At 63.3% G+C, this 54668-nt stretch carries 58 protein-coding genes and 2 pseudogenes (2 of these 60 only partly in view); 25 read left to right on the forward strand and 35 right to left on the reverse strand.

The annotated features are described in order from the left end of the window. The 7 genes from ACWPVA_RS05570 to ACWPVA_RS05600 all read right to left on the reverse strand — a co-directional run. Positions 1–537, reverse strand: partial view of a methyl-accepting chemotaxis protein gene (locus ACWPVA_RS05570; RefSeq protein WP_454286733.1) — the 5' portion only. It extends 1569 nt beyond the left edge of the window; 537 of the gene's 2106 nt are visible here — the first part of the coding sequence; its start codon is at positions 535–537; the stop codon falls past the left edge of the window. A 238-nt stretch (positions 538–775) separates the two neighbouring features. Beyond that, on the reverse strand, positions 776–1981 hold the full coding sequence (locus ACWPVA_RS05575) for a multidrug effflux MFS transporter (protein WP_454289536.1): 1206 nt from the start codon (positions 1979–1981) through the stop codon (positions 776–778). Between the two features lie 136 nt (positions 1982–2117). After that, a complete protein-coding gene (gene grxD / locus ACWPVA_RS05580) occupies positions 2118–2450 on the reverse strand; it encodes a Grx4 family monothiol glutaredoxin (RefSeq protein WP_454286734.1) in 333 nt (110 codons plus the stop codon). Positions 2451–2564: 114 nt separating this feature from the next. Continuing rightward, positions 2565–2792, reverse strand: a complete 228-nt coding sequence (locus ACWPVA_RS05585; protein ID WP_454286735.1) for a hypothetical protein — start codon at positions 2790–2792, stop codon at positions 2565–2567. An 18-nt stretch (positions 2793–2810) separates the two neighbouring features. After that, complete coding sequence (locus tag ACWPVA_RS05590) at positions 2811–3044, reverse strand: BolA/IbaG family iron-sulfur metabolism protein (protein WP_454286736.1); 234 nt, start codon at positions 3042–3044, stop codon at positions 2811–2813. 33 nt (positions 3045–3077) lie between these two features. Next, on the reverse strand, positions 3078–5300 hold the full coding sequence (purL, locus tag ACWPVA_RS05595) for a phosphoribosylformylglycinamidine synthase subunit PurL (protein ID WP_454286737.1): 2223 nt from the start codon (positions 5298–5300) through the stop codon (positions 3078–3080). A 146-nt stretch (positions 5301–5446) separates the two neighbouring features. After that, a complete protein-coding gene (locus tag ACWPVA_RS05600) occupies positions 5447–6865 on the reverse strand; it encodes an aminotransferase-like domain-containing protein (RefSeq protein WP_454289537.1) in 1419 nt (472 codons plus the stop codon). An 83-nt stretch (positions 6866–6948) separates the two neighbouring features. Between ACWPVA_RS05600 and ACWPVA_RS05605 the strand changes: the two genes are divergently transcribed. After that, complete coding sequence (locus tag ACWPVA_RS05605) at positions 6949–7227, forward strand: DUF1127 domain-containing protein (protein WP_454286738.1); 279 nt, start codon at positions 6949–6951, stop codon at positions 7225–7227. A 91-nt stretch (positions 7228–7318) separates the two neighbouring features. Here the strand turns inward: ACWPVA_RS05605 and ACWPVA_RS05610 are convergent, their stop codons facing one another. From ACWPVA_RS05610 to purC, 6 genes are all read right to left on the reverse strand, one after another. Continuing rightward, on the reverse strand, positions 7319–7768 hold the full coding sequence (locus ACWPVA_RS05610; protein WP_454286739.1) for an acyloxyacyl hydrolase: 450 nt from the start codon (positions 7766–7768) through the stop codon (positions 7319–7321). A gap of 236 nt (positions 7769–8004) precedes the next feature. Continuing rightward, positions 8005–8391: a hypothetical protein gene (locus ACWPVA_RS05615; protein WP_454286740.1), complete on the reverse strand. Its 387-nt coding sequence runs from the start codon at positions 8389–8391 to the stop codon at positions 8005–8007. Positions 8392–8438: 47 nt separating this feature from the next. Further along, complete coding sequence (gene purQ, locus ACWPVA_RS05620; protein WP_454286741.1) at positions 8439–9110, reverse strand: phosphoribosylformylglycinamidine synthase subunit PurQ; 672 nt, start codon at positions 9108–9110, stop codon at positions 8439–8441. Further along, a complete protein-coding gene (locus ACWPVA_RS05625) occupies positions 9107–9364 on the reverse strand; it encodes a hypothetical protein (protein ID WP_454286742.1) in 258 nt (85 codons plus the stop codon). The genes purQ and ACWPVA_RS05625 overlap by 4 nt, the downstream gene beginning before the upstream one ends. Positions 9365–9382: 18 nt before the next feature. Then, entirely contained in the window at positions 9383–9625 is a 243-nt protein-coding gene (purS, locus tag ACWPVA_RS05630) for a phosphoribosylformylglycinamidine synthase subunit PurS (protein WP_454286743.1), read from the reverse strand. 23 nt (positions 9626–9648) lie between these two features. Continuing rightward, entirely contained in the window at positions 9649–10413 is a 765-nt protein-coding gene (gene purC / locus ACWPVA_RS05635) for a phosphoribosylaminoimidazolesuccinocarboxamide synthase (RefSeq protein WP_454286744.1), read from the reverse strand. A gap of 233 nt (positions 10414–10646) precedes the next feature. On the opposite strand from purC, the gene ACWPVA_RS05640 reads away from it, so the two are divergent. Then, complete coding sequence (locus ACWPVA_RS05640; RefSeq protein ID WP_454286745.1) at positions 10647–10961, forward strand: DUF1476 domain-containing protein; 315 nt, start codon at positions 10647–10649, stop codon at positions 10959–10961. Positions 10962–11097: 136 nt separating this feature from the next. Here the strand turns inward: ACWPVA_RS05640 and ACWPVA_RS05645 are convergent, their stop codons facing one another. From ACWPVA_RS05645 to rpe, 5 genes are all read right to left on the reverse strand, one after another. Then, a complete protein-coding gene (locus ACWPVA_RS05645) occupies positions 11098–11646 on the reverse strand; it encodes an RBBP9/YdeN family alpha/beta hydrolase (protein WP_454286746.1) in 549 nt (182 codons plus the stop codon). Positions 11647–11865: 219 nt separating this feature from the next. After that, positions 11866–13167, reverse strand: coding sequence for an adenylosuccinate lyase (purB, locus tag ACWPVA_RS05650; protein ID WP_454286747.1), 1302 nt, complete (start codon positions 13165–13167; stop codon positions 11866–11868). A gap of 59 nt (positions 13168–13226) precedes the next feature. After that, positions 13227–13754: a hypothetical protein gene (locus ACWPVA_RS05655; RefSeq protein WP_454286748.1), complete on the reverse strand. Its 528-nt coding sequence runs from the start codon at positions 13752–13754 to the stop codon at positions 13227–13229. Next, positions 13751–14482, reverse strand: coding sequence for a DUF2259 domain-containing protein (locus tag ACWPVA_RS05660; protein ID WP_454286749.1), 732 nt, complete (start codon positions 14480–14482; stop codon positions 13751–13753). The genes ACWPVA_RS05655 and ACWPVA_RS05660 overlap by 4 nt, the downstream gene beginning before the upstream one ends. After that, on the reverse strand, positions 14479–15156 hold the full coding sequence (rpe, locus tag ACWPVA_RS05665) for a ribulose-phosphate 3-epimerase (RefSeq protein ID WP_454286750.1): 678 nt from the start codon (positions 15154–15156) through the stop codon (positions 14479–14481). Before rpe ends, ACWPVA_RS05660 begins: the two co-directional genes overlap by 4 nt. Positions 15157–15316: 160 nt before the next feature. Between rpe and ACWPVA_RS05670 the strand changes: the two genes are divergently transcribed. Then, positions 15317–16081, forward strand: a complete 765-nt coding sequence (locus ACWPVA_RS05670) for an SDR family NAD(P)-dependent oxidoreductase (RefSeq protein ID WP_454286751.1) — start codon at positions 15317–15319, stop codon at positions 16079–16081. A gap of 19 nt (positions 16082–16100) precedes the next feature. On the opposite strand, the gene ACWPVA_RS05675 is transcribed toward ACWPVA_RS05670, so the two are convergent. Next, positions 16101–17180, reverse strand: a complete 1080-nt coding sequence (locus ACWPVA_RS05675; protein ID WP_454286752.1) for a branched-chain amino acid ABC transporter substrate-binding protein — start codon at positions 17178–17180, stop codon at positions 16101–16103. Between the two features lie 187 nt (positions 17181–17367). Between ACWPVA_RS05675 and ACWPVA_RS05680 the strand changes: the two genes are divergently transcribed. From ACWPVA_RS05680 to ACWPVA_RS05710, 7 genes and pseudogenes are all read left to right on the forward strand, one after another. Beyond that, positions 17368–17862 carry a flavin reductase gene (locus ACWPVA_RS05680; RefSeq protein ID WP_454286753.1) on the forward strand — a complete coding sequence of 165 codons (495 nt, stop codon included), beginning with the start codon at positions 17368–17370 and terminating at the stop codon, positions 17860–17862. Between the two features lie 27 nt (positions 17863–17889). Beyond that, entirely contained in the window at positions 17890–18819 is a 930-nt protein-coding gene (locus ACWPVA_RS05685) for an AAA family ATPase (RefSeq protein WP_454286754.1), read from the forward strand. Positions 18820–18822: 3 nt separating this feature from the next. After that, positions 18823–20085: a vWA domain-containing protein gene (locus ACWPVA_RS05690; RefSeq protein ID WP_454286755.1), complete on the forward strand. Its 1263-nt coding sequence runs from the start codon at positions 18823–18825 to the stop codon at positions 20083–20085. After that, on the forward strand, positions 20082–20411 hold the full coding sequence (locus tag ACWPVA_RS05695) for an XdhC family protein (RefSeq protein ID WP_454286756.1): 330 nt from the start codon (positions 20082–20084) through the stop codon (positions 20409–20411). The genes ACWPVA_RS05690 and ACWPVA_RS05695 overlap by 4 nt, the downstream gene beginning before the upstream one ends. Further along, the gene (locus ACWPVA_RS05700) at positions 20411–21118 is read left to right on the forward strand and encodes an XdhC family protein (protein WP_454286757.1); all 708 of its coding nucleotides are present in this window, start codon (positions 20411–20413) and stop codon (positions 21116–21118) included. The genes ACWPVA_RS05695 and ACWPVA_RS05700 overlap by 1 nt, the downstream gene beginning before the upstream one ends. Continuing rightward, positions 21115–22752 carry an NTP transferase domain-containing protein gene (locus tag ACWPVA_RS05705; protein WP_454286758.1) on the forward strand — a complete coding sequence of 546 codons (1638 nt, stop codon included), beginning with the start codon at positions 21115–21117 and terminating at the stop codon, positions 22750–22752. Before ACWPVA_RS05700 ends, ACWPVA_RS05705 begins: the two co-directional genes overlap by 4 nt. Positions 22753–22756: 4 nt before the next feature. Next, positions 22757–23071: pseudogene (locus tag ACWPVA_RS05710) on the forward strand (TfoX/Sxy family protein); the annotation flags it as partial. 48 nt (positions 23072–23119) lie between these two features. Here the strand turns inward: ACWPVA_RS05710 and ACWPVA_RS05715 are convergent. From ACWPVA_RS05715 to bcp, 5 genes are all read right to left on the reverse strand, one after another. Then, complete coding sequence (locus tag ACWPVA_RS05715) at positions 23120–23527, reverse strand: NUDIX domain-containing protein (protein WP_454286759.1); 408 nt, start codon at positions 23525–23527, stop codon at positions 23120–23122. After that, a complete protein-coding gene (locus ACWPVA_RS05720; RefSeq protein WP_454286760.1) occupies positions 23528–25042 on the reverse strand; it encodes a DEAD/DEAH box helicase in 1515 nt (504 codons plus the stop codon). It abuts the gene before it with no gap. Between the two features lie 260 nt (positions 25043–25302). Then, positions 25303–26592 carry a peptidoglycan DD-metalloendopeptidase family protein gene (locus ACWPVA_RS05725; protein ID WP_454286761.1) on the reverse strand — a complete coding sequence of 430 codons (1290 nt, stop codon included), beginning with the start codon at positions 26590–26592 and terminating at the stop codon, positions 25303–25305. A 111-nt stretch (positions 26593–26703) separates the two neighbouring features. Next, the gene (locus ACWPVA_RS05730; RefSeq protein WP_454286762.1) at positions 26704–27534 is read right to left on the reverse strand and encodes a ferritin-like domain-containing protein; all 831 of its coding nucleotides are present in this window, start codon (positions 27532–27534) and stop codon (positions 26704–26706) included. Next, positions 27534–28001: a thioredoxin-dependent thiol peroxidase gene (bcp, locus tag ACWPVA_RS05735; protein ID WP_454286763.1), complete on the reverse strand. Its 468-nt coding sequence runs from the start codon at positions 27999–28001 to the stop codon at positions 27534–27536. The genes ACWPVA_RS05730 and bcp overlap by 1 nt, the downstream gene beginning before the upstream one ends. A gap of 124 nt (positions 28002–28125) precedes the next feature. Here bcp and ACWPVA_RS05740 point away from each other — a divergent pair, with 124 nt between their 5' ends. Next, on the forward strand, positions 28126–31533 hold the full coding sequence (locus ACWPVA_RS05740) for a hypothetical protein (protein WP_454286764.1): 3408 nt from the start codon (positions 28126–28128) through the stop codon (positions 31531–31533). A 30-nt stretch (positions 31534–31563) separates the two neighbouring features. On the opposite strand, the pseudogene ACWPVA_RS05745 reads toward ACWPVA_RS05740, so the two are convergent. Beyond that, positions 31564–32176, reverse strand: a pseudogene (locus ACWPVA_RS05745) (PilZ domain-containing protein). A 321-nt stretch (positions 32177–32497) separates the two neighbouring features. Between ACWPVA_RS05745 and ACWPVA_RS05750 the strand changes: the two are divergent. Further along, a complete protein-coding gene (locus tag ACWPVA_RS05750) occupies positions 32498–33262 on the forward strand; it encodes a rhomboid family intramembrane serine protease (RefSeq protein ID WP_454286765.1) in 765 nt (254 codons plus the stop codon). A 115-nt stretch (positions 33263–33377) separates the two neighbouring features. Further along, on the forward strand, positions 33378–33812 hold the full coding sequence (locus tag ACWPVA_RS05755; protein ID WP_454286766.1) for a CBS domain-containing protein: 435 nt from the start codon (positions 33378–33380) through the stop codon (positions 33810–33812). 60 nt (positions 33813–33872) lie between these two features. Here the strand turns inward: ACWPVA_RS05755 and ACWPVA_RS05760 are convergent, their stop codons facing one another. From ACWPVA_RS05760 to folE, 3 genes are all read right to left on the reverse strand, one after another. Then, on the reverse strand, positions 33873–34832 hold the full coding sequence (locus tag ACWPVA_RS05760) for a patatin-like phospholipase family protein (RefSeq protein ID WP_454286767.1): 960 nt from the start codon (positions 34830–34832) through the stop codon (positions 33873–33875). 102 nt (positions 34833–34934) lie between these two features. Then, complete coding sequence (hisI, locus tag ACWPVA_RS05765; protein WP_454286768.1) at positions 34935–35396, reverse strand: phosphoribosyl-AMP cyclohydrolase; 462 nt, start codon at positions 35394–35396, stop codon at positions 34935–34937. 25 nt (positions 35397–35421) lie between these two features. After that, complete coding sequence (gene folE / locus ACWPVA_RS05770; protein WP_454289538.1) at positions 35422–36027, reverse strand: GTP cyclohydrolase I FolE; 606 nt, start codon at positions 36025–36027, stop codon at positions 35422–35424. Between the two features lie 278 nt (positions 36028–36305). Here folE and ACWPVA_RS05775 point away from each other — a divergent pair, with 278 nt between their 5' ends. The 4 genes from ACWPVA_RS05775 to thrS all read left to right on the forward strand — a co-directional run bounded on the left by ACWPVA_RS05775 (position 36306) and on the right by thrS (position 39712). Further along, positions 36306–36755, forward strand: a complete 450-nt coding sequence (locus ACWPVA_RS05775) for an iron-sulfur cluster assembly scaffold protein (protein WP_454286769.1) — start codon at positions 36306–36308, stop codon at positions 36753–36755. A gap of 1 nt (position 36756) precedes the next feature. Next, positions 36757–37149, forward strand: a complete 393-nt coding sequence (gene yidD / locus ACWPVA_RS05780) for a membrane protein insertion efficiency factor YidD (RefSeq protein WP_454286770.1) — start codon at positions 36757–36759, stop codon at positions 37147–37149. Further along, positions 37146–37565: a DUF2267 domain-containing protein gene (locus ACWPVA_RS05785; RefSeq protein ID WP_454286771.1), complete on the forward strand. Its 420-nt coding sequence runs from the start codon at positions 37146–37148 to the stop codon at positions 37563–37565. Before yidD ends, ACWPVA_RS05785 begins: the two co-directional genes overlap by 4 nt. A gap of 122 nt (positions 37566–37687) precedes the next feature. After that, positions 37688–39712 (forward strand): threonine--tRNA ligase, encoded by a 2025-nt coding sequence (gene thrS / locus ACWPVA_RS05790; RefSeq protein WP_454286772.1) that lies wholly within the window; start codon positions 37688–37690, stop codon positions 39710–39712. A 187-nt stretch (positions 39713–39899) separates the two neighbouring features. On the opposite strand, the gene ACWPVA_RS05795 is transcribed toward thrS, so the two are convergent. Beyond that, positions 39900–40847: a hypothetical protein gene (locus ACWPVA_RS05795; RefSeq protein WP_454286773.1), complete on the reverse strand. Its 948-nt coding sequence runs from the start codon at positions 40845–40847 to the stop codon at positions 39900–39902. A 109-nt stretch (positions 40848–40956) separates the two neighbouring features. Between ACWPVA_RS05795 and ACWPVA_RS05800 the strand changes: the two genes are divergently transcribed. Continuing rightward, the gene (locus ACWPVA_RS05800) at positions 40957–41541 is read left to right on the forward strand and encodes a nitroreductase family protein (protein ID WP_454286774.1); all 585 of its coding nucleotides are present in this window, start codon (positions 40957–40959) and stop codon (positions 41539–41541) included. Continuing rightward, positions 41541–42164: a flavin reductase family protein gene (locus tag ACWPVA_RS05805; RefSeq protein WP_454286775.1), complete on the forward strand. Its 624-nt coding sequence runs from the start codon at positions 41541–41543 to the stop codon at positions 42162–42164. The genes ACWPVA_RS05800 and ACWPVA_RS05805 overlap by 1 nt, the downstream gene beginning before the upstream one ends. Here the strand turns inward: ACWPVA_RS05805 and ACWPVA_RS05810 are convergent. Continuing rightward, positions 42155–42907, reverse strand: coding sequence for a hypothetical protein (locus tag ACWPVA_RS05810; protein ID WP_454286776.1), 753 nt, complete (start codon positions 42905–42907; stop codon positions 42155–42157). The two genes, ACWPVA_RS05805 and ACWPVA_RS05810, sit on opposite strands and share 10 nt — an antisense overlap. A gap of 54 nt (positions 42908–42961) precedes the next feature. Between ACWPVA_RS05810 and ACWPVA_RS05815 the strand changes: the two genes are divergently transcribed. Then, on the forward strand, positions 42962–44128 hold the full coding sequence (locus ACWPVA_RS05815; RefSeq protein ID WP_454286777.1) for a DUF2336 domain-containing protein: 1167 nt from the start codon (positions 42962–42964) through the stop codon (positions 44126–44128). 24 nt (positions 44129–44152) lie between these two features. On the opposite strand, the gene ACWPVA_RS05820 is transcribed toward ACWPVA_RS05815, so the two are convergent. From ACWPVA_RS05820 to parE, 4 genes are all read right to left on the reverse strand, one after another. Next, entirely contained in the window at positions 44153–44587 is a 435-nt protein-coding gene (locus ACWPVA_RS05820) for a hypothetical protein (protein WP_454286778.1), read from the reverse strand. 112 nt (positions 44588–44699) lie between these two features. Continuing rightward, positions 44700–45962, reverse strand: coding sequence for an AI-2E family transporter (locus ACWPVA_RS05825; RefSeq protein ID WP_454286779.1), 1263 nt, complete (start codon positions 45960–45962; stop codon positions 44700–44702). 31 nt (positions 45963–45993) lie between these two features. After that, on the reverse strand, positions 45994–46365 hold the full coding sequence (locus ACWPVA_RS05830; protein ID WP_454286780.1) for a hypothetical protein: 372 nt from the start codon (positions 46363–46365) through the stop codon (positions 45994–45996). A 27-nt stretch (positions 46366–46392) separates the two neighbouring features. After that, entirely contained in the window at positions 46393–48456 is a 2064-nt protein-coding gene (gene parE, locus ACWPVA_RS05835; RefSeq protein WP_454286781.1) for a DNA topoisomerase IV subunit B, read from the reverse strand. A 221-nt stretch (positions 48457–48677) separates the two neighbouring features. On the opposite strand from parE, the gene ACWPVA_RS05840 reads away from it, so the two are divergent. The 5 genes from ACWPVA_RS05840 to ACWPVA_RS05860 all read left to right on the forward strand — a co-directional run bounded on the left by ACWPVA_RS05840 (position 48678) and on the right by ACWPVA_RS05860 (position 54179). Further along, on the forward strand, positions 48678–49565 hold the full coding sequence (locus tag ACWPVA_RS05840; protein ID WP_454286782.1) for an alpha/beta hydrolase: 888 nt from the start codon (positions 48678–48680) through the stop codon (positions 49563–49565). A 158-nt stretch (positions 49566–49723) separates the two neighbouring features. Further along, positions 49724–50497, forward strand: a complete 774-nt coding sequence (gene tpiA, locus ACWPVA_RS05845) for a triose-phosphate isomerase (RefSeq protein ID WP_454286783.1) — start codon at positions 49724–49726, stop codon at positions 50495–50497. A gap of 103 nt (positions 50498–50600) precedes the next feature. Further along, positions 50601–50993, forward strand: a complete 393-nt coding sequence (gene secG / locus ACWPVA_RS05850; protein WP_454286784.1) for a preprotein translocase subunit SecG — start codon at positions 50601–50603, stop codon at positions 50991–50993. A gap of 143 nt (positions 50994–51136) precedes the next feature. After that, positions 51137–52765: a CTP synthase gene (locus ACWPVA_RS05855; RefSeq protein ID WP_454286785.1), complete on the forward strand. Its 1629-nt coding sequence runs from the start codon at positions 51137–51139 to the stop codon at positions 52763–52765. 880 nt (positions 52766–53645) lie between these two features. Further along, on the forward strand, positions 53646–54179 hold the full coding sequence (locus tag ACWPVA_RS05860) for a DUF992 domain-containing protein (protein WP_454286786.1): 534 nt from the start codon (positions 53646–53648) through the stop codon (positions 54177–54179). 3 nt (positions 54180–54182) lie between these two features. Here ACWPVA_RS05860 and ACWPVA_RS05865 read toward each other — a convergent pair whose 3' ends face one another. After that, a protein-coding gene (locus tag ACWPVA_RS05865; protein WP_454286787.1) for an SLC13 family permease crosses the window boundary here: on the reverse strand, positions 54183–54668 show its final stretch. It continues 1014 nt past the right edge of the window; 486 of the gene's 1500 nt are visible here — the last part of the coding sequence; its start codon lies beyond the right edge, outside the window; its stop codon occupies positions 54183–54185.

Here is a 54668-nt window from a genome sequence, read left to right on the forward strand (position 1 = left end):
CCCGAATTCGACCGAGCCGACATGATTTCCGTCGAGCGCGATCGGCGCCAGACCGCGAATGCCGATGCCGGCCTCGCCACCTTCCAGACCGCTCAGCAGTTTCTTTTCGCTATTCACCTGGACGACGGTCTGGCGGAAGCTCGACAAATCGTCGCCGAACTGTTCCGGCTTGTGGACGCGCAGGAAGGCGATTGCCGGTGGCAGGTGGAACTGGAACTGACGGACGTCATAGGTTTCCTTGAGCGACTTGAAGGCGCCGCCGAACTCACGGGCAAGGCCGTCGCGGTCGCCTGCCGCCATGGCCTGCTTCACGCTCTGTTGCTCCGCGGTGAGCAGGGCAAGCATGGTGGCCGCGCGCTGGGACGCCGTTAGTTCGGATTGAAACTGCAGCTCGACGCTTGCCAGCTTGTCCTGCATCGCCTGGGCGACAAACTGGGTGCTGAGCGTGGCGACCGTTCCGGCGACGGCGACGGCTGAGATGAGCGCGCCGCCGAAGAGGAGAGAATTGAACTTGGTGCTAATCTTGAGTTTCAGCATAAATGGCTCCGACAAGGGGATGACCTCCGCAAATGGCGAAGGATGCAGCACGCACGATCGATGTTGCACGAATCATCTTGCATATCTGTAAATGTCGATAAGCATATGCATCCCTACGCAGGAGCGTAGGCACGCAAGGGCAACCGGATAGGGCGCGGATGCCATCGGGGGGCCGGAGATATTCGACGATCGCCGGGCCCCGTCCGGCTTCGTTCGGACGGGGGGCGGGGTCTGGTCGTCAGACGGGCTTGTTCTGCTGGCGGAACAGCACGCCGCGCTCGCCGATCAGGACGAAGACCAGACCGATCACCGAGACGATGAAGTAGCCGGCGACCATCGGCAGTGCCGTTCCGTCATAGGCCTGGCCGATGGCCGCGCCGATCAGCGAGCCGCCGACGGTGCCCATGAAGCCGAGGACAGAGGATGCCGTTCCCGCGACATGGCCGAGCGGTTCCATGGCGAGCGAGTTGAAGTTGGAGCCGATCCAGCCGAACTGGAACATGGCGAGCGAGAAGAATACCATGAACAGTGGGAAGGGCATCGGCTGTGGCCCCAGCACCTGCGCCACCAGCCAGACGAAGTTGATGGCGATGAAGCCAATGAGCGAGGCATGCGACAGGCGCCGCATGCCGATGCGTCCAACCAGGCGTGCGTTGACGAAGGACGACAGCGCCATGAACAGGGCCACACCGGCAAAAGCGGCGGCAAACCACACGCCCAGATCGTAGATGCCGACATAGACCTGCTGGGCCGAGTTGATGAAGCCGAACAGGGCGCCGAAGATGAAGGTGCTGGCGATCGTGTAGCAGAGTGCTATGCGGTTCGTGAGCACGATGCGGAAGCCCTGGTAGATCGACTTGACGGTGAACGGCCGGACGTCCTGGGCCGTCAGTGTTTCCGGCAGGCGGACATACATCCACAAACCGACGACCAAGGCCGACACCGCCATGAACACGAAAATCCAGTGCCAGTGGCCCATGAACATGATCACCTGGCCGGTGCCCGGTGCGATCACCGGGATGACCATGAAAACCATCATGATCAGCGACATGACCTCGGCCATCTGTCGTCCGCCATAGACGTCACGGACGATCGAGATGGTGATGACGCGGGTCGCGGCCGAGCCGATGCCCTGGATGAAGCGCAGGGCGAGCAGGGCGCCGAAGGACGGGACAAGGACCACGGCGAGTGACGATACGATATAGATGGCGAGGCCGAACAGCATGGGGCGACGCCGGCCGAAGCGATCGGCGATCGGCCCATAGAACAACTGGGCAATGCCGAAGCCGATCAGATAGGCCGAGATCACATATTGGCGGTGGTTCTCGTTCTCGACGTTGAGTGCGCTGCCGATCTGTTGCAGACCGGGAAGCATGATGTCGATGGCGAGCGCGTTGAGCGACATCAGGAAAGCCATCATGGCGATGAATTCGACCCGGCCCATTCCGCGCAAATTGGCGGGCGCCGGCTGTAACGTTGTAGTCATAGCGCAAAATCCAAAACAGAGATAAGGCGTTGCTTGGGGCAACGCCTTGAAAAAGATGATTGAATGACGAAACCCGCGAAAAGCGGGTGACGGGTCAGGCGGCGCCGCGAACGGCGATACCCTGGTCCTGGAAGTGTTTCTGCAGTTCGCCGGCCTGGAACATCTCGCGGATGATATCGCAACCGCCGACGAACTCGCCCTTGACGTAGAGCTGGGGAATGGTCGGCCAGTTGGAATAGTCCTTGATGCCCTGGCGGATCTCGTCGTCGGCGAGCACGTTGATGCCCTTGTAGTCGACGCCCACGTAATCGAGGATCTGGATGACCTGGCCGGAGAAACCACATTGCGGGAACTGCGGCGTGCCCTTCATGAACAGAACCACGTCATTGGTCTTCACTTCGTTGGCGATAAAATCCTGGGCGCTCATGGCATATCCTTTCACATGCGGTTTCAAGGGCCGCTGTCTCAATCCTGCATTCTAGATAGCAAGCCGTCGCCGTCTTTGCCAGAGCGCAAAGATGCATGACTGCCTTGCCGCCCGTCAGCGGCTGCGCTGAGGGCTGCGACCGGCCGCCGTGCGACGGCGGCTCACCTGCTTCTTGGCCGGCTTGCGGGTGTTGTTCGTTTTCTTGACGAAACGTCCGGTGGTGGCCGAGCGGGTCTGCCGCTTGCGGCGACGCGTCGTTCCTCGTCCGGTGGTCTTCTTCAAGATTTCCTTGAGCACACCCTGGACGACTTTGTCGATCACTTCCCTGACGAGATCAGCCATCTGCCGCTTCCCCGACGCCTATTCCGGTATGGAGGTCTGGAGGGCCAAGGCGTGCAGCACGCCGCCCATATTGCCCTTCAAGGCGTCGTAGACCATCTGGTGCTGCTGGACCCGCGACTTGCCGCGAAACGCTTCCGCCACGACCTCTGCGGCGTAGTGATCGCCGTCGCCTGCCAGGTCACGGATCACAACCTTCGCGCCGGGGATGCCGGCCTTGATGAGGTCTTCGATGTCGCCGGGTTTCATGGCCATGGTCAGTTCTCCTGCAATTGTCGCCGCACCGCCTCAGGCGATGCTGCCTTCCATGTAGCGAGGGAACCATAATTCATGCGCCGAGCGCAATTCCTCAATTGCGACCGGACGGGCGTCGCCCAGCACGACATTGTTACCGCCGGTGCGGCCGATCCACGGGCAGAAGACGCCCGCTGCTTCGGCGCGCATCTGAACCGCATCGACATTGTCCTGGGTGACCGTCAGCACATAGCGACCCTGGTCCTCGCCGTAGAAGACCGCGATCGGATCGGCGTCGTCAAGCGCGTTGACGGTGGCGCCGATGCCCGAGGCCATCGCCATTTCGGCGACGGCAAGCGCCAGGCCGCCCGACGAGCAGTCATGAACCGCCGTTGCCAGACCGTCCTCGATCAGACCTCGGACGTAGTCGCCGACCTTCTTCTCATGCGCCAGGTCGACATGCGGCGCCGGGCCGTCGGTGCGGCCGTGGATGTCGCGCAGATAGACCGACTGGCCGAGATGCGTGCCCCAGCCGGACGGCGCGCCGGCGAGCAGGATGGCCTCGCCCTGGGCGGCAAAGCGGATGCGCGCCATCTTGGCCCAGTCCTTCAGGAGACCGACGCCGGCAATCGTCGGGGTCGGCAGGATGGCCTGGCCGTTGGTCTCGTTGTAGAGCGAGACATTGCCCGAGACGATCGGGAAGTCGAGCGCCTTGCAGGCCTCGCCGATGCCCTTGATGGCAAAGACGAGCTGGCCCATGATTTCCGGCTTCTCCGGATTGCCGAAGTTGAGGTTGTCGGTGGCCGCCAGCGGCAGGGCGCCGGTCGCGGTGATGTTGCGCCAGCACTCGGCAACCGCCTGCTTGCCGCCTTCGAACGGATCGGCCTCGACATAGCGCGGGGTCACGTCGGAGGAGAAGGCCAGCGCCTTCGTCGGATGGGTGTCGACGCGCACCACGCCGGCATCGCCGCCCGGCAGTTGCAGCGAATTGCCCTGGATCAACGTGTCGTATTGTTCATAGACCCAGCGGCGCGAGGAATTGTTCGGCGAGCCGACCAGCTTGATGAGCGCATCAGCCACGTCGGCCTGCGGTACGTCGTTTTCGGCCAGCGGCGCCGGGGTCTTCGGCTCGACCCAGGGACGGTCGTATTCCGGTGCCTGGTCGCCGAGATCCTTGATCGGCAGGTTGGCGACTTCCTCGCCCTGGTGAAGGATGCGGAAGCGCAGGTCGTCGGTGGTGTGGCCGACGATGGCGAAATCCAGGCCCCACTTGACGAAGATCGCCTTGGCGACCTCTTCCTTGGAGGGCTCGAGCACCATGAGCATGCGCTCCTGGCTTTCCGACAGCATCATTTCATAGGCCGTCATGCGCTCTTCGCGCACCGGCACCTTGTCGAGGTCGAGTTCGATGCCGAGGTCGCCCTTGGCGCCCATTTCGACGGCCGAGCAGGTGAGGCCGGCGGCGCCCATGTCCTGGATGGCGATGACGGCGCCGGTCTGCATCAGTTCGAGGCAGGCTTCCAGCAGGCACTTCTCGGTGAAGGGGTCGCCGACCTGCACGGTCGGGCGCTTTTCCTCGATCTGCTCGTCGAATTCGGCCGATGCCATGGTCGCGCCGCCGACGCCGTCGCGGCCGGTCTTGGCGCCGAGATAGACGACCGGGAGGCCCACACCCTTGGCTTCGGACAGGAAGATGGCGTTCGACTTGGCAAGACCCGCGGCAAAGGCGTTGACGAGGATGTTGCCATTGTAGCGGGGGTCGAACTCGACCTCGCCGCCGACGGTCGGGACGCCGAAGGAATTGCCGTAGCCCCCGACGCCGGCAACGACGCCGGAAACCAGATGGCGGGTCTTCGGATGGTCGGGGGAACCGAAGCGCAGCGCGTTCATCGCCGCGATCGGACGGGCGCCCATGGTGAAGACGTCGCGCAGGATGCCGCCGACGCCGGTCGCGGCGCCCTGATAGGGTTCGATATAGGACGGGTGGTTGTGGCTCTCCATCTTGAAGACGACGCACTCGCCGTCGTCGATGTCGACCACGCCAGCGTTCTCGCCGGGACCCTGAATGACGCGCGCTCCCGTGGTCGGCAGCGTCTTCAGCCATTTCTTCGAGGACTTGTAGGAGCAGTGCTCGTTCCACATGGCCGAGAAGATGCCGAGTTCGGTGAAGGTCGGCTCGCGGCCGATCAGGTCGAGGATCCGCTCGTATTCGTCAGGCTTCAGGCCGTGGGAGGCTATGAGTTCGGGGGTGATCTGGATCGTGTTGGGGATCGTCATCGCTGGTCCTGATGTGCCTGCCGCAAGTCGGGGTTTGGGCGCTTCTTTAGCGCATGTATCGCAATGGTGCGACAGGAAAAATGCCGGTAGCAACAGGCTGGGGGCAAACCTTGGTACGAGGCGGCGCTAGTCGTGTGCCTCATCGGTCAGGCAATGCTGTCGTAGCCGGCGCCGCCATTCTCCAGAAGGCGTCGCAGAATGGCAAAGCCGGCGCGTATCTCATCACGGTGCTGCGGCGATGAGAAGCTGATGCGGGCACGATGCAGGACCTTCTCCGAGCGGCCGGCCTTGAACTCGTCTTCGTCGTCGATCAGCACGCCCTCGGTCAGCGCGGCATTCTTGAAGGTGCCCGAGAGCCACGGATCGGGCAGGGCCAGCCAGAGGAAGGGCACGGCCGGATGCGAGACGAAGTCGAAGCCGGAGAGGTATTCGCACGCCAGCGCCTCTCGCGCGGCGATCTCTTCGGCGCAGAGCGTGCGGATGCGCGCCGCGTCACCGGAGAGGACCAACCGGGCACAGAGTTCGGCGAGTAGGAAGGGTATGCCGCCCGTCATCATCTTGTGGGCGATGCGCACGCGCTGGGCAAAGTGCGGCGGGCAGGCGACCCATCCGCCCCGCACGCCCGCCGCGACCGATTTCGACAAGCCTCCCACCAGGAAGGTGCGCTCCGGGCCGAGTTCGGCAAGCGGCGGCAAGGGCTCCGGCGACATGGCGCCATAGAGGTCGTCCTCGATCAGCCAGACATTGTGCCGGCGGGCGATGTCGACGATCGCCTGGCGGCGCTCGAGCGGCATGGTTGCCAGTGTCGGATTCTGCGCCGACGACATGAGGAAGGCGACCTTCGGATGCTGCTGGGCGCAGACGCGTTCGAAGTCCTCCGGCAGGACGCCCTCGGCATCGCTCTCGACGAGGATGGTCCGTCGTCCGGCAAGCCCGGCGGCGCGGCTGACCTGGGAATAGGTCAGGTGCTCGAACACGACCTTGTCGCCTGGCGACGTCACGGCGGTGATGACCGCCATGATGCCGGCATGGGCGCCAAGCGTCGGAACGATGTTGCGCGGCTCAGGCACCCAGCCGCCCTTGCTTAGCCAGCGAGAGCCGGCGGCGAACCAGTGGTCCGGAAAGCTGCGCGTATAACTGCCGATATCGGCCGGATGATCGCGCAGGATGGCCGCGATATGGCTCTGCAGAAAGGTGTCCTGGCCCACCGCCGGGGCGGCAGTGCTGTCAAAGCGGATCTTGCCCGGCGGCGGCGTGATGGCCCGGGTGCCGGCGAGGGCGGCGCTCACCGGATCGAGATTGGCCTCGGGCGGCGCATCGTGCGTGTCGCGCACAAAGGTACCGCGTCCGACTTCTCCATTGACCAGCCCCCGCTCATGGACCAGCCCGTAAGCGCGGCTCACCGTGCCAATGGTGATGCCGAGGTCATAGGCGAGATTGCGCTGCGGCGGCAGCTTCGCGCCGGCGGGCAGGGTGCCACCGGCAATCGCCGTCTCAATCTGGTCGGCAAGCCGCACATAGATCGGGCCTTTGCCTTGCTGAAGGTCGGGAAGCCAATTTGTCATCATGACAATGCAGTACATTGCCTCGCGAATTTGGTCAATGTAGAGCGATTGCATCGATATGTGTCGTAGATATGAGGTTCAATATGACCGACGCGGTGCGCTACATGAGATCAATCGATACAATTTATCCGGACGGCTATGTCCGCGAGACGCTGTTTCGCTCTTCCGGTGACATGTTGTTCCCGCCGACACGCCGGAAGACGTTCTTTGCGATACTATGGCAGGGGCTGTGCCATTGGCAGATGAAGCGGGCGGGGCGCCTGGCGCTGCATGAACTCAGCGACGACCAACTTCGGGACATCGGCCTGACCCGTGTGGACGCCGAGCGGGAGGTCCAGAAATCGCGGCTCTTGATGTTGTGACGGGAGTGGCCGAAGCCCAGAAGGGGTGAGCGAAGGTGATCGCGGCTTGCGGTGGCACGCGGTATCTACGCTGTTCGGCGGGTGGGTAGCGTCAGAACTTGTAGGCGAGTGAAAGGCCGGCGTGGCTGATACCGTCGTTCGGTGCGCAAAGGTCGGCATTGGACGAATGGTCGATCGATGCGACGATGTCCAGCGTGTCGGTCAGGCGGAAGCCGGCCGCTGCATATTCCCGGAACAAAAGGGTGCACCCGAGTTTCGGACCGTCGGTTCCATCGTCCTTGTTGTCGCCATTGTGGACAGTGCCGCCGAAGCCGAGGTCGAGATAGAAGCGATCGGTCACGTTGACGGTCCAGTTGAGGCCGGCGAAAATCTGGCTGGCCGCACCCGCGCTGCTGATCGACACGCCGGCGTGAAGACGCGGCCGCAGGAATGTGTCCTGCCAGGATGCGGCGCTTGCCGATTCGAGCGGATCGAAATAGAGCGCGACCGTTGGAAAGAAGCCCGGCTCGAAGGTGCTGCGTGCCTGGATCGACCCGGTCACGCCGGCTCGCACTTCCTTGACAGACCAGTCCGCGGCGCTCGCCCCAGAGGGGAAAACGGCGCAGCAAGAGAAAGCTGCCAGGACAAGTGCCTGGCTCAGGCGGGTCGACTTGCTCGAGATCATGTGAACTGGCTCGGAATCAGGTGAGATCGTGGCAGACGCTAGCACACGCAATCGTGAAGCGCGATGGCGATCATGTCATTTGACGCTGAGATTTTCGTCGCACCCGTCTGCTGTCAGCAGCCCTTGGCGCCGCCCGACCAACGACGGACATCGGCGGCAATGCGAGCCGCGACCGGCTCGCTCATCATCGGGCCGAATGCGTCGAGCCGTGGCGGTCTGCCTTCGGCCTGGACGACGAGCAGCGGGCGGATGTCTCTCGAACCCTTGCGCACAAGAAGGATGCGGGGCTTGCCGGAGAAGGAATTGAGTTCGGGCGCCATGGAATAGGCCTTAAAGGCCGGATCGCCGGACTTCATCCAGCAATTATTGGCGCCGACGGCGACCCGTTCCATGATGTCGAGGGCCGACTGCCCTTGCGTGGGCGACGGGCTGGGCTTGGATTGGCAGGCGGTGAGGGCGGCGACCGAAAGCAGAACGAGAAGGCTGAGGGCAGGGCGCATGCGGGGTGCTTTCCGGTTGTTAGCCCAGCCTTCTATCATCGGTCTGGTTAAGCGGCGATTACGTCGAGGGCGGAGGCGAACAGGCCGCGCCCGTCATTGCCGCCGTGGGCCGCTTCGATCAGGTTTTCCGGATGCGGCATCATACCAAGGACGTTGCCCTTTTCGTTGATGACGCCGGCGATATCGTTGATCGAGCCGTTCGGATTGGTTCCGTCTGCATAGCGGAAGACCACCTGGCCATTGCCCTCGATCGCGTTCAGCGTCTCGGCGTCGGCGAAATAATTGCCGTCGTGATGCGCAACCGGGCAACGGATGATCTGGCCCTTGGCATAGGCGCGGGTGAAATCGGTCTCGGCGTTGACGACCTCGAGCTTGATTTCCTTGCAGACGAATTTCAGCGAGGCGTTGCGCATCAGGGCGCCGGGCAGGAGGCCCGCCTCAAGCAGGATCTGGAAGCCGTTGCAGACGCCGAGCACCTTGACACCGCGTTCGGCGGCGGCCTTGACGGCCTGCATGACCGGCATCCTGGCGGCAATCGCCCCGCAACGCAGGTAGTCGCCGTAGGAGAAGCCGCCCGGAATGACGATCAGGTCGACATCCGGAAGGCTCGTCTCGGTCTGCCAGATGGTGACCGGTGCATGGCCCGAGATCTTCGTCAGCGCGGCGATCATGTCGCGGTCGCGGTTGAGGCCAGGAAGTTGCAGAACGGCGGATTTCATGGGTGGGGCTCAAACCTTGCTTGTGCTTCCTGGAGCTCCCGCAGCTCCAGGCGATTTTCGATGCGATCGAGGCGGTCGAGAACCTGCGTCATCGTTCCGCGCATATTGTTGAAATCGCCTTGTAGAAGATGCATGTAGTTACGAAGCGAGGCAATGTCCTGACGCGTATCGCGCTGACCATCCTTGATCGTCGTGATGTCGGCTTGCAGTTTGCGCAGGATCTCAAACATCAGTTCCTGTGTCTGGTCGGCCATCCCACCGCTCCTCATCCTTCAGGCGATGGCGATAGTATAGTTCTCGATCACGGTATTGGCGAGGAGCTTTTCGCACATGGCTTTCAGGTCAGCTTCGGCCTTCGTCTTGTCCGAGCCTTCGAGCTCGAGATCGAAGACCTTGCCCTGGCGGACATGGCCGACGCCTGAAAAACCGAGTGCGCCGAGCGCGCCTTCGATCGCCTTGCCCTGGGGATCGAGAACGCCGTTCTTGAGGGTTACGGTCACGCGTGCCTTGATCACTCTTTTGGTCTCCCTGAGCTTTTCTACTTCACCAGCACCGGGCCGGTGCCGCGCAGTGGCTCGTTTTCATTGATGATGCCGAGGCGCTTGGCCACTTCCTGATAGGCTTCGAGCAGGCCGCCGAGATCCTCGCGGAAGCGGTCCTTGTCGAGCTTTTTGTGTGTCTCGACGTCCCACAGCCGGCAGCTGTCGGGCGAGATCTCGTCGGCAAGGATGATCCGCATCATATCACCCTCGTAAAGGCGGCCGCATTCGATCTTGAAGTCGACGAGCTGGATGCCAATGCCGAGGAACAGGCCGGAGAGGAAGTCGTTGACGCGGATGGCGAGCGCCATGATGTCGTCGAGCTCGGCCGGATTGGCCCAGCCGAAGGCGGTGATGTGCTCTTCCGACACCATCGGGTCGGCCAGTGCATCCGATTTATAGTAGAATTCGATGATCGAGCGCGGCAGGACGATGCCTTCCTCAATGCCGAGGCGCTTGGCCAATGAGCCGGCGGCGACATTGCGCACGACGATCTCGAGCGGGATCATCTCGACTTCCTTGATCAACTGCTCGCGCATGTTCATGCGGCGGATGAAGTGGGTCGGGATGCCGATCTTGTTCAGGTGCGTGAAGAGATATTCGGAAATGCGGTTGTTGAGAACGCCCTTTCCGTCGATGACTTCGTGCTTTTTCTTGTTGAAAGCGGTTGCATCGTCCTTGAAGAACTGGATCAGCGTGCCGGGCTCCGGACCCTCGTACAGGATCTTGGCCTTGCCTTCGTAAACACGGCGGCGACGGTTCATGGCTGGTTTTTCTCTGTTGTTGGCGTCTCGCACGGGACGCGAGTGGAGTGTTGAAGCGGTCCCATAGCGGAAAAGACGGGTTTTCACAATGCAACAGTTGTCGCCCGCTGGGAAATTGTCCAAAGCGTATTCGCGCTTGGTGATTCGACCAAGTTTGCATTGCACTTTGGACCACCTTTTGTTTTATGGGTGGTAGAAAGCCGCATGGTGGCGGCATATTTTGGGAGATGCAGATGAGCGGCATGAGTGATCGCGAAAAGGCCTTTGAAAACAAGTTCGCACACGATCAGGAGCTTCGTTTCAAGGCAGAGGCAAGGCGCAACAAGCTGCTCGGCCTCTGGGCTGGCGGCCTGCTCGGCAAGGCCGACCTTGATGCCTATGCCAAGGAGGTTGTCGCATCCGATTTCGAGGAAGCCGGCGACGAGGACGTTTTTCGCAAGGTCAGCGGCGACCTGAAGTCCGGCGGCGTGGCCGTCAGCGACGAAGAGGTCCGTGCCAAGATGCAGGAACTCCTAGCCGTAGCGGTTGCACAGGTTCAGGCCGAGTAATCGCCGCGAACGTCGAAGGAAATTCCTTGGCGCCCTTCGGCGCCAAGTCTGCTTGATGGGCGTGGCAAGGGCAATCCAGGCGCTGGATGAGAGACCGGCCCGCCGTCGATCGTTATCGGTTCGGTGGGGCCTCGGCTTAGAGCCGGCCCAGGAACTGGGCAAAGACCATCGTGCCCTCGGGCCAGGGACCGTGGCCCGAATCGGCATTGATATGGCCGGATTCACCCGCATCCACCAGAAGGGAACCCCAGGCATTGGCGATGTCGTCGGCGTGCTCGTATGTGCCGAAGGGATCGTTGCGGCTGGCGACGGTGATCGACGGAAAGGGCAGCGGTTCGCGCGGGTACGGCCCGAAAGTCATCAGGTGCCTGGGCCGGATTGCCGGATTGGCGACGTCCGGCGGCGCCACGAGAAACGCGCCGGCGACCTTGCCGGCGATGTGGGGCACGGCGTGGATGGCGGTGGGGACGCCGAGCGAATGGGCGACGAGCACCACTGGACGCGAAGAAGCATTCACCTCTTCGACGAGGCGGGCGACCCAGTCTTCGCGCACGGGCTTCGACCATTCCGCCTGCTCGACGCGGCGCGCGGTCGACAGCCTTGACTGCCAGCGCGTCTGCCAGTGCTCGGGGCCGGAATTGGTATAACCCGGGATGATGAGGATATCGGCGTCGGATGCTTTCATGTCGCCTTATCTGCGGTCGGGCGCGTGTTGCGTCAAGGGTGTGGCCATCCGGCGGCGCGAATTTGTCTCAGGGCTCGATACGGTCGGCAGGCGGTCGCAGAAGACGCGAGGCGCCGGCAGCCTTCGGCATCTGAGCGTCGCTGCGGGCTGGCACCGCGAAGACGTGGACGCGACAAGATTGGTGACCGGCGGGTCAGGACCCGCCGCCAGGGCCGAATATCAGCCGAAGACCCGCTTGAAGATCGTGTCGACGTGCTTTGTGTGGTAGCCGAGGTCGAACTTCTCGCGGATCTCTTCCTCCGAGAGGGCGGCGCGCACTTCCTTGTCGGCGAGCAGTTCCTCGAGGAAATCGGCACCCTGCTCCCAGACCCTCATGGCGTTGCGCTGCACGAGGCGATAGCTGTCCTCGCGGCTGACGCCGGCCTGGGTGAGGGCCAGGAGAACGCGCTGGCTCATCACCAGCCCCTTGAACTTGTTCATGTTCTTCAGCATGTTTTCGGGGTAGATCACCAGCTTTTCGATAACGCCGGCTAGGCGGTTCAAGGCGAAATCCAGCGTGATCGTGGTGTCCGGGCCGATGGCGCGCTCGACGCTCGAATGGCTGATGTCGCGCTCATGCCACAGGGCCACGTTCTCCATGGCCGGCACGACCGACATACGCACCAGGCGGGCGAGACCCGTCAGGTTCTCGGTCAGCACCGGGTTGCGCTTGTGCGGCATGGCCGACGAACCCTTCTGGCCGGGCGAGAAGAATTCCTCCGCTTCCAGAACCTCGGTGCGCTGCATGTGGCGGATCTCGATCGCGACGTTTTCGATCGACGAGGCGATGACGCCGAGCGTGGCGAAGAACATGGCGTGACGGTCGCGCGGAATGACCTGGGTCGAAACCGGCTCCGGCATCAGGCCGAGCTTTTCGCAGACATGCTCCTCGACGCTTGGGTCGATGTTGGCGAACGTTCCGACGGCCCCCGAGATGGCGCCGGTGGCGATCTCGGCGCGGGCGTTGACGAGACGGGCGCGGTTGCGGCTCATCTCGGCGTAGAAGCGGGCAAACGTCAGACCCATCGTCGTCGGCTCGGCATGGATGCCGTGGCTGCGGCCGATGCGGACCGTGTCCTTGTGCTCGAAGGCGCGGGTCTTCAGGGCCGCCAGCACGCGGTCCATATCGGCGAGCAGCAGGTCGGCGGCGCGCACCAACTGGATGTTGAGCGTGGTGTCGAGCACGTCAGACGAGGTCATGCCCTGGTGGACGAAGCGACTATCCGGGCCGATGAATTCGGCGAGATGGGTCAAGAAGGCAATCACGTCATGTTTGGTTACGGCTTCGATCTCGTCGATCCGGTCGACGTCGAACTTGGCAGCGCGCCCCTTTTCCCAGATGGTCCTGGCGGATTCCTTGGGGATGACGCCGAGTTCGGCCAGGGCATCACAGGCATGGGCCTCGATCTCGAACCAGATGCGGAACTTGGTTTCGGGAGACCAGATGGCGACCATTTCTGGCCGGGAATAACGCGGGATCATCGGACGTTCTCACTTTACGGCTGGAGTTGGCGTCGCTTTAGCAAAGACGGGCGGCAATCTCAACGGCTGCGGCGCGCATGGAGGATGCTGGCACCGATCAACAGGATCAGGCCAAAGGGGAGATAATGGCGGAGGCCGAGCACGGCGAATTGATAGACGGCGGATGCGAAGGTGAAGATGAACTGGAAAAACCATATCCGCGTGCCGAATGGCTGATGCCATTGCGCATAGAACTGCCGGTAGTGCAGGGCAAACAGCAGTGCAGTCAACACGGCCGTGCCGGTGCCGAGAAAGAGGAAGGCTGCGGCAAAGCGCGTCTCTGGCGGTCGGGCGAGGCTGGCGAAGCGCATCAGCGGCAGGGCGGCGAGCCAGGCGAGTGCCGCACCGCAGAAATAAAGGCCGAGCACGATCGTCTTGTGGGTGCTGGGCAGGCGATGCAGTCCATAGGCGGAAAAGGTTACGGACAGCGTGATCAGCGAGGCCCACAGCAGCGCGCCGACCAGCCATTCGGCGATCGGCGGGCGGCTTGCGGCCAGTCGTGCGCGAAATCCCGATACACGCCGCAGAGCGGGGGACTGGCGCGTCACGGGCGGACCGGGACGGCGATCCAGCGGCCGTCATTGCCTTCGAAGCCACGGCTGAGCACGTGGACGAGCGCCATGTGCAGGGCCGCTCCGCCGAGCGGCGAATAGGTGACCGCACCGCCGAGGCGATAGCCGACGGTGCAGCCGCGGCTGGCCGGCACGCTCTTGTCCTCGTAGACGAGCGCGTTCGCCGGGGTTCCGTCCTTTTCCGTCAGCCTCAGGCGGAACGCGGCCAGCGCATCGATCTGGCCGACGCAGGAACCGCCAGGCGCGACGGAGAATTCCTCGATCTTCAAGGTGTAGGGTTGCCCGAAGGCCGGGTCGGCCGGGTAATCCAGATAGCGCAGTTCGTGCTTTTCCACGCCCATCTCGCTCACCGGATTGAAGGCGACGAGGCTGCCGGGATTGTTGCCGAGCTCGTACTTTTCGATCAGCGGCTGTGCCTTGTCCATCACCGCCCGTCGCGCGTCAGACAGGCCGGCATTCTCGTCGTCGAGGCGCACGCGGATCGGCGTGCCGGGCAGATAGACATCCTTGACCGTGTCGATCACGTAGATGTTGGAATAGGGAAAGCCGGAACCGTCCTGAATTCCATATTCCTCGAAGGCGTAGACACTGCCGTCAACCGAAAAGCCGATCGACTGCAAAGCTGCGATATCGCCGGCAACGGCCGGTGCGGCGGCGAAGATCATCGCCGCCTTCGCCACCAGCCATGTCCGCAATACTGTCAACGACGCCCCTCCAGTGCAGCCTTTCTCAAAGTGTCGACCGTTTTGCGGTAGTCGTCAACGCCTTCACCCTTGTAGACGGCCGATCCGGCGACCAGCACATTGGCGCCGGCGGCGGTCACCAGCGGAGCGGTTTCTGCGGTCACGCCGCCATCGACCTCGAGGTCGATCGGCCGGTTGCCGATCAGCATATTGGCCTGGGCGAGCTTGGCGGTCGCCTGGGGGATGAACTTCTGGCCGCCGAAGCCCGGGTTGACGCTCATGATCAGGATCAGGTCCAGGTCGTCGAGGACATGTTCCAGGACCGAGACGGGCGTTGCCGGATTGAGCGATACGCCGGCCTTCTTGCCGAGCGAGCGGATCTTTTGCAGCGAGCGGTGCAGATGTGGGCCGGCCTCGGCATGCACGGTGATCACGTCGCAGCCTGCATCGGCGAAGGCCTCGAGGAACGGATCGGCCGGAGAGATCATCAGGTGGCAGTCGAACACCGCCTTGGTGTAGGGCCGCAGTGCCTTGATGACGGCAGGCCCATAAGAAATGTTCGGCACGAAATGGCCGTCCATGACGTCGAGGTGGATCCAGTCGGCGCCGGCTTCGACGACGTCGGACACTTCCTGGCCAAGCTTGGCGAAATTGGCGGCAAGAATGGAAGGGGCGATGAGAAGGGGGCGGGTCATGGGCTGGGCTCCGGGATCATGGACGGTTTTGCGCATTTGGCCTGCCCATAGCACCGGGACCGACCACCGGCAACACTGCGAGGGGATGCGCGCCTCGCTCAGTCTTGACCGGCTGCAAAACCTTGGTCACTTCTTGTCGCTTGCGATCGAGGAGAAGTGAATGGGACGGCATGCGATCATCACCGGCGGCAGCAGCGGCATCGGCCGCCATCTCGTCAACGCTTTCCTCGAGGCAGGCTATGACGTCGCCTTCACCCATTTCGACGATGAGGCCGCCGCAGAGGCGGTCACCGCGCAGGCCGCCGCCGCGGGTGGCCGGGTGCGAGGCTTTTCGTCCGACGTCGGCGATGGCGTTGCCGTCTCGCGGCTGATGGACGAGGCGTCGGACTGGTTTGGCGATGTACCCGATGTTCTGGTCAACAATGCCGGGATCCAGACCTGGTCGCCGCTGCTCGACCTTTCGGAAGAGCGCTGGGATGCGGTAATTCGCACCAATCTCAAGGGCTGCTTTCTCAATACGCGCGAAGTGGGCCGGCGCATGGTCGCTGCGGGCAAGGGCGGGGCGATCATCAATATCGGTTCCGGCTGCAACAAGCATGCCTTTCCCGGCCTGGTCGACTATACTGCGTCCAAGGGCGGCGTCGAGCAGTTCACCAAGGTTGCCGCGGTCGAACTCGGGCCGCATGGCATCCGCGTCAATTGCGTGGCGCCCGGCGCCATCGAGACCGAACGGACGCGAACCGAGGCGCCCGACTATGCCGAAACCTGGGGACGTGTCACGCCGCTCCGCCGGGTCGGCACGCCCGCCGACATCGCCGGGCCGGTGCTCTTTCTCGCAAGCCCGCAGGCGGCTTTCGTCACCGGTCAGACGCTCTGGGTCGATGGCGGTGTCTTCAGCCAGGCCTTCTGGCCCTACCAGTTCTGAAGACGGAAGCAGTCGGCGGCTATTGCGCCGTAGCGCCAGGCTCGACGAACCGGCCGTCTCGCCACTCCATCAGGCGATAGGGGTTGTCGCCCAGTTCGTGACGGTCGTTGAAGGCGATCGGGCCGATTACGGTGTCGGCATGGGTCTCGCCAATCACCTGGGCCAGAGGCATACCGAGCGCGCCGGCGGCGCCGACGCCTTGCGCCACCACGGTGACGGCGGCATGGGCCAGCAGAACATAGCCCTCGGGCTCGATCCCCGCTGCCCTCATATCCGCCGCGACACTTTGCGCGGCCGGCTGGTTTGCGTGATCTGGCAGTATGACGGCCAACACGCCTTCAGCAAGCGGAACCGCCTGATCCGAGGCCTTCAGGCTATCACCGCCCATGAGCGTCAGGGAAATGCGCTCGGCGGCGGCGTCGCGGGCGATGACGGCCACGTCATTGCGGTCTCCGCCGACGAAGACATGGCTGGCGCCGGCCTTCTTCAACCGGCGCACCAGCGCCACCTGCTGCTCCTGGCCGGGGCGGAAGGTATCGGTGAAGACGGGCTTTAGTCCGCGTTCCTCGAGCGCGTTGCGGATCGTTTCGGTGAGTTCCCGTCCGTGGATCGTGCCGTCCTCGATGAGTGCGAAGGCGGAGCCCGACCAGTCGCGCAGGATGACCTCCGTGATCCTTTCCGCCTCGTCGTCGGTTGACGGGGCCATGCGATAGAGCGGCCAGTCGTTCTTCAAGGCATCTTCCATCACGCCCTTCCAGCGTACAGACAGGGTGATGGCCGGAATGGCAGCGTCCTTGAGGATGGCAAGCGACCCATCAAGTGATTCCGAGCAGAGAAAGCCGATCGCCGCCTTCGCTCCTGATTCCTGGATCTGCCGGGCAATCGCGGGGCCGCTGCCGGGCTGACAATTCTCCTCGACGAGGACATGCTCCATCCCTTGCTGGCGCGCCGCCAGGGCTGCACCGTCGCGCATTTGCGCGCCCAGGATGGAGAATGGGCCGGTCTGCGGCGCAACAAGCGCGATCCTCGGCGCATCGGCCAGGGCCGGAAAGGCCGGGGACAGGCCGAGCAGGACGGACAGCAGCATTCGGCGGAGCATTCGGGCGGGTTTTCCTGTTCTTCGGACCGGTGGCCGGCATCCTATCCGCAGGACGCAGGGAACGGCAACGTCAATCGCCCGCGGCACACGGGGCAAAAAATCCGATGCGTTGTGGAAAACGTAAACCTTGGCGGCCATATAGTCATGCAATATGCCAGCAAGGCCCCGAAGCGCGCCGGAGAAGAGAGTGTTGAATACCCAGCAGTTGGACCCGGTTATCTATCGGGAAGCGATGAGCCGCTATGCCGGCCATGTGCAGATCGCCACGACCGAGTACGAGGGCGTCAGGCGGGGGGTGACCGTTACCGCGGCCTGCTCGGTTTCCGACCGTCCGCCAAGCCTGCTCGTCTGCCTCAACAACGGCAATCCGAACAACGCGGTCTTCTTCGAGAGCGGTTCATTCGCTCTCAACTCGCTTGCTGCCCATCATCAGCCGCTTGCCGACGCATTTGCCGGTTTCGGCAGCATGCCGGCAGACGACCGGTTTGCGCTGGCTGAATGGCAGACGCTGGTCACTGGCGCTCCGGTTCTGTCCGATGCAATCGTTTCCTTCGATTGCCGCGTCACCGACAGCAAGGTGACGGCGACCCATACCGTGTTGTTCGGTGAGGTCAAGGCGGTGCATTTCGGCCCGCGAGAGGCCTCGCTCATCTATCTGGACCGCGGCTATCGCAGCCTGTAAGCTTCTCCTCAATCAAGGGGAGGAACAATGGCGGAAGCGTCAAAAACTGGCTTGCCGGGATCGATCGATGCCGTCATCGATCTCTTGTCGCAACATGATTATCTCGTTGGGCGGCCGTTGGCGACCGTGCTTTTCCTCGCCCTTCGCATGCAGCGTCCGCTCTTTCTCGAGGGGGAGGCGGGGGTTGGCAAGACCGAGGTCGCCAAGGTGCTGGCCAAGGCGCTCTATCGCCCGCTGATCAGGCTGCAATGCTATGAGGGCCTCGACGTCGCATCCGCCGTCTACGAATGGAACTATCCGGCGCAGATGCTGGAGATCCGGCTTGCCGAAGCAACCGGCATTACCGACCGCGACCGGCTGGAACACGATCTGTTTTCCGAGCGCCACCTCATCCGCCGTCCCGTTCTGCAGGCGCTGCAATGCGAGCCGGGTCGCGCGCCGGTGTTCCTGATTGACGAACTTGACCGCACCGACGAGGCCTTCGAGGCCTTCCTGCTCGAGGTGCTGTCCGACTTCCAGGTGAGCATTCCCGAATTCGGCACCGTCAAGGCCTCCGAGCCGCCGATCGTCATCGTCACCAGCAACCGCACCCGTGAGGTACACGATGCCTTGAAGCGCCGCTGTCTCTACCACTGGGTGGACTATCCCAAGGCGGCCGAGGAGCTGGCGATCATCCGGCGCAAGGTGCCGGGCTGCAACGAGCAGCTGTCGCGCCAGATCGTCGCCTATGTGCAGAAGATCCGCACCATCGACCTGTTCAAGAACCCCGGCATTGCCGAGACCATCGACTGGGCGACCGCGCTCACCGAGCTCGACCGGCTGGCGCTCGATCCGGAAACCATTGCCGACACGCTCGGCACGCTGCTGAAATACCAGGAGGACATTGCCCGGATCCAGGGCGGCGAGGGCCACAAGGTGCTCTCCGAGGTCAAGGCCGAACTGCTGGCGGCGGGCTAGGCCATGCAGACGCCGGGAACCGGGGAGGGCATTGTCGTGGTGGCGCCGCCGATCGGTGACGGACGGCTCGCCGACAATATCGTCTATTTCGCCCGCGTCCTGCGTCGCGCCGGGCTCAAGCCCGGTCCCGGAGCGGTTGCCGATGCGATCGCCGCCATCGATGCGGTCGGCATCGGTTCGCGCGAGGAATTCCATGCCGCACTCTCGGCTGTGCTCGTCAAGCGGCATGAGGATCAGCCGGTGTTCGACGAGGCGTTTCGCCTGTTCTGGCGCTCGCGCGACCTGGTCAACAAGATGATCGCCATGATGTCGCCGGTGGCGCTGGACAGCAGCGAGCGGGAGAAGGCCAAGGCCGGCTCGTCGCGCGTGAGCGACGCGCTGTTTGCCGAGCGCGAGCGCCAGAGCCGCGAGCGCGACGAGCCGGAGATTGAGATCGATGCCCGCTTCACCGTCTCCGGCAGCGAAGTCCTGCGCCGCACCGACTTTGCCCAGATGACGGCCGTGGAGCTGTCGCAGGCCAGGCGGGAAATCGAACGCATGACAATGCCCTTCGACCAGGTGCCGATGCGGCGCTACCAGCCGACGTCTCGTGCGCGCACGGTCGATCCGCGGGCGATGATGCGGGCGGCGATGCGCACCGGCGGCGATCTGATCCTGCCGAAATATCGCGAGCGCCGCCGCCAGCCGCCGCCGCTCGTCATCCTCGCCGACATTTCCGGCTCGATGAGCCAGTACACCCGCATCTTCCTGCATTTCCTCCATGTGTTGACCGAGCGCCGCAGGCGCGTGCACACTTTCGTCTTCGGCACGCGGCTGACCAATGTGACGCGGCAGATGCGCAACCGCGATCCAGACGACGCGATCGACCAGTGCACGGATGCGGTGCGGGACTGGTCGGGCGGCACGCGGATCGGCGAGACGCTGAAGGAGTTCAACCATCAATGGGCGCGGCGCGTGCTGGGGCAGGGCGCCATCGTGCTGTTGATCACCGACGGGCTGGAGCGGGAAGGGGCGGAACTGCTCGCCACCGAGACCGATCGCCTGCACCGGTCCTGCCGGCGGCTGATCTGGCTCAATCCGCTCCTGCGTTTCGAAGGCTTCGAGGCGCGGGCGCGCGGCGTGCGGGCCATGCTGCCGCATGTCGATGAATTGCGGCCGGTCCACAATCTCAATTCGCTGGCCGATCTGGTCGCGGCGCTGTCCGGGCCGATCAACGGTTCGGCCGATCCGCGCCGTCTCATTCGCCAACTCAGAGGGCTGCCATGACTACCGACATGCAGACAAGGGATCCGCTGTTCATCGCCGAGGACTGGATCGGGCAGGGGCGCCGGGTGGCGGTCGCCACTGTGGTCGAGACCTGGGGCTCGGCGCCCCGCCCGGTCGGCAGCCATCTGGTGATCGACGCGGACGGCAGTTTCGAAGGTTCGGTCTCAGGGGGCTGCGTCGAGGGTGCGGTCATCACCGAGGCGCTCGACGTTCTGCAGTCGGGTCAGGCGAAGATGCTTGAGTTCGGTGTCGCCGATGAAACCGCCTGGCGGGTGGGGCTCTCCTGCGGCGGCAAGATCCGCGTCTTTGTCGAGAGGCTTTCCTGATGCAGCTTTCCAGTCTCAAGGCGCTCAACGCGGCGCGGGCGCAACGGCAGGCAGCGATCCTCGTCACCGATCTGGCCGACGGCCACGACCGTGTGGTGGTCGAGGGAAATGCCGTCGAGGGCGCGCTCGGCGAGGAGATCGCGGGGCGCTTCCGCTCCGGCAAGTCCGGCTCCGTCGAGATCGACGGGCGCATGCTCTTCCTCAATGTCCACCTGCCGCCGCCGCGCATTGTGGTGATCGGCGCGGTGCATATCAGCCAGGCGCTCTATCCGATGGCGGCCATAGCCGGTTATGACATGTCGATCATCGACCCGCGCACCGCCTTTGCCACGCCCGAACGTTTCTCCGGCGTTGATCTCATTGCGGATTGGCCGGAAGACGTGCTCTCTGCGCGTCCGCTCGATCGCTACAGCGCATTGGTCGCCGTCACCCATGACCCGAAGATCGACGACTATCCGATCGCCGCGGCGCTGAAAGCCGGCTGTTTCTATGTCGGCGCTCTCGGCAGCCGCAAGACCCATGCGAAGCGGGTCGAGCGGCTGATGGCGCAGGGCTTTTCCGAAGCGGAGATCGCCCGGATCTCGGCACCCGTCGGGATCGACATCGGCGCCGCGACCCCGGCCGAGATCGCGGTCGCCACATTGGCCGACGTCATCCAGGCTTTCCGCCGGCGCTCGCTCTCCGCTGCCGGAGGCGAGCCCGCATGATCTTCGGAGAGTTCGCCACGAGCGATGCCGAGGGCCTGATCCTCGCCCATGCGGTGAAGCTGGCCTCTGGCCGTTTGCCGAAGGGGCATGTGCTGGCTGCCGGTGACATAGCGGCACTGGGCGATGCGGGCATCGCCAGCGTGATCGCCTGTCGTATGGAGGCGGGCGATCTTGGCGAGGACGAGGCGGCGGAGCGCTGCGCCTCGGTGATCGATCCCGCCAATCTTCGCCTCACCCCGGCCTCCACCGGCCGCGTCAACTTCCACGCCACCTGCAACGGCCTGTTCGTTGCCGACAGGGCGCTGGTCGACCGGTTCAACCGTGTCGATCCGGCGATCACGCTCGCCTGTCTCGCCGACCACAGCGATGTGCGCGACGGCGATCTGGTGGCGACCGTCAAGATCATCCCGCTTGCCGTTTCCGGCGACAGTGTCGAGCGGGCGCGGGCGATCCTGACCGAAGGTGCCGCCTTCCGGCTCAAATCCTACCGGCCCCATGCCGTCCAACTGATCGCCACCGAACTGCCGTCGCTGAAATCTTCGGTGATGGACAAGACCGCGCGGGTGCTCGAACAGCGCCTTGGCCCCTCGTCGAGCGAACTGGTAGCCGAACAACGGGTCGCGCATCGGGCCGAAGCGGTTGCCGCGGCGATCGAGAACGCCTTGCGCAATCAGGATGCCCGGCCGCCGATGATCGTCGTCTTCGGTGCCTCGGCCATGTGCGATGCCGTCGACGTCATCCCCGAATCGATCCGCATGGCCGGCGGTGTGGTCGATCAGGTGGGGCTTCCCGTCGATCCCGGCAATCTGCTGGTGCTCGGCCATGTCGACGGCGTTCCGGTGATCGGTGCGCCCGGCTGCGCCCGCTCGCCCAAGGAAAACGGCTTCGACTGGGTGCTGAACCGGCTGCTGGCCGGCGAAACGCCCACATCCTATGAATTGACGGGGCTGGGGGTCGGAGGATTGCTGATGGAAATCCCAAGCCGGCCGCTGCCGCGCGAACTGGCGACCGATGCCGAACGTCGGCCGCTCAAGGTGGCGACCGTGCTTCTCGCCGCCGGCAGGTCGAGCCGCATGGGCGAGGGCGGGCGGCACAAGTTGCTGGCCGAATTCGAGGGCGAGCCGCTTGTGCGCCGTTCGGCGCGGATCGCGCTTGAGGCGGGCGCCGGCGAGGTCATCGTCGTGACCGGCCATCGCGCCGACGAGATTGCCGGGAGCCTGATGGGGCTTGATGTGACCTGCATCGACAACCCCGACTATGCGAGCGGCATGGCGAGTTCGTTGAAAGCCGGCTTTGCCGCGGCCAATGCCGGCGGCGCCGATGGCGTGCTGGTCATGCTGGCCGACATGCCTGGCGTATCGGTCGCCGATCTTCATGCGCTGGTGTCGGCGTTCCGTTCATCGTCCGGCCGTTCGATCGTGCGCGCGGTGGCCGACGGCAAGCGCGGCAATCCTGTCATCCTGCCGCGCCCGACCTTCGAGGCGGTGAAATCGCTCGAGGGCGACATCGGCGCCCGGCCGATCATCGAGACGGCCGGCCTGCCGATCGTCGATGTCGAGATCGGCGTCGGCGCCCGGCTGGACGTCGATACGCCCGAGGCCGTCATTGCGGCCGGCGGCATTCTGAAGGGGTAGGTGGATGGACAATGTCGCGATCGAAGACATGTTCTCGTCGCTCGGGGCCGTCGACATCAAGCGCATGTTCAGCGGCAAGGGCATCTATCATCAGGGCGTGATCATCGCGCTCTACCTGTTCGACGAGTTCATGCTGAAGGCAGATGAGCAGACGGCGCCGCAGTTTGTCGTGGCGCGCGCGCGGCAGTGGGTCTATCAGCGGCAGGGAAAGAACCCGGTCGCCATGCCCTACTGGTCGGTGCCGGAGGAGGCCTATGACGATCCGGACGAGATGGCGAAATGGGTGCGACTGGCCTTCGAGGCGGGGCTGAGGGCCGAGGCGGCGAAGGTCAAGCCGGCAAGACCCAAACAAGCAAAGCCCCGGGCCTCAGCGAAGAAACGGCAGCAGGGTGCGGGTAAAGGCTGACAACGGCTCCGGCATTGCGTCGAGGTCGAACCAATCCAGGGCGGACAGTTTGTCCGGCTCGGTCAACTGCGGTTCGCCCTGAAAGTCCGTGGTCTTGTAAAGCAGAGAAATCCAGTGCTGACGATCGGCGTCGATGATCTGTTCACTGGTGGTGACGAATTCGATCGCACCGATCGACAGGCCGGTTTCTTCCTCGGCCTCCCGGCGAGCCGCAGCCTCGGCCGGTTCAAGGTGATCCACCTTGCCGCCGACAATGTTCCAGAAGCCGGCTTCGGGCGCCTTCATGCGGCGGCAGAGCAGAATCTTGCCGTCGCGAAGAATCGCCAGACCGACGCCGACACCGGGGAAGTCGATGCCGGGCTTTGCCATTTAAGACTTTGCGGCGGCGACGATCAGCATGAAAGCCGGGATTTCGTCGCCGAAGCCGACCGGAGTCGGGCCGTCGTCATGGTCCCGATAGTGGCTGCGGCGGCGCTCGCGCTGATCGTCATTGGCCGGGTTGGACCGCGCGCTACGGTTACCTTGAGTGGGCCGCCGCTCTGCCTTGCGCTCGATGTTCACTGGTTCGGTCCTTACCGGTTCGATGACTTCTTCTACTTCAGGTGCCTTGACGGCTTCGTCCTTTATGACGGCCCGGGCTTCGGTCTTTTTACCGCCGCGGCGCTCACGTCCCCGGTCCTTGTCCTTGTCCTTGTCGCGCGATCCGCGCCGGCCACGGCCCTCGTCCTGGCTTTCCGCCATGGCGGGCAGCGAGGTGAGATCGCCGTCGAGCCATTCGAGCTGCCGGCCGATCAGCTTCTCGATCGCGTCGAGATACTTGGTGTCGCTGCGCGTCACCAGCGTGAAGGCGGCGCCGGAGCGGCCGGCACGGCCGGTGCGGCCGATGCGGTGGATATAGTCCTCGGCATGGATCGGAACGTCGAAATTGAAGACGTGGCTGACATCGGGAATGTCAAGACCGCGCGCCGCGACGTCGGAGGCGACGAGCAGGGTGATCTGATTGTCCTTGAAACCCGCCAGCATGTTGGTGCGCGAACGCTGGTCCATGTCGCCGTGCAGGGCGCCGACCGAGAATCCGTGGCGCTCCAGCGAGCGGAACAGGTCGGCGACATCCTTCTTGCGGTTGCAGAAGATGATGGCGTTCTTCAGGTCTTCCTGGGCGCGGATCAGGTCGCGCAGCGTCGAGCGCTTCTCGTAGTCCTTGTTGTGGGCGGCGACGAGGCGCTGCGTCACGGTGATGGCCGTCGAAGACGGCAGCGAAACTTCGATTCGCTCCGGGTTCTGCAGGAAACGGTCGGCCAGCTTCTGGATCTCCGGCGGCATGGTGGCCGAGAAGAACAGCGTCTGGCGGGTGAACGGGATCATCTTGGCGATTCGCTCGATGTCCGGGATGAAGCCCATGTCGAGCATGCGGTCGGCTTCGTCGATGACGAGGATCTCGACGCCGGTCATCAAAAGCTTGCCGCGTTCGCAATGGTCGAGCAGGCGGCCGGGCGTGCAGATCAGCACGTCGGCGCCGCGTTCGAGCTTGCGGTTCTGCTCCTCGAAGGACACGCCGCCGATCAAGAGTGCGACGTTCAGCTTGTGGTTCTTGCCATACTTCTCGAAGTTCTCGGCGACCTGGGCGGCCAGTTCGCGGGTCGGCTCCAAAATCAGCGTGCGCGGCATGCGCGCGCGGGCCCGGCCGTTTTCGAGCAGGGTCAGCATGGGCAGTACGAAGGATGCGGTCTTGCCCGTGCCGGTCTGCGCGATGCCGCAGATGTCGCGGCGCTGCAGGGCAAACGGGATGGCGCCAGCCTGGATCGGCGTCGGCACGGTGTAGCCGGCGTCGGTGACGGCTGAAAGTACTTTTTGGCTCAGGCCAAGGTCAGCAAATGTGGTCAAAGGGGAATCTATTCCGTTCCGGTTCTTTCGAACGCAATTAGGCCGCCCGTGGTGCGGGCGACAACGTCAGCGCGGAATAGGGCCAAAATCCTTGAAAGTCAAGGAAACTGCGGCTTTTGCAGTAACAAATGGTGAATAGTGGGGTGATTTGTCACAACGGGCGGCGAGGGGCGCTGGCGCGTGCAGTAAAGCCGGCGGCCGGCATCAGATATTCGAGGATGCTGGAGGACGCTTCAATACCGCGCTCGGGCGCCGGCCCGTCAATTGATGAGCGTGGTCAACTTCATGCCGGAATTGAGGAAGTGCATGGGGTCGAGTGCTGAACCATTGCGGCGGACTTCATAGTGCAGATGCGGGCCGGTCGAGCGCCCCGTGTTGCCCGACAGACCGATCACGTCGCCGCTCTCCACCTCATCGCCGGCCTTGACCAGCACGCGCGACATATGTCCGTAGCGGGTTGTCAGGCCAAAGCCGTGGTCGATCTCGACCATGTTGCCATAACCGCCAGCCGGTCCGGCGGCCATGATCCTGCCGGCGCCGGCGCTCTTGATCTCGCCGCCAACCGGAGAGCGGAAGTCGATGCCGGCATGCATGGCAAGGCCGCCGAGGAAGGGATCCGGTCGGTTGCCGAAACGGCTCGTGATGTCCTTGCCGGGAGCGGGATTGGCGAAGGGAAGCCGCCTTGCGGTGTCGCGCACGTCCTCCAGTCGGGTCAGCGCCGCATCGAGTTCGTTCAGCGAGGCGTTGAACGGTTCTGATGACTGTGGTGCGAGATAGGGGCCGCCGATGGCTTCGTCGGGAGTGACTGGGCTCGTCATGTCCAGGGGAATTCCATTGCGCTGCAATATGCCGGAGATTTTTTCGGCGGTTTCTGTCGCCCCGCTGGTCAAGCGCTGGATTCGGTCGATCTGGTCCTGCTCGATGTCTTTCAGCGACAGTGTCATATGGGAGAAAAGCTGGTCGGCGCGGTCGGCGACCGTATCGGTCAGCGGGACATAGCCGAGCGCTGCCGTCTTCTGCGGGGCTGCCTTCGGTCCACCTCCGAGAAGGTCACCAATTGCGTCGATGCCGCCCGAGAGGCTCGCCTGCCTGTTTGACGGACCCGGCCTGACGGTCGGCAGTGGGCCGGCCTCGGGCAATTCGCCGACTGCTTGCGCGCGGTCGAGCAGGGCATCCAGACGGCCATGCCGGGAAGCGAGCGCCACCTGCTGTTCCAGAAGCTTTTCGACCTTGTCCTCGACCACCTGCTGATCCAGCAACTGGCGTGAGGTGACGCGGTCCACCTGGGCGCGAAGCGCTGCGATCCGATCCTCGTATTGGTGCTGCATACGGGCCTGTCGGGCCAAGGACGCACCGATCAGGTTGTCGCGGAAGACGAGATAGGTGGTTGCACCGAGATAGCCGATCGCCATGACGCCGACGAAGCAGACGGTGACCGCCGCCATCCAGGGACGCACGGTCATGTGGCAAATCTTGTCGCCGCTCGCCAGGATCACAACATGTTGTTGCCGACGCTTGCCGAAGATCTGGTTTGTTGACTTGCCCGCCACAGGTGTCTCCCATCTTGCTCAGGCCGGATCCGACTGAAGCTTGATGTGATTACATATGGTTAAGGTTAACATTCTTTAAATCGGAGCGAGGTGAAGGGCTCGATCAGGTTCTCAGCTGCTGGTGGCAGTCAGTGACCGATAGAAGGAGGGCGTGAGGCCAGCCTCGGCGCGAGCCACGTCGTTGAAAGGGGCCTTCAGGGCACCACGGAAATTGGCCCGGACCAATTGCTTGAAGGTGGCGGCCGGATCCTTCTTCTCGCGCGCACAGAGGAAGCGGAACCATTTGGCTCCGACGGCAACGTGGCCCTTTTCGTCTTCGTAGATCACCTTCAACACCTCTGCGCTATCGATGTCTCCGGTCTCGCGCATCTTATCCTGCAGGGAGGGTGTGACGTCGAGACCGCGCGCCTCGAGGATCAGCGGCACCACGGCTAGGCGTGCTGTCAGGTCGTTTCGGGTGGAATGGGCGGCTTGCCACAGGCCGTCATGGGCCGGCATGTCGCCGTAGTCGGCGCCCAGCGCATTGAGGCGTTCGCGCACCATGCGGAAGTGCTTCGCCTCCTCGAAGGCCACGCGCATCCAGCCGTCGAAAAACGAATGCGGCACCGGCTCGGAAGCGAAGCGCGCGACGATGTCGAGCGCCAGGTCCACGGCGTTGAGTTCGATATGGGCGAGCGCGTGCAGCATGGCAATGCGCCCGGGCAGCGTATGCAATGAGCGTTTTTCGGTGGCCTTTGGCGGCACGAGCAGGGGCTTTTCGGGTCGGCCCGGCCGTTCGGGCAGTTCCGGGTCGAGCGGCGAGCGCAGCGACAGGCGGCGCTCACGCCAGCGCCGCGCGGTCTCCTGCGCCAGTTCGATCTTTTCGTCGAGGTCCGCGCTGACGATCGCCATGGTGGCGCCGCCACGCAGCGATGCGATCTGGACCGGGCCGCAACCTGCCATCAGAGCCCTTGAACCGCTTTCAGAACCGCTTCGGCATGGCCGGCGACCTTGACCTTGCGCCACACGGCGGCGACGCGCCCGTCGCGGTCGATCAGGAAGGTGGAGCGTTCGACGCCCATATAGGTCCGGCCATACATGCTCTTTTCCTTCCAAACGCCGTAGGCGGACAGGATGGCTTTCTCCTCGTCGGATGCGAGAATCACCGAAAGGCCGTGCTTGGCGACGAACTTGTCATGGCTTTTGACCGGGTCGGGTGACAGGCCGATCACCTTGGCACCGGCCTTGGCGAATTCATCTGCCAGCGCTGTGAATGCCAGCGCCTCGGTGGTGCAGCCGCTGGTATCGTCCTTCGGATAGAAATACAGCACCACCGGAGAACCGCGAAACTCGGCCAGCGAAACGGTGCCGCCGCCGTCCCGGGGCAGGGTGAAATCCGGAGCCATGTCGCCCGTTGCCAAATCTGCCATGGGAAAACCTTTCTTTTGCCCGCATTATGGATGATTGTCGGCGTACTCGATATATAGTCCGCGACGCAGTCGTCCACGCGCGACTGTGATAGCGGCATCGATCGACGGAGACAATCGCCGGCACATGGGAGAAATCCGGGGCGAAAAGGTACGGTTTCGCAGGCAGGACATCGTTCGCCTGCACGAACTTCCGTCGTCGCGCGTCGATGATCCATTGATCGTTCATTGCCCGCCGCGTTCGACGCTTGTTCGGCGCTTGCTGCGCTATGTCCTCGGCATTGTCGGTCTTGTGCTCGTGGCCGCTGGCGGCGTTTTCGCGGTCGTAGAGAGCGGTGCACTTGACACGGCGCTCTCGAATGGTGCCCGAACGGTTCTGAACACGGCCTTAGCTCCGGGTTTCCGGGCCGAAATCGGCGACACGGCAATCCGCTTTTCCGACAGTTTCCAGATTGCGTTGGAAGCACGCAATGTGGCGATCCTGCCCGAGGGTGGTTCAAACCCGCTGGCCCTCACGGAATCGGTCGGCATGGTGCTCGACCCGATCGCCCTTCTCACTGGCCAGTTCAAGGTCAAGGAGATCGTGACCCAGGGGGTGGCGCTCGATGCCCGCCTTCTTCCGGCAGGGCCGCCGATCGATCTCGAAAACCTGCGTGTCGACAGTATTCCCACCGTTCTGGACCGCGCCTTCCTCGAACTCGACCAGATACAGACGTTCATCGCCAGCGCTGGACTTGACCGGATGCGGATCGGCGGGCTGGAAGTTTCGACGACCGGGATCAATGGCCGTCCGCTGATGATTGCAGTCGAAGACCTCGCGATGGAGCGGGGCGCAGACAATTCGCTCTCCTTCTTGGGCACGGTCTCGGTGAACGGACAAAAGACCGAGATCTCGGCTCTGACCGTCAACACGGACGGGAAAGCGCAGTCGTTCACCCTGCAACTCGATGATGTCCGCCTCACCCCATTCCTGCTGAAGCGTGGTGCTGCGGGAAATCCGCGTCAGGGTCTCGAGGGGTCGGCCGAGGTGTCAATTTCGGCGAAGCGGGCGGGTGAGGGGCGGCGGCCCGCTGTAAACATGATCGCCAATATCGACCGCGGTACGATCTACTCGGACGGCATCGCGCAGGAGTTGACACGGGCGCGTCTCAACTTCGGCTACGACTTCACCAAGGACACGCTCGAACTGTCGTCGTCTCGGGCCGAATTCGGACCGATGGTGCTGCCGCTCTCCGGCGGTTTGATCGACCTCGACCGTCTGCCGGGCAATGTCGAGACCGCGTCGGGCTTCGGTATCGACCTTCTTGTGAGCGAGGGGCGAGCCGATGTGCCGTCTGCGGGCGAGGCACCATTTCCTTTTTCGCTCAAACTCTTCGGCCGTTACCTTAATGAGAAGAACGAGCTCAAGTTCGATACCTTCACGGTTTCGACGCCGTCTGGGACGATGGACGCTTCGCTCGGCATCCGTTTCGTCGGAACCGGTCCCGAGGTGCGCTTCGATGCCCTGATCCGGGATATGAAGACCGCTGTGGTCAAGCAGCTGTGGCCCTATTGGATCGCAGAGAAGCCGCGACGCTGGGTGCTTGCCAATTTGTTCGGCGGCACGATCACCAACGGGCAGGTTTCAGTGTTCATTCCGCAGGACCGCCTGACGGTCGATCCGAAGCCGTTGCATCTCGACGAAAACGAACTGCGCGTGAGTTTCGACATCGTTGATGTACGCATGAACGTCACCGGCGAAATCCCGCCGCTGCGGGATACCTCGGCGCATTTTGATCTGTCGGGCCGCAAGGTCGTCGCGACCATTCATTCGGCGGCGTCCTATTTCCCGTCGAACCGGACGGTGAAAGTCGAAAGGGGTGAATTGAAGCTTGAGGATATCTATCGCAAGCCGCTGATGGCGGACCTCGACATTGCGGTCTCGGGCTCGGCCGATGCCGTTGCCGAACTCGTTTCGTTCAGGCCGATTCGCGCTCTGGAGCGGGCCGGCTTCGCGGTCGAGGACTTCACCGGCAACGTGACGGGTGAAGCGCAGGTGCGGCTCGGTCTCATCTCGGACCAGAATCCACCGGAACCGGTCTGGAAGGCTCATCTTGACCTTGCGAATGTCGATGTCGCCAAGCCCTACTCCGGCCGCACGATCAGTGATCTGGAGGGCAGGCTCGACGTCGATCCTATGGCGGCCCGGCTTGAAGGCAAGGCAAAGATTGACGGCGTGCCGATGGAGCTTCGGGTGACGGAGCCGATCGAGAAGAACGACCCGGTGGCGCGTGAGCGCGTTGTCAAGCTTCGGCTCGACAATGAAGAGCGCCGGCGCTTCGTGCCCGGGCTTGATGATCTGGTCAACGGCCCGATCACCGTCGAACTGTCGCGTATCGACGAGAAGCGCCAGGCGGCGGTGATCGACCTGTCGTCGGCGACCCTGACCGTGCCATGGATCGGCTGGTCGAAGGGCCAGGGGATTCCCGCCAAGGCCAGTTTCGAGGTTATCGAAAGCGAGGCGCGCACGACGATCGAAAAATTCGTCCTGGACGGCGACGGCTTCGGTGCCATCGGTTCCCTCGTCGTCGGCAAGCAGGGCCTGATTTCGGCCGACCTTAGCCGGATGCGCTTGGCTCCTTCGGACGATTTTGCCCTGGTCATCGGCCAGAGCAAGGGCGGCTACGACGTATCGGTGTCGGGCAAGTCTGCGGATGTGCGCTCGCTGATTGCCACGCTGAAATCGCCTGGTGGTGGCTCCGGCGGTGCCGGCGAAAAGCCGCTGGCTTTGCAGATCAAGGGGCAACTGGATCGCGTGGTCGGCTTTGGTGACGAGGTGCTCTCCGGTGTGTCCATCCTTTACGGCGCACGCGGCGGCAGGACGACGGCGCTCGACATTTCCGGCGTGACGCAGAACCGGCAGGCGGTGGTGGCGAAGATGCGCAACCCGGGGGAGTTGAGCGAGCTTTCCGTGACCAGCAGCGATGCCGGCGCGCTGGCGCGCTTCATTAACCTCTATAATCGCATGATCGGTGGGCTAATGAACCTCAAGCTGTCCCAGTCGGCCAATGGCAGTTGGAGCGGATCGCTCGACGTCCGCGATTTCCGGGTCGAGAACGAACAGCGCCTGCAGTCGATCGTATCGACGCCCGCCAGTACGGATGGCCGCAGCCTCAATACCGCGGTGAAGAGAAACATCGACGTCAGCTCGGCGCGTTTTCAGCGCGCTTTCGCACGGCTTGTCTATAGCAACGGATCACTTCGCGTCGACAATGGCGTGGTTCGCGGCGAGCAGATCGGGGCGACATTCCAGGGGCTGGTGCGCGACGCGAACGCTCAGATCGACCTGACCGGCACCTTCATGCCGGCCTATGGCCTGAACCGTCTGTTCGGCGAACTGCCGGTGATCGGCATCCTGCTCGGCAACGGCCGAGACCGCGGCCTGCTCGGCATCACCTTCAAGCTGACGGGCGCCACCGAACAGCCGAAACTGGTGATCAATCCGCTGTCGATCATCGCGCCCGGCGTGTTCCGCCAGATCTTCGAATTCCGCTGACGTCTGGCACCTTGGGGACGATCGTCCGCCTCAGAGGCACTCGGTCAGGGCTTCGCGCGATTGCAGAGTGAGGAATTCGATGGCCACGCCTTCGAGGAAGTGGCGGACGATGCGGCCGCGCATGTTGCCGAGCTGGACGGCGGTGCCGATCGGCGGGCGGATTTCGATGTCGACCGCTGCGCCTGAGAGCGAAAGGTCCATGAGACGGCAGGGATACCGGCGTCCATCCTCGAGCTGGAAGCTCGGTCCGCGTCACACGCGGCGTCAGGCGGTCGTGGCGGCGGTCTTCGGGCAGGCCCAGTTCGTGCTTGTTGGCGATCCAGGTCAACTGCGCGGCAAGTTTCTCGCGTTTGCGTCCCGTCGCGTTGATCGACATCACGAAACCGCCCTCGACGAGTTTGATGACGGTTCCCTCGATCCGGCCGAGATGGTCGATATACGCAATCACCCGTTCATTGGGAGCAGGACAGCCGGCGCAGGCGAAACGAACGTCGCCCGGCGACATGTCAACCACCTTGCAGACATACTCCTCGTAGTTTGCAAGCATCAGCCGGCCCTGCAGGCTCACGGAGACGCGTTGAAATGCCCGCCTTAGGGCAGGAGAGACAAGACCGCCGTTCTGCGCTGCCTGAGAAGAATACATGGTGTGGTTTCTAAATTATTCGTCTAGCGTTAAAGAAATACCGGCAAGCCGTTAACATAACGTTTTGCGCAGCGCTGCGATCCTTGATGTCTGCGCGCTCATACTGTGGGATTAAGGTTAATTCTTTCTGAGCGTTGCGGGCTCGGGTCGGCTGTGGCAAGTGACAAGCATCAACTCCCGAAGGCTATCCTTCGGCACCAATTTTCGGGTACAGGTTCGGTCCTGTGGGACCCGTTAGGCCGTCCGGCATGTTCGGACGGCTTTTTTTTATGCCGGCCGTCGGTTATGCAGCTTCAACGAATTTTTGAAGGTATGTGCCGCATGGATGAACTGCCCCCGAGATCGCCCAATGGCGAGGGTCCTCCCGAACGGGAGGGTGATTCGCAGCCGCAGCGCGTCCCGGTGTTCAACCTGCCGACCGGCATTCTGGTCGCCCTGGTCGGGCTTGGCGCCATCTACGCGGTACAGTCGCTGCTTCTTTCGAATTTTGCGGCCGAATGGCTTGCCGTCAACTTCGGCTTTTCGCCGCTGCGCTATGTCTATCCGCTGTCCGAGCAGGGTTATGAATGGCTTTGGACGCCGGTTACCTATTCGTTCCTGCACGGCAGTCTCGAACATCTCGCCTTCAACGGGTTGTGGCTTGCCGCCTTCGGCACGCCCGTCCTGCGGCGCATCGGCAATGCGCGGTTCGCAGCCTTCTGGATCGTGTCGGCGGCGGCCGGCGCCGCCGTTCATGCCGGCTTCAACTGGGGGCAGCCGACGATCATGATCGGCGCCTCCGGCGTGGTGTCAGGGTTGATGGGGGCTGCCTGCCGGTTCGCCTTCGGGAGTTCGGTGCTTGCGGTGTCGCACCATCTCGGTTTTCAGCCGCCTCTGCTGTCGATTGCCGGTGCCTTGTCCTTGCGCACCGTGCAGGTCTTCATTCTCGCCTGGTTTGCCGGCAATCTGGCGATTGCCTTCGGCCTGCCATTGTTTGGCGACCTTGCCGGCACGATCGCCTGGGATGCCCATATCGGCGGCTTCCTGTTCGGCTTCCTGCTGTTCGCCCCGTTCGATCCTCGACCGGCGCGCAACCGAGCCTTTTAGGTGCATTGCAGGTATATTGCTTTCCGCTGAGATAACAGGCACCATTTTCTCCGTCGCGGCCGCATAAAGGATTTGCGGTCGCGGCCGTTGCGCAATGAATGCGAAGGAGGAGTGAATGTCTACGTCAGTCAGGAGCATACTGGACGTCAAGGGCCGTGACGTCGTGACCATCGGTCCGAATGTCACTCTTACCGAAGCTGCCCGGATACTCGATGAACACAAGATCGGCGCGGTGGTGGTCGTCGGTATGGAGAACCGCATTGTCGGCATCTTTACCGAACGCGATCTCGTCCGGTCAATCGGTCGTGGCGGCGCGAGCGCGCTCGATCAGCCCGTCTCCGCCATGATGACCGCCGATGTCCATCGCTGCCGTGAAGACAGCTCGGTCAACGAACTGATGGAAATGATGTCCAGCCGGCGGTTTCGCCACGTGCCGGTCGAGGAAAATGGCAAGCTGTGCGGCATCATTTCAATCGGTGACGTGGTGAAGTCGCGCATTCGCGAGGTCGAGACAGAAGCCGAGCAGATCAAGGCCTATATCGCGAGCTGACGGCGAGACCGTTCGGTCCCCGGCAGCACATCGTTCCGCTGGCGCCCTGCGGGAGGGGCGCTAGCGGGCGAAGGCTTCCTGCATGCGTTTCAATTCGCCAATGCGAGCCATGGCTTCTTCATAACCGCGATCGATCGCTTCGCCGGCTTTGTGGAATTCGGACAGGCCGATCTCGTTGACGCGCGGATGGAGCGCAAGGTCGGGCGGATCGCCGGCGAGACGGGCGCGCGAAATACGGTCCTGGATGATATTAAAGGCCTGGACCATGACGCCTGTCAGGCCGATCTTGTGATGGTCCTTTGGAAGGTCATTCGGGGTGTCGGGGAGTTCGCTGGCGCGATGCTTCACAACCGCCGAACGGCCGAAGACGTCGTATTGCAGATTGACGGCCATCACCAGCGGCTGCTCGTAGGCGCGGCAGACCGAAACAGGCACGGGGTTGACCAGGGCGCCGTCGATCAGTGTCCGATTGTTGCATTTTACCGGTTCGAAAATTCCTGGAAGCGCATAGGAAGCGCGTAGCGCGGTGATCAGATTGCCACCGTCGATCCACACCTCATGGCCGCTGTTCAATTCGGTGGCGACCGCGACGAAGGGCTTCGGCAGATCCTCTACCATCAGGCCTTCGATATGCTCCTGCATGCGCTTGGTCAGCCGCATGCCGCCCAGCAGACCACCACCACCGATCGTCAGGTCGAGCAGTGAGGCGATGCGGCGCATGGTAAGCGAGCGGGCGAAGGCTTCCAGCTCATCGAGCTTGCCAGCGAGGTAGCAGCCGCCCACAAGGGCGCCGATCGAGGTGCCGGCAATCATGCCGACTTCGATCTCGGCTTCGTCCAGCGCGCGCAGAACGCCGATATGCGCCCAACCGCGCGCGGCGCCGCCGCCGAGCGCCAGCGCGATCTTGGTCTTCTTCGGCTTGGCTGGTTCTTTCACCGGTGGAATGCCAATCGTCGGCCCATTGGCGGTCGGTTGCACCGAACGCGCCGTCGTGCCGTTCCTCATACTCCAGTTCAGCATCTCCGCACACCTTCATGGCTGAACGCTTCCAATACATCATTAGCGCACCGGATGCTTACCAATTCGTTTAATGGCCGAACGGAGACGTTTGACTCCGATCGCTCAGGCCTTGTCCGCTTCGCCGTAAACGGCGTCGGGATCGAAATGACGATGATTGTCGGTGATTTCAAGGTAAGGGACGCCATCAGCCAGCTTGACGTTCCGATAGAAGCAGGAACGCCGGCCGGTGTGGCAGGTCGCATCGTGGCCGGCGACATCGACCTTCAGCCAAACGGCGTCCTGGTCGCAATCGGTACGGATTTCCCGGACCGTCTGAAGATTGCCCGAGCTCTCGCCCTTCTTCCAGATCTTGTCGCGCGAGCGGCTGTAATAATGCGCGATGCCGGTTTCGAGCGTCAAGGCCAGGGCCTGGGCGTTCATATGTGCGACCATCAGCAATTCGCCGTCACGCGCATCGGTAACCACGGCGGTCACAAGCCCGTTCGCATCGAACTTGGGCGTGAAGCGTCCGTCCTCTTCGAGGGTGTGCTTGTCTGCAGGCGGCGGATCGAAATCGATAGCCATTAGGGAATTCCGAAGGACAGAGGGGTCAGCGACCGCGGACCATGGACATGAAACGTGCCTGCTCGACGGCATTGTCCTTGAAGCGGCCGGTGAATGTCGTGGTGAGCGTCGTGGAGCCGGATTTCTGTACGCCGCGCATGGCCATGCACATATGCTCGGCCTCGAGGAAGACGGCGACGCCCTTCGGGTTGAGGCTTTCATCGATTGCGGCCGCGATCTGGGCCGTCATGGCTTCCTGGGTCTGCAGGCGGCGGCCGAAAACCTCGACGACGCGGGCAATCTTCGAAAGCCCAAGGACGCGGCCGTCGGGGAGGTAGGCCACGTGTGCCTTGCCGATCACCGGCAGCATGTGGTGTTCGCAGTGCGAGAAGAACGGAATGTCGCGAACCAGGACGATGTCATCATAACCGGCGACCTCTCCGAAGGTCGTGCCGAGAACGTCTTCGATATCGGCGTCATAGCCGGCAAAGAGCTCGCGATAGGCATTGACGACGCGCTTCGGCGTGTCGAGCAGGCCTTCGCGCTCAGGATCGTCGCCGGCCCAGCGCAACAGAACCCGCACGGCGTTTTCCGCCTCTTCGCGGCTCGGACGCTGGGTTAGTGGGGCGAGTTCTTTGACGATGGCATCCATGCCCATGGTCTCCCGGTCCTTGATGTCTCGGACCGCCTGTTTCGACTTTTCCGCCTGTAAATGCGTAACTCGGTTCATCTTGGCAAGTCCATTTTGCGATTCTCGCTCCTGTGCAGGCATTTGCGCTTGTTTTGTTTGGACCGAGTTCTGACCTTACATATAATAGCGATTTGCGAAGTGTGAAGGAAACCGCACGCAACACAGTGTCGCGCAGACGGTGACAATCTGCTGGTTCACAAAACGCGTATAGCCCGATTGAAGAAAGTGCCAGGCTGACCATGGATGACATCTATAATTCCAGGATCCTCGAATTTGCCGGGAATATCGAGCGGACCGGCAAGCTTGCCGATGCCGATGCCAGCGCCGAGAAACATTCGAAACTGTGCGGTTCGCGGGTCAAGGTCTACGTGAAACTGGCCGACGGCCGGGTGACCGACTTCAGCCATGAGGTCAAGGCCTGTGCGCTGGGCCAGGCCTCGTCGTCGATCATGGCGCGCCATATCGTCGGCGCGACGCCGGACGAGATTCGACAGGCACGCGCGGACATGCTCGCCATGCTGAAAGAAGGCGGCGAGGGGCCATCTGCCCGCTTCGCGGACATGCGCTTTCTGAAACCCGTCAAGGACTACAAGGCCCGCCACGCCTCGACCATGCTGACCTTCGAGGCAGTGGTCGACTGTCTCGACCAGATCGAGGCAAAGGACGCGGCCGTCGCGGTGGCCGGCTGAGATGTGCAATTCGCCCGATTGCCGGCATTCCGGCGGAGAGCCGGATGGTCGAAACCGTTCGCGCAACTACGCGGGACCGTTCGCCAAGACCCCGGACCGGCTGCTCGGCATGAGCCTCATCCGCCTCTATCAACTGACGCTGTCGAGCATCGTCGGAAGCTCGTGCCGGCACATGCCGACCTGTTCCGAATACGGCTACGAGGCGATCGCCCGCCACGGCCTTTGGTCGGGTGGGTGGCTGACGCTGTTTCGCGTCGGGCGCTGCGGTCCAGGCGGCACCTGGGGCGTCGATCCCGTGCCGGAAAAGCTCGATCCGCATTTCCGCTGGTGGGCGCCGTGGCGCTATTGGCAGGCGGGGCGGAAGCCATCGGATAGCGAGGGGCAGGCCGGATGACGATGCCGATGGAGTACCGTCAGGCTTCGGCGGATTTCGATGCCTTCATGCTGGAACTGCGCGACCAGGCGGGGCTTGCGACGACCAACCAGACCTACACTTTGCTGCAAGCCGTGCTGCAGGTTTTTCGTCGTCGATTGAGCGTGTCCGAGGCTGTCCTCTTTGCCGGCGTCCTGCCTCCGGTCCTGCGGGCCATCTTCGTCAGCGACTGGGAACTCGACGAGCCGCGCAGGGAATTCGCTTCGCGCGCGGAAATGACGCGCGAAGCGAGGGAGCTTCGCCCCGATCACAATTTCTCGACAGAGACCGCGATCGCGGATGTGGCCAGCGTTCTGCGTCGGCATGTCGATGCCGAGGCGTTCGAGCGTATGCTTGACCGATTGCCGCAAGAGGCGCGCGCCTTCTGGAAGATCTGACGCGCGAACACAATCTTTACTCTCAGGCTCTTTGGCGGTATCACGCGACGCGTTGATTGCCGGCCAAGCCGGCCTTTTTTTACCACCCGCATTGGTTGGCGGGACTGGATAAGGAGAAAACCATGTCAGAATCCGTTTCCCTCACATTCCCCGACGGTTCCGTCCGCGATTACCCCGCGGGCACGACCGGCCACGAGGTTGCCGAAGCAATTTCCAAGTCGCTGGCCAAGAAGGCACTCGCCATCACGCTCGACGGCACCTTGCGCGACCTTTCCGATCCGGTCGAAACCGGTGCGATCGAGATCGTCACCCGGCAGGACCCCCGTGCGCTGGAACTCATCCGCCACGACACGGCCCATGTCATGGCCGAGGCGGTGCAGGAATTGTGGCCCGGTACCCAGGTGACCATCGGTCCGGTGATCGAAAACGGCTTCTACTACGACTTCAAGCGTGTCCATCCCGACACCCGCGAGGACTGGCCCTTCACGCCCGAGGATCTGCCGAAGATCGAAAAGCGGATGAAGGAAATCATCCAGCGCAACAAGCCGTTCACCAAGGAGATCTGGTCGCGCGACAAGGCTCGTGATGTCTTTGCCGGCAAGGGCGAGGCCTACAAGGTCGAACTGGTCGACGCGATCCCGGCCGACCAGGACCTCAAGATCTATTTCCAGGGCGACTGGTTCGACCTCTGCCGTGGTCCGCACATGGCATCGACCGGCCAGATCGGCACGGCCTTCAAGCTGATGAAGGTAGCCGGCGCCTATTGGCGCGGGGACAGCAACAATCCGATGCTGACCCGCATCTACGGTACGGCCTGGGCGGACCAAGAGCAGCTCGACAACTATCTGCACATCCTGGCGGAAGCCGAAAAGCGCGACCACCGCAAGCTGGGCCGTGAAATGGACCTGTTCCATTTCCAGGAAGAGGGCCCGGGTGTCGTCTTCTGGCACGGCAAGGGCTGGCGCATGTTCCAGACGCTGACCGCCTATATGCGTCGACAGCTTTCGGGCGTCTACGAGGAGGTGAACGCGCCGCAGATCCTCGACAAGTCGCTTTGGGAAACCTCGGGCCACTGGGGCTGGTACCAGGAGAACATGTTTGCCGTGAAGTCAGCGCATGCCTTCACCCATCCCGACGACAAGGAGGCCGATCAGCGCATCTTCGCCCTGAAGCCGATGAACTGCCCCGGACATGTGCAGATCTTCAAGCACGGGCTCAAGTCCTATCGCGAACTGCCGGTACGGCTCGCCGAGTTCGGCGCGGTCCATCGCTACGAGGCCTCCGGCGCGTTGCACGGACTGATGCGCGTGCGCGGCTTCACCCAGGACGACGCGCATGTCTTCTGCACGGAGGAGCAGCTCGAAGCCGAGATCATGCGGATCAACGACCTGATGATGTCCGTCTACAAGGACTTCGGCTTCGAGGAAGTCGTGGTCAAGCTGGCGACCCGTCCGGACAAGCGCGTCGGCACCGATGCCATGTGGGATCACGCCGAGGACATCCTGCGCCGCTCGCTGGAGCGGATGGCGTCCGAATCGGGCGGCCGCATCAAGACCGGCATCAACGAGGGCGAGGGCACCTTCTACGGTCCGAAGTTCGAATATACGCTGAAGGACGCCATCGGCCGCGAATGGCAGTGCGGCACGACGCAGGTCGACTTCAACCTGCCGGAACGTTTTGGCGCCTTCTACATTGACCAGAACTCGGAAAAGACCCAGCCGGTGATGATCCATCGTGCCATTTGTGGTTCGATGGAGCGTTTCCTCGGGATCCTGATCGAGAACTTCGCCGGCCATATGCCGCTATGGTTCGCACCACTCCAGGCCGTCGTCGCGACGATTACCTCGGACGCCGACGACTACGGCAAGGAGGTCGCAGAGGCGTTGCGCGAAGCGGGGCTTATCGTCGATACCGATTTCCGCAACGAGAAGATCAACTACAAGGTCCGCGAGCATTCAGTGACCAAGGTTCCGGTGATCATCGTCTGCGGCAAGCGGGAGGCGGAAGAGCGTACCGTCAACATCCGCCGTCTCGGCTCGCAGGATCAGGTGTCGATGACGCTCGAGGAGGCGATCGCTTCGCTGAGCGCCGAGGCAACAGCGCCGGACCTGAAGCGCAAGCTTGCCGCCAAGGCGGCCAGGGGCTGACACAAACGGGGTGGGCGACACGCGAAGCGGCGCTTCGCCCGACCAAGGTTCGACAGCCAAGACCGCCTGGATTTCGGGCGGTCTTTTTACGTTGTGGAGGTGATTATAGGTGCTCGGTAGCTATGGCGATCGTCTGTGGCCCGGCACCAAGCGCGCCAATAGCCACAGTCCGAAACGAGGTCGCCGACTATTGCGTTAGCAGGATTTCCACGTCTTCATTGCGGCCGGCCTTCACCGCGAAATCCTTCTGGTAGATCTTGTCCTTGTTGCGGGCAACGGCGGTGTATTCGCCTTCCGCCAGCACCATGACCGGGAAAGCGCTGACGCTCTCCGCGACAATGTCGCCCGAACCCGCCAGCACCGACCATGCGGTATCGGCAATCGCTTCGCCGCCAGGCTCCGACACGAGCTTGAGATTGATCTGCGAAGCATTGTGCTGCATCACGGCCTCGGTCAGCTTGCCGGCCTCGACCTTGATGTCGGCGCGCACCACGGCATTCACGGAGCCATATTCGGAAACGATGTGATAGGTTCCGGCATTGAGCCGGACAATGGCGTTTGGCGGTGCGTCGGCCAAGACCAGGCCGCGTTCGCCATCGGCCTGGGCCTCGGACGAATAGACGTCGAACTTGAGGTCCTTTGCCGGGATGCGCGTGTCTGGTCCGGTGACCGCGTTGAGGATGATGCCGCCGGCGTCGAGCACCATCACCTGCTTTTCCACGTCGCCTTCACGCGGGATGGACAGTTTCTTGGTAGCGCCGGCTCGGCCGAAAGTGACGTTGACGAAATAGTCTCCCGGCGCCAGCTGGAAGTCGGCAGAACCTCCCTCGGCGCTGGCCAGCAGCGGCAGTTTGCCGTCGGCGCCCGGAATCGGGCTGAATACCCGCCAGGACAGACCCTGCTGCATCGACTCACCCTCGCTCGTCAGCCGTGCCTCCAGGCTTACATTGCGGGAAAGGGTCTGCTGGATCGTCTCGCCGAGATTGGGTGAGAAGGCGTTCAGTTTCGGCATCTTGACCGAGCCGTCCAGCTGCTTGAACGCCTTGAATGCATCCTGGCCATGGGCCGGCGTGAATGCGAGCAACATCGCGGCCACGATGTACACAAAGCGGGCTGGGCGGAATTGGTCGTTCATGGATGGCACAACTGGTTGACTTCCTCTGCAATGGCAGCAAGTTCAATCCCAATGCGGTGGCAATTTCAAGACGTCGCTGCCGCCAGAATAGCCCTGAAAGTGTCTGAATATGAAAAATGATGTGAAGCTGATCGATTATCTTGCCGTGCGACGCTCCGTGCCGGCATTCCAGATGTGCGAGCCGGGTCCGACGACTGCCGAACTCGAGGAGATCTTGACCCTCGCCGTGCGCGTTCCGGACCATGGCAAACTGGCTCCCTGGCGGTTCGTCGTCTATCGCGGCGCGGCGCGCGCAGAGATCGGCGAAGCACTCCTGGCGATGGCGCTGGACAAGAACCCCGACCTTTCCGAAGAAATGATCGCCGTCGAGCGCGCCCGCTTCACCCGCGCTCCCGTGGTGATCGGCGTGATCAGCACGGCCCGCCCGCATGCCAAAATCCCGGAATGGGAGCAACGCATGTCGGCCGGCGCCGTCTGCCTCAATCTGCTGATGGCCGCCAATGCGCTCGGTTATGTGTCGAACTGGCTGACCGAATGGTTCGCCTATGACGAAAGAGCCCATCCGCTGCTTGACATCAAACCGGACGAAAAGGTCGCCGGCTTCATCCATATAGGCTCGACCACTTTCCCGATCACCGAGCGTCCGCGTCCGGCGCTGGGCGATGTTGTCACCTGGGTGGGCGGCGAGGCCTGATGTTCTACGAGACCGCGAGCAACGGGCACGGCCTGACGCACGATCCCTTCAAGGCGATCGTCGCACCGCGACCGATCGGTTGGATCGGTACGCAGGGACGGGACGGATCGTTCAACCTGTCGCCCTACTCATTCTTCAATGCCGTCAGCGACCGGCCGAAGATCGTCATGTTCTCCTCGAGCGGGCGAAAGGACACGCTGCGCAATGCGACTGAAACCGGCGTGTTCACCGTCAACTATGCCAGCGCCGACCTGATTGAGGCAGTCAATGCCTCGTCGGTCGCCGTCCCTTATGGCACAGACGAATTCGCGATTGCCGGCGTGACGCCGGTCATGGGGCGGTTGGTTGATGCGCCTTGCGTCGGCGAGGCCTATGCAGTGCTCGAATGCCGGGTCACCGAGGTTCACACATTGAAGACGATCGACGGCAGCGCTTCGGATAGCCATGCGGTCTTCGGCCAGGTGGTTGCCATACATATCGATGATCGGGTCATCCGGGACGGGCGGTTCGACGTGGCGCTTGCCCGGCCCGTCACGCGCCTCGGCTATATGGACTATGCCGAGGTGCAGCCTACCTTCGAGCTTCATCGGCCGCAGCCGCCCGCCAAGCCGTATCAGCCGTAGGCGGCGGTGATGGCCGCCAACTGGTGCGGGCTCTCGGTGATCAGCGCCGCGAAACCCGCGTGGCGGGCCTCTATGCAGGCGCGCTGCAGATCATCACCAGCAAGCGTCGGGGCGAGCCAGTCCAGCGCCGCCACGCCGGCCTTTGCTGCGCCGAGAATGGTCAGTCCACGGCCGAGCGCGCGAGAGCCGTCCGCACTTTGATGGTGCGGGGAGTTCTCAACACCAAGCGCTGCGGCAAGGGCCGTGGCGTTGTGGCCGAGGGCCCGAAGGCGCGGTGTCCGGTCGGCGAAGTTTCCCGCGGCAAGCAGGCCCGCGGCATTGTCGCCGATCATGGCGACGACAGACGTCTCGCCGGGTTCGCGTCCCGCCATAGCCTCTGCCACAGAGAGCGCGACATCCAGTCTCTGCAGATCCGCACCTTCGCGGATGCCGGTGAGGATGATGCCATCGGGGCGGGCCGGCATGAGGATCTCCAGTCGTTCGTCGAGCGCGTCGTGATCGAGCGTCGAATCGACGAGAACGAGGAGCGGTGTTCCGCCGGTGCCTTGCCGGTTCCGGGTGAGAAACAACGCCGCGGCCTGCCAATCCGAAATCGTCTGACCGGTCGTAATGACAAGCGCCCCCGCGGTGGCAGGCGGGTTGTCGGGTTCCGGCGTTTTGACGACGAGAAGCGAATGCAGGGACTTGCCGGCGATGCTGAGGCTTGAGGGGACGGGCAATGGGACCTCGCGGTTAACGAACATGGTGAACCAAATCTTAAACGTTTTCCAGCTAGCGTGAAGCATGGCTGATCGGCCATGCGTTGTTCTCTTCGGGGATTGGGTTTTTCTGTGATTGTGGCGGCTTTTCTTCGGTGGGTGGAAACGGCAAAGGCAGGGGACCGGGCGCGTGCTGCCAATGCGCTGGCAAGGGCCTACCTGCGCTCGGCGATGGCGCCACACGAGCGGAAAGCCGCTCATGTCGCAATGACCTACCTGCTCGATGATCCGTCACCGCATGTCCGAATGGCGCTTGCCGAGGCGCTTGCCGGTTCTTGCGATGCTCCGCGTGCGCTGATGGTGTCTCTCGCCGAGGATCAGCCGGAAATCGCCGCATTGCCGATCCTGAAATCCCCGGTGTTGACCGATTCGGATCTTGTGGATCTGGCCGGTCGCGGCAGTTGCGCGACGCGCGCGTTGATCGCCGCAAGACCCGGCCTGTCGCGTGGCGTTGCTGCGGCCCTAGCCGAAATCGGCGATCCGGAAGAGGTCGTCGTACTTCTTGAAAATCCCAATGTGAGCATTGCGCGACTGACATTGAAGCGCATTGCAGAACGGCATGGCGCGCACGAGAGCGTGCGCGCGCTTCTGCTCGATCGCGCCGATCTGCCGGCTGCCGTTCGCCAATTGCTGGTCCAGTTCGTTGCCGAGGCTCTGTCCGGCTCCGCTTTCGTCCGCGCGGCGATCGGCGCGCGCCGGATCGAACGGGTGACGCGCGAGGCGGGACGGGCCGCGACGATCGCCATCCTCGGCACGGTCAGCATCGACGAGCTGCCGGTTCTGGTCGACCAATTGCGCTCCGAAGGCCGCCTGACGCCGGCCTTCCTGATGCACGCATTGTGCCTGGGGCGTACGGATTTCTTCGCCTCGGCGGTGACGATCTTGTCGGGCGTCGAAGAGCGACGTGTTCGCTCCATCCTAGCGACGGCGCGTTATCATGCCGTGCGCGCTCTACTCGAATCGGTCGGGTTGGTGCGTGATATCAGCCCAATCTTCGTCGAAGCCATACTGCTGTGGCGCAATGCGGTCCAGAGTGCCGGCGAGGAGACGGACAACATTGCGCCCTTGCTTGTCGAGCGCCTTCAGGAAGCTCGGTACGAAATCGCCGTCTGCGGCGAGCTCATGGACATGGTGGCCAAGCTTGCCTTTGCCGAGGAACGGCGTCGCGCTCGCGACTATGCGACCGGTCTGGCGCTTGTCGCCTGAAAACGGCGTCAGCTCCCGCCTGCGTTAAGGCGAAATCTTCTTGGCTACCCAGGAGTAACTGTCAGCGACGACGTGGAGCGGGGTCTCGAAGACCATGCGGACATCCTGCGTGTCGGGAAGGACCTTGCGAATCTTGTCGACGGCGCGGGCGGCGAGCGACTGGCGTTCGTTTTCCGGCAAAGTCGCTGCGGGCCCGGGAAGGGGGACCGGATCTGCCATTTCCGCCTTTGCCGAGCCCTCGGGAGGCGGAGCCAAATCAGCCGTCTGGCTTTCGGGTGGCTGGCACACGGCGACGAGCATCGGATAGTTGGCGCCCGAATAGCCGGCCAGGATCGTTTCCGAGGCCGCGTCGCAAAGGGCGACCGAGACGAAATGCTCCTGTGCGGTCGCGACGTAGTGGCACTGGGTGACGCTGTCGTCGCAGCCGAGGATGGTCATGACGATGAGGGCGGTCTGCATGGTCTCTTCCGGTCTTGCTGGAGTGAGCGCATCGTGGTGGCTGTTAACGAGTTCAAACAAAGGATTGCAGCCAAAGCAAGACCGCTCAGGCATGCGTACTCTGCCCAGCCGGTTAGCTGCGCGCGTGGGCCGGGGGCACGTCGGCTTGCTGCGGTTCCGCGATGAATGCGCCCGCCGCAGTTTCGCTCGCAAGTCCGGCAGCGCCGGTCTCCGCCGGGTCGGCCAGCGCCACTTCGCGGATCCATTCCCGCCAGATCGAGACGATCAGGGCCATCAGCACCGGCCCGAGGAACAGGCCAAGGAATCCCATGGTCTTTACCCCGCCGACCAGGCCGAAAAAGGTCGGCAGGAAGGGCAGCTTGATCGGCCCGCCGACGAGGCGCGGCCTGATCGTCTTGTCGACAATGAAGAGTTCGACCGTGCCCCATACGAAAAGGGCGATACCTTGGATATAGGCGCCGCTGGCGACGAGATAGATCGAGACAAGCGTGAAGGAGAGCGGCGCGCCGCCGGGGATCAGCGCCATGATGCCGGTCAGGACGCCGAGCGTCACGGGCGAGGGGACGCCAGCCAGCCAGTAGGCGATGCCGAGCACGATGCCCTCGCCGATGGCGATCAGCGTCATGCCGGTGACCGTCGAACTGATCGTGGCGGGGACGACACGCGAAATGCGCTCCCAGCGGGTCGGCAGGATTCGCTCACCCAGCAGGTCCAGCTGGCGTGCGAAGTTCGAGCCGTCGCGATAGACGAAGAACAGCGCGATCAGCATGAAGAGCAAGGTCAGCGCCAGGTGGAAGACACCGTCGCCGGCGGCGATCAGGGCACGGTAGATATTGCCGATATTGGCGCCGCTGACGATCTGGATCAATTCACCGATCGCGCCCGGTGAACCGACGTGCTCGCGCCATTTGGCCGCCAGCCATTCACCGACGCCGGGAAGCCGCTCGATCCATTCCGGCGCCGGGGAGCCGATCCGGTTGACTTCGAGCGCCCAGCCAATCCACTGGCGAAGTTCCTCGACCGTATAGGCGATCGCGATGCCGATCGGAATGATGAGGAAGGCGAGGATGGCAAGCAGCGCGAGCGTTGCGCCGATCGTCGTATTGCCGCCGATCCTTTCGAGAAGCCTGCGGTAGAGCGGCCAGCTGGCAAATGCGATCACGAGTGCCGCCAGAACTGGGACGACGAAGCCGTGGAAGAAGTAGATCGCGGCAATAACGATCAGCACCAGTAGCCAGCGGGCGGCCGAGATGGGTGTAATGAGAGCGGATCTGCTCGGGGTGGTCGGCCCCAGCCAGCGGGGGCCGCGTTGCAGCTTGGTTTCTTCGGCCTTGCTCACGTCATATCCGGGTCCGGTTTCTGTGTTGCCAAGCATATGGGGCATTCTCCACGGGCACGCAAGACGCTTACGGTGAAGCGTGCGTCGTCGGCGAACGGCGGCACACAAACGGCAAGAAGGAACTTGCCGCGCCAGCGTTCATCGCCAGAAGCGTGAGCGCGTTGGCGAATTCAATATCGCGTTCGGATGTCGGGCATATGTCGGCGCCGTTCGAACAGCCGGCGGCGATAAAGTCGCGATTGCCACGGATGAAGTCCTTGGTAGTGCCCTGCTCGTCGAAGACCTTCACCAACGCCTCGAAGGCGCGGCCGTAGCGAGCGCATTTCTCGATTGTCCAGGCATCGGGAGCCGTGGCGGGTTCGTGGCTTGCGGCCTTGGCGCCGGCGTGGAAGAGGACCTCACCGGCCAATACGATGATTGCGCCATAAGAGAGCTTCATCGTCCCGTCAGCCCTACTGGTCGTCGCTCAAATGTCCAGGTTTTCGGCAAAGGCCGCCCGGTCCTGGATGAAACGGAAGCGCGCTTCCGGCCGGGTGCCCATCAGCGCATCCACCGCGTCGCGCGTGCCCTCGAAATCGACATCGTCGATGTCGACGCGCAGCAGGGTGCGCTTGGCCGGGTCCATGGTGGTTTCCTTGAGCTGCGCCGGCATCATCTCGCCGAGGCCCTTGAACCGTCCGACTTCGACCTTCTTGCCCTTGAACACCGTCTCCATCAGTTCGGCGCGGTGGGCATCGTCGCGGGCATAGACGCTCTTGGCACCCTGGCGGATGACATAGAGCGGCGGCACGGCGAGATAGAGGTGGCTGCCGCGGATCAGTTCGGGCATTTCCTGGTAGAAGAAGGTGATCAGCAGCGAGGCGATGTGCGCGCCGTCGACGTCGGCGTCGGTCATGACGATGATGCGCTCGTAGCGCAGGTCTTCCTCGCGGTATTTCGTCCGCGTGCCGCAGCCGAGCGCCTGGATCAGATCGGCGATCTGCTGGCTGGCGGTCATCTTGTCGCGGCCGGCGCTGGCGACGTTGAGGATCTTGCCGCGCAGCGGCAGGATTGCCTGGTTGGCGCGATTGCGCGCCTGCTTGGCCGAGCCTCCGGCCGAATCGCCTTCGACGATGAAGAGTTCGGCGCCTTCAGCGGTGTTCTGCGAGCAGTCGGCCAGCTTGCCCGGGAGGCGCAGCTTCCGCACCGCGGTCTTGCGGTTGACTTCCTTTTCCTTGCGCCGGCGAAGCCGTTCCTCGGCGCGCTCGATCACCCAGTCGAGCAGCTTGGCCGCCTCGTTGGGATTGTCGGCGAGATAGTGGTCGAAGGGATCGCGCAGCGCGTTTTCGACGAGACGCTGGGCCTCGACGGTCGCCAGCTTGTCCTTGGTCTGGCCGACGAATTCCGGCTCGCGGATGAAGACCGACAGCATGCCGACGGCCGAGATCATCACGTCGTCGGTGGTGATCTCCTTGGCGCGCTTGTTCTGCGTCAGCTCGGCATAGTTCTTCAGGCCCTTGGTCAGCGCAATGCGCAGGCCGGCCTCGTGCGTGCCGCCTTCAGCCGTCGGGATGGTGTTGCAGTAGGAATGCACCAGCGGGTCGCCGCCGTACCAGGTGATCGCCCATTCCATGGCGCCATGGCCGCCGGTCTTTTCGGTCTTGCCGGCGAAAATCTCGCGGGTGACGGTGAATTCCTTGCCGAGCGTGGCGGCCAGATAGTCCTTCAGGCCGCCGGGAAAATGGAAGACCGCCTTCTCCGGGATGTCGCCGCCTTCCGGCACCATGCCCGGATCGCAAGACCAGCGGATCTCGACGCCGCCGAACAGATAGGCCTTGGAGCGGGCCATGCGGAAGATCCGGCCCGGCTCGAATTTGGCATGGTCGCCGAAGATCTGCGGATCCGGGTGGAAGCGCACGCGGGTGCCGCGGCGGTTGTGCACTTCGCCCAGTTCCTCCAGCCCGCCGAGCGGCACGCCGCGCGAAAAGCGCTGGCGGTAGAGCTTGCGATTGCGGGCGACCTCGACCTCGAGCAGGTCGGACAGCGCATTGACGACCGAGACGCCGACGCCGTGCAGACCGCCGGAGGTCTCATAGGCCTTGCCGTCAAACTTGCCGCCGGCATGCAGCTTGGTCATGATCACTTCGAGCGTCGACTTGCCGGGCACCTGCGGGTGCAATTCGACGGGAATGCCGCGTCCGTTGTCGGTAACGGTCAGGAAACCTTCGCCATCGAGATGCACGTCGATGAAGTCGGCATGGCCGGCCACGGCTTCGTCCATCGCGTTGTCGATGACTTCGGCGAACAGGTGGTGCAGCGCCTTCTCATCGGTGCCGCCGATATACATGCCGGGACGCATGCGCACCGGTTCCAGCCCCTCGAGCACGCGGATCGACGAGGCGCCGTATTCGCTCTCGCTCGATGTGGCATTGGCCTTGGGCGTGGCGGCCGCCGGGCGCGGTGCCTCGGCCTTCGGCGTGACCGCAGGCGAGGGGGCCTCCGCCGGCTTCGTCACAAGCGGCAGGGCGGCGAAAAGATCGTTGTCGTCCATGGCGTCGTTCAATAATCTGTCCGTTGCGTCAGCTTCGTCGGCAGGGGCCGGGCGTCGCAAGCTGCCTTTCGCCTGCGTCGCTCTTGCGAATCAGCGGGATCATGCCAGAAAGGCGGGGCAGGCGCGACTTTGCCGGCAGGCTGCCGCGTGTAATTCAGTGAAGCTTTGCGTGTCCGCGTTGAGGAAGGCAAGGCCAATTGCCGGAAGGAGACCCCGCTTCCATGCAGATGTCCACAGCTCATTTCCGCAAGGGGGCCGTTTTGGTGGGCCTGTCGTTGCTGTTTGCGGGCGGCACGGCGCGAGCCGAAGCGATCCAGCCCTATAAGGATGCGCTGTTCTCCGGACAGACCGTGCTTGAACGTCGCGACGGCGGCAATTTCGAGGTCATCGACTATCAGGAACTGCGCGACATCAACGGCCGCGACCAGATCCCCGAGCGGCGGGTGAAATCGAAATATGTCGATCTCGGCGTCAGGCGTCAGCAGGTCAACGAAACGTTGCGATTGCCCTCCGGCAATCTTGAGGTCGCCCGCGTCGGCCAGGCGGACGGGGCTGCCTTCACCGTAATCTTCATTCACGGCCGCGGCGGCGACCGGCGGCTCGGCACCAACGATTTCTCCTTCGGCGGCAATTTCAACCGGCTGAAGAACCTCGCGGTGAGCAATGGCGGGGTCTATTACGCCCCCTCCGTCACCTCCTTCGATGTTGCGGGCGTCACCGCCATTTCTGGCCTGATCGCCCATGCCGCCGCCCGATCGCCCGGCAGGCCGGTGGTGCTCGCCTGCGCTTCCATGGGCAGCTTCATCTGCTGGGGCGCAGCGCGCGACGCGGGCACGGTTGCCAATCTCGCTGGGCTTGCCATTCTCGGCGGGGCGCCGGACCCGGCCTTTGTCGGCAGCGCCGCGCACAAGGCGAAACTGCCGGTGTTCTTCACCCATGGCAGCCGCGACAGCGTCTACGCGTCAGCCGACCAGATCGCGCTTTACGACCGGCTGCACAAGGCCGGTTACCCGACCCGCTTCACCCTTTACGAGACCGGCTCGCACGGCACGCCGGTGCGCATGAGTGACTGGCGTACCATCCTCAATTGGCTGTTGATGGCGCGGTGATGAGGCGGCTGCACGCAGGCGTTGCTAATTCATGGCGCAATACCGCGTCTGATTTTCACCATATCGCGCGATTTGCAGGCGAAACGCCGCCGCCGCGCTTTTCATCGCCCCCTCGATTTGCTAGGTCCGGCCTATCATAGCTGGGGTGGGTTTTGACCATGACGACACCAAATGTCCGTCCGCTTGTCGCGGGCAACTGGAAGATGAATGGCACGCGGGCCTCGCTCGACCAGATCAAGGCCATGGCCGAGGGCGTGAAAGGCCCGCTTTCGGACAAGGTTGAGACGCTGATCTGCCCGCCGGCCACGCTGCTCTATGTGGCGACCGCGCTCTGCGACGACAGCCCGCTTGCGATCGGCGCGCAGGATTGCCACCAGAACGCCTCGGGTGCCCATACCGGCGACATCTCGGCGGAAATGATCGCCGACTGCTTCGGCACCCATGTGATCGTCGGCCATTCCGAGCGCCGCACCGACCATGCCGAGACCGACCATCTGGTGCGGGCGAAGGCCGAGGCCGCCTATGCCAGCGAACTCACCGCCATCATCTGCATCGGCGAGACGGCCGACGAGCGAAAGGCCGGCCAGACGCTCGACATCCTCAAGCGCCAGCTCTCCGGCTCGTTGCCGGATGCGGCGACTGCCAAGAATACCGTGATCGCCTATGAACCGGTCTGGGCGATCGGCACGGGGCTCACCCCGACCACCGCCGATGTCGCGGAGGCCCATGCCTTCATGCGCACCGAACTGGTCAAGCGCTTCGGTGCTGAAGGCCAGAAGATGCGCATTCTCTACGGCGGTTCGGTCAAGCCTTCGAATGCGAAGGAACTGATGGGCGTTGCCAATGTTGACGGCGCCCTGATCGGTGGGGCGAGCTTGAAAGCGTCGGATTTCCTCGCCATATACCGCGTCTATGAGGAACTTACCGCCTGAAAAGGCGGTGGTTGCTGCCCCTAGGGGCTTTCTTTGCCGTGGCCTCTCATGTAAAGAGCGCCCAACCGATTGATTGTGCCCGTCGCGGGCAGGTGGAAAATTCATGCAGACCGTATTGATTGTCATTCATCTCATGATCGTGCTGGCGCTTGTCGGCGTTGTTTTGATCCAGCGCTCTGAAGGCGGCGGCCTCGGTGTCGGCGGCGGCTCCGGCTTCATGTCGGCCCGCGGTACGGCGAACGCGCTGACCCGCACCACGGCGATCCTGGCGACGCTGTTCTTCATAACCTCGCTGGGCCTGGGTCTTCTCGCCCGTTACGAATCGAAGCCGACCGACATTCTCGACCGTATTCCAGCCGGAACATCGGCGCCGTCGGGCAATGTCCTGGACCAGCTTCCGGGCGCCGCTCCGGCTCCGGCGACGACCCCGGCTCCGGCCGCCGACGGTGCAGCCGCGCCGCAGGCCGATCCGTCCGCCGTACCCACCGGCAACTGATCGCCAGACTTCTCATCGCTCCGGCGGGCTCTCGGGTCCGCCGGTTTTCTTTTGTGCATATTCCGCCCCGCTTAAGAAAAAAGTGGGTAAAGGCTGATTTTGGGCTAGCGGAATCGAATTCTAAACGGTAACCGGTGAAGCCCATGGCGCGATATGTATTCATCACTGGCGGCGTGGTTTCCTCTCTTGGCAAAGGAATAGCGGCCGCGGCACTCGGAGCATTGCTGCAGGCGCGGGGTTACCGCGTTCGTCTGCGCAAGCTGGACCCCTATCTCAACGTCGATCCCGGCACGATGAGCCCGACCCAGCATGGGGAAGTCTTCGTCACCGATGACGGCGCCGAGACGGACCTCGACCTCGGTCACTACGAACGCTTCACGGGGCGTTCGGCCACCAAGACCGACAACATCACTACCGGTCGCATTTACAAGAACATCATCGACAAGGAACGCCGCGGCGACTATCTCGGCGCAACCGTCCAGGTCATCCCGCACGTCACCAACGAGATCAAGGACTTCGTCGTCGAAGGCAACGAGGACTATGATTTCGTCATCTGCGAGATCGGCGGTACCGTCGGCGACATCGAGGCCATGCCCTTCATGGAGGCGATCCGCCAGCTCGGTAACGACCTGCCGCGCGGCAACGCCGTCTATGTTCACCTGACGCTGATGCCCTATATCCCCGCGGCTGGCGAACTGAAGACGAAACCGACCCAGCATTCGGTCAAGGAACTGCAGGCGCTCGGCATCCACCCCGACATTCTGTTGGTGCGCGCTGACCGCGAAATCCCTGAAGCCGAACGCCGCAAGCTCTCGCTGTTCTGCAATGTGCGCGCCTCCGCCGTCATTCAGGCGCTCGACGTCGCCAATATCTACGACGTGCCGTTGGCCTATCACAAGGAAGGCCTCGACAACGAGGTATTGGCCGCCTTCGGGATCGAGCCGGCGCCAAAGCCCCGTCTCGATGCCTGGGAAGAGGTCAGTAACCGCATCCGCACGCCGGAAGGCGAGGTGACCATTGCCATCGTCGGCAAGTACACCGGCCTCAAAGACGCCTACAAGTCGCTGATCGAGGCGCTCTATCACGGTGGCATCGCCAATCGCGTCAAGGTCAAGCTCGAATGGATCGAGTCGGAAGTCTTCGAGCAGGAAGATCCGGCACCCTGGCTTGAGAAGGTCAATGGTATTCTCGTGCCCGGTGGTTTCGGTGAGCGTGGCTCGGAGGGCAAGATTCTTGCGGCCCAGTTCGCTCGCGAGCGCAAGGTGCCATACTTCGGCATCTGCTTCGGCATGCAGATGGCGGTCGTCGAAGCCGCCCGGCATCTGGCCGGCATCGAGAAGGCCTCTTCTACCGAATTCGGCAAGACAGACCAGCCGGTCGTCGGCCTGATGACCGAGTGGATGAAGGGCAATGCGCTCGAAAAGCGCGCCGCCTCCGGCGACCTTGGCGGCACCATGCGGCTCGGCGCCTATAAGGCTGCCTTGAAGAAGGGCACAAAGATCGCCGAGATCTACGGCTCGACCGAGATCTCCGAACGCCACCGCCACCGCTACGAGGTCAATGTCGACTACAAGGATCGCCTCGAAGCCTGCGGCCTGGTGTTCTCCGGCATGTCCCCGGATGGCCTGCTGCCGGAGACCGTCGAATACCCCGACCATCCGTGGTTCATCGGCGTCCAGTACCACCCGGAACTGAAGTCCCGCCCGCTCGACCCGCACCCGCTGTTCAAGAGCTTCATCGAAGCTGCAGTGGAGCAGAGCCGACTGGTCTGAAATAGGTCGTGTCGTCTTTCTGCCGCTTGCGGGCAGAAGGTGACGCCCATCGACAGGCTCGAGAGCCGAATGAGCGATTACGGCGTTTACATCGGCCGAGTTTGAGGATGCGAAGCCCGGCGGAGACGCCGGGTTTTTTAGTGTCGGGATAGCGAATATCGGTCCACACCGCCAAGCTTTGCAGCATCCGGCCGCAGCCTTCCCCCATAAGCGGGGAAGAACTCGACCGATTCCGCAAGAGAATCAAAGCCACACCGACAATTTCATCCCCGCCCTCTCGCCTCGATCTAAACTCATCGCGTTCCGTCGCGGATACACCACAAGGCGTTGTGGCGAGGCGGGGCCGGCGCGGGGTTTGGGGGAGAGACGCAAGATCCCAGGCTCCGGGTCCGCGGAAAATGGTCTCCCCTGGCGACGTGGGGGCAAGGGTGAAGGCTTTGGACAGCCCAAACCCTTGCCGGCCCTGACAGCGCGCCGGGAGCGCCTGTGTGGCGTGGCATGGTGGTAAGACCGGGTTGTCGAGGGTGTGCGGGCGTCCGCCGGTGAAAGCCGGGCCTGCCTGAAAAATCCCCGGCAAGGGCCGGCGCCGCAGAGAGATCGAAGTCGCGGGCAAAAACCGCCGAACGGGGCGCCGCAGGGTGTCATTTGTTTTTTACCTTACGAGGCAGCCTGAGGCGCCCCGTCCGCTCAAGTTGACCTTGGGCACAAGGAAATGAGAGCGAAACCGGAGGGCGAAGGCCTGGCCGGCGTTCCCGGCTGGCCAAACGCCGTGGTAGCGCCGCTATTGGATCATTCTTTGGCCACGTGCGTTGACCAAGGTCCGCCCCTGCATAAAGCCGACCGGCTCAGGCGGAAATGAAATGACAGAAGGAATTCCCATATGAAAAAGACAATCACGACGGCGATCGCCGCATTGCCCCTGCTGATGTCGGCCGGCATGGCCGTGTCTGCCGACACGGTCACGGCGCGCGATCCCGTACCGACCTATCAGGAAACCGACCGGGTCGGTGGCGTCAAGATCGGCTACCTCACTTGCGACGTCGGCGGCGGCGTCGGCTATGTGATCGGTTCGGCCAAGCAGGCAGAGTGCGTCTTTTCCTCCGCCATGGGCGGCGAGGCCCTCGACCGATATTCGGGCACGATCCGCAAGATGGGCGTCGATATCGGCTTCACCACGCGCTCCAAGCTGGTGTGGGCCGTCTTCGCCCCGACCGCCGGCTATCACCATGGCTCGCTTGCCGGGCTCTATCAGGGCGCGAGCGCTGAGGCGACCGTCGGTGCCGGCATCGGCGCCAATATCCTGGTCGGCGGCACTGCCGGCTCGATCCACCTGCAGACGGTCAGCGTCACCGGTCAGCTTGGTCTCAACCTTGCCGCCACCGGTACCTCCGTCACGTTGACGCCCGAAAGCTGATCGTCAGCCGAGGGCCGCAAGGACCGGCGCCAGCAGAAAGGCGCCGGCTGCGACCAGAAAGACCGAGAGAATGTTCATGTAGAGGCCGGCCTTCATCATGTCGGCGACGCGCAGTTCGCCGGTGGAAAACACGATGGCATTGGGCGGTGTCGCGACCGGCAGCATGAAGGCGCAGCTTGCGGCCAAGGCAACGGCTGCGGCCAGCACGACGAGGTCGATGCCAGTCGCTGCCGCCATGGTGGCGACCACCGGCAGGAGGGCGGCGACCGTTGCCGTATTGCTGGCAAGTTCGGTCAGGAGGACGACGGTGAGCGTCAGGAGCAGCAGGAAGGCGAAGGGAGACAGGCCGTCGATGGCGCTCAGTGCTGCGCCGATCCATTGGGCAAGCCCGCTCCTGTCCATTGCCGAGGCGAGCGAAAGCCCGCCGCCGAACAGCAGCAGCACGCTCCATGGGATCTGCTGGGCGTCCTGCCAGCGCAACAGGAACTG

The sequence above is a fragment of the Rhizobium arsenicireducens genome (assembly GCF_964021225.1).

Excerpts from the sequence above, each read along its gene's own strand:
- ACWPVA_RS05575 (WP_454289536.1), bottom strand. The coding sequence starts at position 1,981 with ATGGGCCGGGTCGAATTCATCGCCATGATGGCTTTCCTGATGTCGCTC.
- grxD (WP_454286734.1), bottom strand. The coding sequence starts at position 2,450 with ATGAGCGCCCAGGATTTTATCGCCAACGAAGTGAAGACCAATGACGTG.
- ACWPVA_RS05585 (WP_454286735.1), bottom strand. The coding sequence starts at position 2,792 with ATGGCTGATCTCGTCAGGGAAGTGATCGACAAAGTCGTCCAGGGTGTG.
- ACWPVA_RS05590 (WP_454286736.1), bottom strand. The coding sequence starts at position 3,044 with ATGGCCATGAAACCCGGCGACATCGAAGACCTCATCAAGGCCGGCATC.
- purL (WP_454286737.1), bottom strand. The coding sequence starts at position 5,300 with ATGACGATCCCCAACACGATCCAGATCACCCCCGAACTCATAGCCTCC.
- ACWPVA_RS05600 (WP_454289537.1), bottom strand. The coding sequence starts at position 6,865 with ATGACAAATTGGCTTCCCGACCTTCAGCAAGGCAAAGGCCCGATCTAT.
- ACWPVA_RS05605 (WP_454286738.1), top strand. The coding sequence starts at position 6,949 with ATGACCGACGCGGTGCGCTACATGAGATCAATCGATACAATTTATCCG.
- ACWPVA_RS05615 (WP_454286740.1), bottom strand. The coding sequence starts at position 8,391 with ATGCGCCCTGCCCTCAGCCTTCTCGTTCTGCTTTCGGTCGCCGCCCTC.
- purQ (WP_454286741.1), bottom strand. The coding sequence starts at position 9,110 with ATGAAATCCGCCGTTCTGCAACTTCCTGGCCTCAACCGCGACCGCGAC.
- ACWPVA_RS05625 (WP_454286742.1), bottom strand. The coding sequence starts at position 9,364 with ATGGCCGACCAGACACAGGAACTGATGTTTGAGATCCTGCGCAAACTG.
- purC (WP_454286744.1), bottom strand. The coding sequence starts at position 10,413 with ATGAACCGTCGCCGCCGTGTTTACGAAGGCAAGGCCAAGATCCTGTAC.
- ACWPVA_RS05640 (WP_454286745.1), top strand. The coding sequence starts at position 10,647 with ATGAGCGGCATGAGTGATCGCGAAAAGGCCTTTGAAAACAAGTTCGCA.
- ACWPVA_RS05645 (WP_454286746.1), bottom strand. The coding sequence starts at position 11,646 with ATGAAAGCATCCGACGCCGATATCCTCATCATCCCGGGTTATACCAAT.
- purB (WP_454286747.1), bottom strand. The coding sequence starts at position 13,167 with ATGATCCCGCGTTATTCCCGGCCAGAAATGGTCGCCATCTGGTCTCCC.
- rpe (WP_454286750.1), bottom strand. The coding sequence starts at position 15,156 with ATGACCCGCCCCCTTCTCATCGCCCCTTCCATTCTTGCCGCCAATTTC.
- ACWPVA_RS05670 (WP_454286751.1), top strand. The coding sequence starts at position 15,317 with ATGGGACGGCATGCGATCATCACCGGCGGCAGCAGCGGCATCGGCCGC.
- ACWPVA_RS05675 (WP_454286752.1), bottom strand. The coding sequence starts at position 17,180 with ATGCTCCGCCGAATGCTGCTGTCCGTCCTGCTCGGCCTGTCCCCGGCC.
- ACWPVA_RS05685 (WP_454286754.1), top strand. The coding sequence starts at position 17,890 with ATGGCGGAAGCGTCAAAAACTGGCTTGCCGGGATCGATCGATGCCGTC.
- ACWPVA_RS05690 (WP_454286755.1), top strand. The coding sequence starts at position 18,823 with ATGCAGACGCCGGGAACCGGGGAGGGCATTGTCGTGGTGGCGCCGCCG.
- ACWPVA_RS05695 (WP_454286756.1), top strand. The coding sequence starts at position 20,082 with ATGACTACCGACATGCAGACAAGGGATCCGCTGTTCATCGCCGAGGAC.
- ACWPVA_RS05700 (WP_454286757.1), top strand. The coding sequence starts at position 20,411 with ATGCAGCTTTCCAGTCTCAAGGCGCTCAACGCGGCGCGGGCGCAACGG.
- ACWPVA_RS05705 (WP_454286758.1), top strand. The coding sequence starts at position 21,115 with ATGATCTTCGGAGAGTTCGCCACGAGCGATGCCGAGGGCCTGATCCTC.
- ACWPVA_RS05715 (WP_454286759.1), bottom strand. The coding sequence starts at position 23,527 with ATGGCAAAGCCCGGCATCGACTTCCCCGGTGTCGGCGTCGGTCTGGCG.
- ACWPVA_RS05730 (WP_454286762.1), bottom strand. The coding sequence starts at position 27,534 with ATGGCAGGTTGCGGCCCGGTCCAGATCGCATCGCTGCGTGGCGGCGCC.
- bcp (WP_454286763.1), bottom strand. The coding sequence starts at position 28,001 with ATGGCAGATTTGGCAACGGGCGACATGGCTCCGGATTTCACCCTGCCC.
- ACWPVA_RS05740 (WP_454286764.1), top strand. The coding sequence starts at position 28,126 with ATGGGAGAAATCCGGGGCGAAAAGGTACGGTTTCGCAGGCAGGACATC.
- ACWPVA_RS05750 (WP_454286765.1), top strand. The coding sequence starts at position 32,498 with ATGGATGAACTGCCCCCGAGATCGCCCAATGGCGAGGGTCCTCCCGAA.
- ACWPVA_RS05755 (WP_454286766.1), top strand. The coding sequence starts at position 33,378 with ATGTCTACGTCAGTCAGGAGCATACTGGACGTCAAGGGCCGTGACGTC.
- ACWPVA_RS05760 (WP_454286767.1), bottom strand. The coding sequence starts at position 34,832 with ATGCTGAACTGGAGTATGAGGAACGGCACGACGGCGCGTTCGGTGCAA.
- hisI (WP_454286768.1), bottom strand. The coding sequence starts at position 35,396 with ATGGCTATCGATTTCGATCCGCCGCCTGCAGACAAGCACACCCTCGAA.
- folE (WP_454289538.1), bottom strand. The coding sequence starts at position 36,027 with ATGGATGCCATCGTCAAAGAACTCGCCCCACTAACCCAGCGTCCGAGC.
- ACWPVA_RS05775 (WP_454286769.1), top strand. The coding sequence starts at position 36,306 with ATGGATGACATCTATAATTCCAGGATCCTCGAATTTGCCGGGAATATC.
- yidD (WP_454286770.1), top strand. The coding sequence starts at position 36,757 with ATGTGCAATTCGCCCGATTGCCGGCATTCCGGCGGAGAGCCGGATGGT.
- ACWPVA_RS05785 (WP_454286771.1), top strand. The coding sequence starts at position 37,146 with ATGACGATGCCGATGGAGTACCGTCAGGCTTCGGCGGATTTCGATGCC.
- thrS (WP_454286772.1), top strand. The coding sequence starts at position 37,688 with ATGTCAGAATCCGTTTCCCTCACATTCCCCGACGGTTCCGTCCGCGAT.
- ACWPVA_RS05795 (WP_454286773.1), bottom strand. The coding sequence starts at position 40,847 with ATGAACGACCAATTCCGCCCAGCCCGCTTTGTGTACATCGTGGCCGCG.
- ACWPVA_RS05800 (WP_454286774.1), top strand. The coding sequence starts at position 40,957 with ATGAAAAATGATGTGAAGCTGATCGATTATCTTGCCGTGCGACGCTCC.
- ACWPVA_RS05805 (WP_454286775.1), top strand. The coding sequence starts at position 41,541 with ATGTTCTACGAGACCGCGAGCAACGGGCACGGCCTGACGCACGATCCC.
- ACWPVA_RS05810 (WP_454286776.1), bottom strand. The coding sequence starts at position 42,907 with ATGTTCGTTAACCGCGAGGTCCCATTGCCCGTCCCCTCAAGCCTCAGC.
- ACWPVA_RS05815 (WP_454286777.1), top strand. The coding sequence starts at position 42,962 with ATGCGTTGTTCTCTTCGGGGATTGGGTTTTTCTGTGATTGTGGCGGCT.
- ACWPVA_RS05820 (WP_454286778.1), bottom strand. The coding sequence starts at position 44,587 with ATGCAGACCGCCCTCATCGTCATGACCATCCTCGGCTGCGACGACAGC.
- ACWPVA_RS05825 (WP_454286779.1), bottom strand. The coding sequence starts at position 45,962 with ATGCTTGGCAACACAGAAACCGGACCCGGATATGACGTGAGCAAGGCC.
- ACWPVA_RS05830 (WP_454286780.1), bottom strand. The coding sequence starts at position 46,365 with ATGAAGCTCTCTTATGGCGCAATCATCGTATTGGCCGGTGAGGTCCTC.
- parE (WP_454286781.1), bottom strand. The coding sequence starts at position 48,456 with ATGGACGACAACGATCTTTTCGCCGCCCTGCCGCTTGTGACGAAGCCG.
- ACWPVA_RS05840 (WP_454286782.1), top strand. The coding sequence starts at position 48,678 with ATGCAGATGTCCACAGCTCATTTCCGCAAGGGGGCCGTTTTGGTGGGC.
- tpiA (WP_454286783.1), top strand. The coding sequence starts at position 49,724 with ATGACGACACCAAATGTCCGTCCGCTTGTCGCGGGCAACTGGAAGATG.
- secG (WP_454286784.1), top strand. The coding sequence starts at position 50,601 with ATGCAGACCGTATTGATTGTCATTCATCTCATGATCGTGCTGGCGCTT.
- ACWPVA_RS05855 (WP_454286785.1), top strand. The coding sequence starts at position 51,137 with ATGGCGCGATATGTATTCATCACTGGCGGCGTGGTTTCCTCTCTTGGC.
- ACWPVA_RS05860 (WP_454286786.1), top strand. The coding sequence starts at position 53,646 with ATGAAAAAGACAATCACGACGGCGATCGCCGCATTGCCCCTGCTGATG.